This window comes from Streptomyces silvisoli, from assembly GCF_029269905.1.
Taxonomy (GTDB): domain Bacteria; phylum Actinomycetota; class Actinomycetes; order Streptomycetales; family Streptomycetaceae; genus Streptantibioticus_A; species Streptantibioticus_A silvisoli_A.
The window spans coordinates 1-57,671 of record NZ_JARJBC010000026.1 but is presented as its reverse complement, the minus strand read 5'-3'; the positions used below and the strand labels follow the sequence as shown (position 1 = coordinate 57,671).

Below are 57,671 nucleotides of genomic sequence, written 5' to 3'. Positions count from 1 at the left end.
GTAACTGACGGTACATCAGTTTGGTGAGGGCCGCGCAATGTCGTCATGGCGCACCCCTGTGCGCGTACTGTCTTGCTCTCTAACATGACGGATCGTCAGTTAATGAGAGTGCTGCGGTGGATCACCTGGAAGGACCCGCCGATGGATGCCGCGTTCACCGAGGAACAGGACGAGATCCGGCGCACCCTGCGCGACCTGCTGCGCAAGCGGTGCGGACCGGAGCAGGTCAGGGCCGCGTGCCGCACACCCGCCGGCTATGACGTCGAAGTGTGGCGAGAGCTGGCCAAGCGGCTCGGGATGCCGGGTTTGGCCCTCCCGCCGCGGTACGGGGGCGTCGGCTGCGGTCCGACCGAGCTGGTGCTGGCGAGCGAGGAGGCCGGCCGGGTGCTGCTGCCCGCTCCGCTGCTGACCAGCTGCGTGCTGGTGGCACCGCTTGTCGCGGAGTTGGGCAGCGAGGAGCAGCGGATCGGTTACCTGCCGCGCATCGCGGCGGGCGAGCTGACGGCCGCATTGGCCGCTCCCGGGCCGCTGAGCGCCGTTCTCGGGCTGACCGGCCCGAACCACGGCCCCTGGCCCGGGGGCGGCCGAGCCGGCGGCGTACAGGCCCGGCAGCTCGCGGACGGCTGGCGGCTCTACGGTCAGGTGGACCAGGTGCTGGACGGGCACAGCGCTGGGCTGCTGCTGGTCGCCGCGCATACCGGCGGCTACGTGCGGGGCCGCACTCACCTGTTCATGGTGGACGCGGGGGCGTCCGGACTGACCCGCACCCGGCTCACCACGCTTGATGAGACCCGTCCGCAGGCCCGCGTGGAGCTGCGTGACGTGGCCGGCGTGCCCCTGGGCGAAGCGGCCGCGCCGGCGCCGGACGAGCTGACGGCGGCACTGGTGCGCACCGGCGGGCTCGCCGCGGCCGTGCTGGCCGCTCAGGCGGTGGGGGCGGCGGACTTCGCGCTGTCCAGCACGGTGGCGTATCTGCGGGTGAGAGAGCAGTTCGGACGGCCCGTCGGATCGTTCCAGGCAGTCAAACACCGCCTCGCCGACGGCTATGTGCGAGTGCAGGCGGCACGTTCCGCCGCGTACTACGCCGCCTGGGCGGTGGGCCGCGAGGGCCCGGTCGACGGCGGCGGTATGGAGGACGACATCGGTGTCGTCGGTCCACTGGCGCTCGCGCAGGCGCTGGAGACGCTGAACCAGGTGGCCGCGGAGTCGATCCAGCTCCATGGTGGGATCGGCTTCACCTGGGAGCACCACGCGCATCTGTACTTCAAGCGGGCCGCCGCCGATGAGTTGATCTTCGGTCCGGTACACCGGCTGCGGGCGCGGGCCGCGCGGCGTGCCGGGTTGTTCGGTTCCACTGTTGCCGAGGAGGCGGTCGCGTGATGGCGTCAGGTGCGGTCCGGCGGATCGTTCAGGAGGTCTCGTCCAGCCGGGCGTTCGCGAAGGTGGCGCCGCATGTCCTCCCGGCGCTGGATCGGCTGGTCCATCGGCTGACCGGCGGCAAGGTGCTGCTGGGCACCCGGATGCTGCCGAGCGTGGTCCTGACCTCCACAGGGGCGCGCAGCGGGCAGCCGCGGCAGACCCCGTTGGCCTGCATGCCCGTCAAGGACGGCACGTTTGTGCTGGTGGGCAGCAACTTCGGGCGACCGGATCACCCAGCCTGGACAGGCAACCTGATCAGGAATCCGAGCGCTCGCATCAGCTGGAAGGGCCGCGATATCCCGGTCACGGCCGCGTTGCTCGAAGGCGCCGAGCGTGCGCGGGTGTGGGAGGCGGTGGTGCGCTTCTGGCCGCCGTACGCGAAGTACGCGGCGCGGGTGGAGCGGGAGATCCGGCTGTTCCGGCTCACTCCGCGCGACTGACCGAGCGCCATCTGGAGCGGGGGGCGGACGCCCATACGCCGACGCGGGCGCCGGACCGGCTACCTCCCCCGAGGGCCGGCCGACGCCCGCGTCAATGCCTGGCAGGACGTGGCAGGACGAACTGGCGACACGGCGCTGAGCCGCCGCCGAATGGTGCCGGAGCTGCTACTTGGTCGGCTTCTTACCGGTCACACCCAGGTGTACCAGGAGCGCCAGGTTGGGCTTGAGCTCAGCCTGCTTGACGCCCCAGGACTGGAAGCCCTTCTGGTGCGCGGCCACCGCGGCGAGCATCGCGACCAGCGAACCGGCGATCGCCGCCGGGTTGACCCACTTGTCGACCCGGCCCTTGTCCTGAAGCTCCTTGATGGAGTCGGTGAGGGAGTTGGTGACGGCGTTGAGGATCTTCATACGGATCTTGTAGAACCGTTTGTCCCCTTCCGCCGCGCCAAGGTCGACGACGCGCAGAATGGCGTCGTTCTTACGCCAGAAGGAAAGGAACCCGTCCACCAGGTCTTCCGCGGCGGCCCAGGCGGGTTTGCCCGCCCAGGTGCGTCCCGCGACCAGATCGGTGAGGGTCGCCCCTTCCTTGGCCATCTCCTCGGCGAGTTCGAGGACCGCGCCCTCGACATCGGGGAAGTACTGGTAAAACGTTGCGGGGGAGGTACCCGCCATCCGGGCGACGTCGATGACCTTGACGTCCCGGTACGGCGAAGTGCTGAGCATCTCGCTGAGGCATTCGAGCAGCTTCTGCCGCGTCGCCTGCCCGCGGCGCCCTGCAACTCGGCCGTCGACGGTGCGAACTTGTCCTGTCATGCCGTCAGTTTACCTTCGGGTGATCAGTGCGCGATTCGGCTGCGTACAAATGGGGAGGGCGCTCTCCACCGCCGTGAATGTGCAGGTCAGCGCCGGTTATATAGCGCGCGCCCGGTGATGCCAGAAAGAGCACCGGATCCGCGATCTCGTCGGGGTGGGCCAGTCGGCCCATGGGGATCGCGGCTGTCAGCGCCCGCCGGGCGGACTCGTCCCCGTAGTGGTCGAGGGCCGCGTCCGTTGCGGCGCCGGTGCTGTCCTCCGTCAGGACGAGGCCCACGACCAGGCAGTTCACCCGGACCTTCGGCGCCCATTCGGCGGCCAGGGAGCGGGTGAGCGAGGACAGGCCGGCCTTGGCCGCTCCATAGGCGGCGGTCCCGGGGGAGGGGCGGGCCCCGCTGACACTGCCGATGTTGACGATGGATCCGCCACCGGGCTGCTCGCGCATGATCAGGTGCGCCGCCTGCGCGCAGTACAGCGGCGCCAGCAGGTTCAGCTCGATGATGGCGCGGGAGAACCGCGGGGAGGCGGTGGCCGCCTCCACGTACGGGGAGCCGCCCGCGTTGTTGACCAGCAGATCGAGCCGCCCGTACGCGGCGCGCAACCCGTCGAACAGCGCGCTGACGGCCTCCGGGTCCCGTACGTCGGCCTGGTGGAAGGCGATGCCTTCCGGCAGCGCCTTCGGTTTCCCACGGGCGCAGACGGCGACCTCGGCGCCCGCCGCCCGCAATCGCTCGGCGATCGCCCGCCCGATGCCGCGGGTGCCGCCTGTCACGAGCGCGACTTGCCCTTCCAGGCCATCTGTCATGTCGGCTATCGTGCCAGAATAACTGACGGAGCGTCAGATTAGTTCAAGTGCGCGTGGAGGAAGGGCTGATGGCGATACGGGTGGTGCGCCAGGCAGCGGGCGTCGCGGAGGTGGTGATCGACGCTCCGCCGGTCAACGCGCTTGAGGTGTCAGGGTGGTTTGAACTCGCCGACACACTTAACGCGCAGGGATCGCAACCCGGCACAAGTGCGCTGGTTCTGCGTGCCGAAGGCCGGGGCTTCTGCGCGGGCGTCGACATCAAGGAAATGCGGCGCCCACCGCACGGCGGTGCGGGGGCCTATGACGCACTGCTCGGCGCCAACGCCGGTTGCGCTGCTGCCTTTGCGGCGGTGTACGACTGCCCGGTGCCGGTGATCGCCGCGGTACACGGCTTCTGCCTGGGCGGTGGGGTGGGGCTGGTGGGCAACGCGGACATCGTGATCGCCTCGCACGACGCCTACGTGGGGCTGCCCGAGGTCGACCGCGGCGCCTTAGGCGCGGCCACACATCTGGCCCGGCTGGTGCCGCAGCAGCGGATGCGGCACATGGTCTACACCGCCGAGCACGCCACCGCCGACGAACTGCACGGCTACGGCTCGGTGCTCGCCGTCGTCGACCGCGAGCGGCTGCGCGAGACCGCCCTGGCCGTCGCCGCGCGCATCGCCACCAAGGACGTGGTCGTCATCCGCGCCGCCAAGCAGTCCCTGAACGGCATCGACCCCGTCGACGTCAAACGCTCCTACCGCTACGAGCAGGGCTTCACCTTCGAGCTGAACCTGACCGGCGTCAGCGACCGGCTGCGCGACGACTTCGGTCGGAGCGACGGCACCCCGGACCGGGACAGCGCGGCACAAGGGGAGGGCACATGACGGACAAGCGGATGACCGCAGACGAGGCCGTCTCGCGCATCGAGGACGGCATGACGGTCGGCGTCGGCGGCTGGGGATCGCGCCGCAAGCCCATGGCGCTGGTGCGCGCCCTGCTGCGCTCCCCGGTCAAGGACCTGACCGTCGTCTCCTACGGCGGCCCGGACGTAGGGCTGCTGTGCGCCGCGGGCAAGGTCCGCAAGGCCGTCTACGGTTTCGTGTCCCTGGACTCGATACCCCTGGAACCCCACTTCCGGGCGGCCCGGGAATCGGGTGCGGTGCAGGCCCTGGAACTGGACGAAGGCATGTTCCTGGCCGGTCTGCGGGCGGCGGCGCTACGGCTGCCGTTCATGCCGGTGCGCGGTGGGATCGGCTCGGACGTGCCGCGCAACGCCCCCTTCCTGCGCACCGTCACCGACCCGTACGGAAGCGGCGACGAGGTGATGGCCGCTCCGCCACTGGAACTGGATGTCGCCCTGGTGCACGCCAACCTGGCCGATCCGCGCGGCAACGCGGCGCTCACCGGGCCCGACCAGTACTTCGACGACCTGTTCTGCCTGGCCGCGAAAACCTCCTATGTGTCGGCCGAACGCGTTCTGCCGACCGCTGATCTGCGGCGGGCGGCGGGCTGCCTGCACGCCCTGGTCGTCCACCGGTATCTGACAGCGGGCGTGGTCGAGGCACCGCGCGGCGCGCACTTCACCGAGTGCCCACCGCAGTACGGGCGTGACGAGGCGTTCCAGCAGGCGTACGCGCGGGCCGCGGCGGACCCGCGGGAGTGGGCCGCCTTCGCCGACCGCTTCCTCGACCAGCCTGACGAGGCGTCGTATCAACAGGCTGTGGACGAGTTCCACGCCGCGCGAGGAGACCGTGCGGGAGGCACCCGATGATCACCACCGCGACCCGCGCCGAGGTCTGCGTCGCCGCCTGCGCGCGGGCCTGGCACGGCGACGGCGAGATCCTCGCCAGCCCCATGGGCACGGTGCCGACCATCGGCGCCCGGCTGGCCCGCGCCACGGTCGCGCCTGACCTGGTGCTCACCGACGGCCTTGCCCAGATCATCGACGGTGACATCGCCCTGGGCGCACCGACCGCCGACCTGACCGTGGAGGGCTGGCTGCCGTACCGCGCGGTGCTCGACCTGATGGCGAACGGGCGCCGCCACGTGATGATGGGACCGGCACAGATCGACGCGTACGGAAACGCCAACATCTCGTGCGTCGGTGACTGGGAGCGTCCCAAACGCCAGCTCCTCGGCGCCCGTGGCGCCCCGGGGAACACCGTCAACCACGCCACCAGCTACTGGGTGCCGCGGCACAGTCGCCGAGTCCTCACCTCCCGTGTCGACGTCGTGTGCGGCGTCGGCAACGACCGGGCCGCCGCACTGCCCGGCCCAGCGGCCCGCTTCCACGACCTGCGGCAGGTCATCACCAACCTGTGCGTGCTGGACTTCGACACCGGCGACGGGCGGATGAGGCTGGTCTCGGTGCATCCCGGCGTGACGGTCGCGGAAGTCGTCGAGGCGACAGGTTTTGATCTGGTCGGCCCAAAAGGCGCGGGGGAGGCGTTGACGGGAGGCGTTGACGTACCCACCACGCCCGCCCCCACTACGCAGGAACTGCGCCTCATCCGCGAGGTCCTCGATCCGCGCTCACTGCGCGACCGCGAGGTTCCGACATGACGCTGCGCACTCGGCTGACCGCCCTGGTCGGCATCGACCACCCGATCATGCAGACCGGTATGGGGTACGTGGCCTATCCACGGCTGGTCGCCGCCACCGCCCGCGCGGGCGCCCTGGGTGTCCTCGCCTCGGCGACCATGGCGTACGACGAACTGGAGGCCGCGATCGCCGAGGTGAAGGCGGCGGCACCGGACCGCCCCTTCGGCGTCAACCTACGGGCCGACGCCCCCGACGCCGCCGAGCGGATCGACCTCATGGGCCGCGAAGGCGTCCGGGTCGCCTCGTTCGCGCAGGCGCCCAGCCGCGACCTGATCAAGCGGGCGCACGACCACGGCATGATCGTGATCCCCTCGGTCGGCGCCAGACGGCACGCCGAGAAGGTGGCCGAGTGGGGAGTGGACGCGGTCGTCGCCCAAGGCGGCGAGGGCGGCGGCCACACCGGACCCGTACCCACGACCCTGCTGTTGCCGCAGGTCCTGGACGCCCTCGCGGCCTCGTCCGTCGCCGTCATCGCGGCGGGCGGGTTCTTCGACGGCCGGGGCCTGGCAGCCGCCCTGGCCTACGGCGCGGACGGCGTCGCGATGGGCACCCGCTTCCTGCTCACTTCGGACGCCCCGGTGCCACGCCCGATACAGGGCCGCTATCTGTCCGCGGATGTCACCGGGACGACGGTGACACGTGAGGTGGACGGTGTGCCGCACCGGGTGCTGAACACCGACTTCGTGGCCTCTTTGACGCGCGGTGGTCCACTGGCCCGCTATCCGCGAGCTGTGGGCAACGCGCTGCGCTTCGCTCGGATGACCGGAACTCCGTTGCGCGCGATGCTGCGCGAGGGCCGGGCGATCCGCGAGGCCCGCGGGCTGAGCTGGCCGCAGGTACTGATGGCGGCCAACACCCCGGTACTGCTGCGCGCCGCGATGGTGGACGGCCGCGCCGACCTCGGCGTCATGGCCTCCGGGCAGGTGGTGGGAGTCATCGACGACCTGCCGTCCTGCGCCGAGTTGGTCCGCCGGGTGGCCGCCGAGGCGGAGGAGCGACTGACCGCCGTCCACAGCCTCGCCATGCGCTGATCTGATCATCGGATCCGCGTTATCCACAGGGCGGGCGGAAGCCGTGCGGCCGGGCTAGCGTGGCCAACGAGACGACATCCCATCGCACGGGAGGACTCAGGGCCATGTCTGCGTTCGCGGTAGGCGCCCCTTGCTGGGTGGATGCGATGCTCCCGGACGTGGCGGCGGGCAAGCGCTTCTACGGGGAACTGCTGGGCTGGACATTCGAGGACGGCGGCGCACCGGGCACCTCCTACAGTCTGGCGCTGCACGACGGAGGCTACGTCGCGGCGCTCATTCCCAAACTCGACGGACGCATGCCGACCACGTGGACGGTGTACTTCGCGTCGGATGACGTGTTCAGGACCGCCGAGGCGATACGCGAGGCGGGCGGCCAGATCGTCACGGGCCCCGGACAGGTCGGCGACTTCGGCACGATGGTGATCGCCGCCGACCCCAGCGGTGCGGTCTTCGGCGTGTGGCAGGGCGGCACGCACCACGGCTTCGACAAGCGGGACGAAGCCGGGGCCTTCGGCTGGACGGAGCTTTACACACGGGAGAAGGACGCGGTCGACCCCTTCTACCGAAGGGTGTTCGGCTATGAGGCCGAGCAGATAGGCGAGGCGGGCGGCGACTTCGACTACGAGGTGTGGACGCTCAAGCGGGGCTCCGAGATCCAGTACGTCGGAGGACGGCGGCAGATGGGGCCGGACTTCCCCGCCGGGCTGCCCGCGCACTTCACGGTCTACTTCGTGGTCGACGACTGCGACACCACGGTGGCCACCGTACGGAAGCTCGGCGGCAAGGTCAGCACGGAGCCGCGGGACAGCCCGCACGGCCGTTGGGCCTCGGTCATAGACGACCAGGGCGCGCACTTCACGGTCATCGACATCGCGACCAAGGCAGGAGAGGTGTAGAGGGCTTCGCCGGACCAATCGGCTTGTGTGCGAAGGCGGTTGGGAACCTGGGGCTACAGCCGCTCGATGATGGTGACGTTGGACTGGCCGCCGCCCTCGCACATGGTCTGAAGCCCGAACCTGCCGCCGGTTCGCTCCAGTTGGTGCAGCAACGTGGTCATCAGCTTCGTGCCCGTGGCGCCCAGCGGGTGGCCGAGAGCGATCGCACCGCCGCACGGGTTCACCTTCGCGGGATCGGCACCGGTCTCCTTCAGCCACGCCAGCACCACCGACGCGAAGGCCTCGTTGATCTCGATGGCGTCGAAGTCGTCGATGGCCATGCCCGTCCTGGCCAGGGCGTGCGCGGTGGCCGGGATCGGTGCGGTGAGCATGGCGATCGGGTCGTCGCCGCGTACTGACAGATGGTGGATTCGGGCGCGCGGTGTGAGCCCGTGTTCTCGTACCGCCTGTTCCGAGGCGAGCAGCAGCGCCGACGCCCCGTCGGAGATCTGCGAGGCGAGAGCGGCGGTGAGCCGTCCGCCCGGGGCGAGCGGCTGCAGGGAGGCCATCTTCTCCAATGAGGTGTCCCGGCGCGGCCCTTCGTCCACCGCCAACTCGGGCAGCGGCGCGGTCTCCTTCTCGAACCAGCCGTTGTCGATCGCGTGCACCGCCCTTTCATGACTGGTGAGCGCGAGGCGCTCCATCTCCTCACGGGAGATGTCCCATCGGCGCGCGATCATCTCCGCGCCGTGGAACTGGCTGACGGGCTGGTCACCGTACCGCTGGCGCCAGCCGGTGGAGCCGGAGAAGGGGTCGGCGAAGCCGTATTCCGCGCCGACCCGGAAGGCGGCGGCGATCGGGATCCGCGACATGTTCTGTACGCCGCCCGCGACCGCCAGGTCGCAGGTGCCGGACAGCACCGCCTGCGCCGCGAAGTGCACCGCCTGCTGCGACGAGCCGCACTGCCGGTCGATCGTCACACCCGGCACGTGTTCCGGCAGCCCTGCGGCGAGCCAGCAGGTTCGGGCGATGTCGCCCGCCTGCCCGCCCACCGTGTCCAGGCAGCCGAAGACCACGTCCTCGACGGCCGCCGGATCGACCCCGCAGCGCTGAACGAGCGTGCGCAGCACATGCGCGCCCAGGTCGGCCGGGTGTACCGATGACAGTGCGCCGTTCTTGCGGCCCACCGGGGTGCGCACCGCCTCGACGATGAAGGCCTCTGCCATGACAACCCCTCCATACAGGATGCTGACGACGACCGCGGGGTGGTGGGAAGAGCGCAACTCTTAAAACTGACGGTCCGTCAGGTTATGCTAGCGCAAGTGACGGACCTTATCTTCAGTGCGACCGAAGAGGACTTCCGGCGGGAGATACGGGGCTGGCTGGCCCGGCATGTGCCGCGCCAGGCGCTGCCGTCGATGGACACCCCGGACGGCTTCGCGGCACACCAGCGGTGGGAGCGCCAGCTGTACGACGCCCGCTGGGCGGTGGCCAGTTGGCCCGTCGAGTATGGCGGGCGGGATGCGTCGCTGGTCGAGTGGCTGATCTTCGAGGAGGAGTACTGGCGCTCGGGCGCACCCGGTCGGGTCAGCCAGAACGGCATCTTCCTCTTCGCCCCCGCTGTCTTCGCCTACGGCACCGAGGAGCAAAAGCGCCGCATTCTGCCGCCGATGGCCGCGGGGGACGAGATATGGGTGCAGGGCTGGTCGGAGCCGGAGGCCGGATCGGACCTCGCGGCGCTGCGGTCGCGTGCGGTACGCGACGAGCGGCGCGCCGGCTGGCGGCTGACCGGGCAGAAGACCTGGAGCTCCCGCGGAACCCACGGGCACCGGATGTTCGGCCTGTTCAGAACCGGCACGCGGGCCGAACGCCACCATGGCCTGACCTACTTCATGGTCGACCTCGCGGCCGATGGCGTCACCGTGCGCCCCATCCGGCAACTCGACGGCGAACCGGGATTCGCCGAGGTCTTCCTGGACGACGTCTTCGTGCCGGACGCGGACGTGCTCGGCGAGCCCGGCCAAGGATGGCGCGTCGCCATGTCGACCACTGGTGACGAACGCGGCCTCAGCCTGCGCAGCCCCGGTCGATTCCTGGCGGCGGCCGAGCGGTTGGTGAAGCTCTACCGCCGGGTGAGTGCCGGAGAGGAGCCGGGCACGGGCACCCCGAACGCGTTCCGCGACGCGGTGGTGGAGGCCTGGATGCGCGCCGAGGCCTACCGCCTCTACACCTTCCGTACCGTCACCCGGCTCGGCGACGGGAAGCCCATCGGTCCGGAGTCCAGCCTGAACAAGGTCTTCTGGTCCGAACTCGATCTAAACCTGCACGCCACCGCACAACGACTCCTCGGGCCGTGGGCGGAGATCGGCGGCCCCTGGCTCGACGGCTACCTCTTCTCACTTGCCGGCCCCATCTACGCGGGGACCAACGAGATCCAGCGCAATGTCATCGCTGAACGGCTGCTGAACCTGCCAAAGGAGCCAAAAGGGATGAACGGTGAGAAAGGGGCGGGGCGGTGAGGCTGGCGTCCACGGCCGACGAGGAACTGTTCGCCCGCGCGGTCCGGGCGTTGCTGGAGCGCCGCTGTACCCCGCAGGACGTCCGAGCGGGGTTCGCCCGAAAGCGGTGGGAGGAACTGGCCGAGATCGGCGTCACCGGGCTGCTGGTGCCCGAGGAGCACGGAGGGCTCGGCCTCGGTGCGGGCGCGCTGGTCGCGGTCGCGGAGGAGGCGGGCCGGGCGTGCGCGCCGGAGCCGGTGGTGGAGGCCGCCGTCGCGGCTGCGCTCCTCGCGGAGGTGGACGAGGACGGCCGCGCCGCCGAGTGGCTGCGCGCACTCGCCGCGGGCACCGCCGTCCCCGCCGTACGGCTGACAGGGCCCGGTGCGGCGCCCGTCGCGCACGCCGCGTACGCGGACTTCCTCCTGGTCGCCGACGGCGACCGGCTGTACGGGAGGTCGGCCGCTGACGCGGGCGTCAGTGCGGCACGTGGAGTGGATCCGGGACGGGGCCTCGGGTATGTCGACATGTCGATGTGGTCGGACGGTCCGCTGGCCGTCCGGCAGGAGCGGGTGGTCAGTCGTGCCGCGCGGCTCGGCACGGTCGGCGCCGCCGCCGATCTGCTGGGTGCCGTCCGCGCCATGCTCGACCTGACCGTCAGCCACGCCCGGCAACGCCACCAGTTCGGCCGCCCCATAGGCTCGTACCAGGCGGTCAAACACCAGCTGGCCGACGTCCTGATCGCGGTGGAGTTCGCCCAGCCCGTCGTCCTCCGCGCCGCCTTCTCCCATGATCATGATCTGCCGTCGGCCGGGCGGGACGCGGCCATGGCCAAGGTCTTCGCCTCGGACGCCGCGGACCTGGCGGGTCGCTCCTGCCTCCAGGTGCACGGCGCGATCGGCTACACCGAGGAGTGCGACCTGGCGCTGTGGCTGCGGCGGGTGTGGGCGCTGTCCGCCGCCTGGGGTGACGCCGCTCACCATCGCGCCGTCGTCGCGGCGGACCTCCTGGGCCCCGCACCGGCGCCGCCGTGCCCCTAGCTAAGGCGACACAGGCAACCCGCGGTCGAAAGTCGGCGTCTGTATCACAACGTGGGCGTACCAGCAGGCGCAGAATCGTTCCGGCGTACCGTACGGCACGCTCGGAATCGCCCCGGGTTCGCAACCGGGGCACATCCCAGGAAGAATCAGCACCCGTACCCCGGGGCGATTGACGGTGAGACGCCGCCCGGGGCTGCAACAATTCGGGGGGTACGGGGAGGTGGCAGGCCAGTGGTGGAACAGCTGACGCAGCACGACCCGAGGCGAATCGGTCCATTCGAGGTCCTCGGGCGGCTCGGCGCCGGCGGCATGGGGTTGGTCTATCTCGCCCGCTCGGCGTCCGGTCGACGCGTGGCGATCAAGACGGTGCGTGCCGAGCTGGCGGAGGACCAGCTGTTCCGGGTCCGGTTCACCCGCGAGGTGGAGGCGGCGCGCGCGGTGAGCGGCTTCTATACCGCCGCCGTGGTCGACGCCGATCCACGGGCCGCCGTGCCGTGGCTCGCCACGGCCTACGTACCGGCGCCCTCGCTCGAGGAGATAGTCAATGAGTGCGGGCCGCTTCCGGCCCAGGCGGTGCGCTGGCTGGCCGCCGGAGTGGCGGAGGCGCTGCAGTCCATCCACGGCGCCGGTCTTGTGCACCGCGATCTCAAACCCTCCAACGTCCTCGTGGTCGAGGACGGGCCCAGGGTGATCGACTTCGGTATCGCCAGCGGGGTGTCGAACACCCGGCTGACCATGACCAACGTCGCCGTGGGCACGCCCGCGTACATGTCGCCTGAACAGGCGCGTGACTCGCGTAGCGTCACCGGCGCCAGCGACATCTTCTCGCTCGGCTCCACGCTGGTCTTCGCCGCCACCGGACATGCGCCCTTCCACGGTTCGAATCCGGTCGAAACGGTCTTCATGCTGCTCCGTGAGGGCCCGGACACCACAGGGCTGCCGGACGAACTGCGTCCGCTCATCGAGTCGTGCATGCGCATGGAGCAGGAGCGGCGGCCAACCCCCGCGGACCTGCAGGCGCAACTGGCGCCGCACCTGTTCTCCTCCGCGGACGACGGCGGCTCGGTCTCCGCGTGGCTGCCCGAGCGCGCCGTCGCGTTCATAGAGCAGCGCAGCGGACGCAGACAGCGCGCCGCGGCAGCCGCCGCGGCCAATGTCGCCGCCGCCAACGCCGCTGTCGCCGTGGGCCATGACGGCCCGGCCGCCCCCGTGGCGCCGCCGCTGCCTGAACAGGCGCCGCCCCCGGCAGTGGGCTCCGGGCGCCACGCCAGCCCCGAACACGGCGCGGACGGCCACCCGGCACGGCCCGCGGGGCCGGTGAAGCTCGCGGGCTCGGTGCCGATCGGGCCGGGTCCGCTGGTGGCCGAGGGCAAGGACCCGCGCGGCACCCAGGGCGCGCCCCCGGCGCCCGGCCTCGACTGGACGGCACGCGGCCGCGGCGCGGCCCAGGCCCCGGCAGCGCCTTCCGCCGCCGGGGCTGCGACCCACCAGGCCGTCCCCGCACAGCCGCCCGCTCCACCGGTCCGGCAGTCGTCCCGGCATGCCGCCCAGGGCCACGGCGCACGGGACGCACGCTGGCGCCCCTGGCGCTTCCGCATGTCAAACGACGTGTGGGGCACGCCTGTTGTGGCGGGTGACCGCCTGTATGTGACCTCCTTCGAGGTGCACGTCCTGGATGTGGCCACCGGACAGCGGCAGTTCAAGACCCGTGACGTCGCCTGGATGATGGCCGTCGCCGACGGACGGATCCACGCCTCCGACGGCCCGAGCCTGTACGCGATGGACTCCGCCGACGGCGGCGAGCTGTGGCGGCTGGCCGTCGACGGCTGGGTGTACGCGCTCCAGTCGGCCGGTGGCACCGTCGTCACCGGTACCCGCGGCGGAGGCGTACAGGCATGGGACGCGGCGAGCGGCGAGGCGCTGTGGAAGCGGACCGGCGCCCAGGCCGACTTCGAGTCACCGCAGTCCGGTCCGGCCCTGCTGGACAGCCTGGTCTACTACCGCGGCGGCGGACTGCTGCACGCGCTCGACGCCCGCTCCGGCGCCGAGCGTTGGGCGTACCCGCTGGGCGACGGTGAGATGGCCGCGGGGGTGGCGTCCGGCATGCCGGTGCGCCCGACTACGGGTGGCGGGGCGGTGTACGTCACCGCGGGCAGCCGGGTACTGGCGCTGGACGCCTCAGACGGCTCCGAGCGGTGGCGCTTCGACGCCCCGGCGGTCGTCTTCGCACCGCCCACACACGCTCCGGGCGGGGTGTACGTGGCCGACTACCTGGGCACGGTGTACGCGCTCGACGCCCGCTCCGGCGTGGAGCGTTGGCGTGTCGCGACGGAGGCCCGGCAGTCAGTCGAACCTGTTCTGGTGTCGGGTGGACTCGTCCACCTCGGCAGCGGTGGTGCGCTCTACACCCTGGACGCGGTCTCCGGCGCCCCCAGGTGGCGGTTCGCCACCCAGGGTGAGATCGTCGGCTCCCCGGTGGCGGCGGACGGCCGCCTGCACTTCGGTTCGGTGGACCACTGCCTGTACACCGTGGACGCGACGAGCGGACAGCTGCGCTGGAAGCTGGAGACGGGCGGCGAGATCACCGGCTCCCCGGTGGTGCGCGACGGCGTGGTGTACGCGTGCAGCAAGGACCGGTGCGTGTACGCGCTGGACGCGGTCAAGGGGACGGGTTCGCGCCGGTAGGCCTGGTGGCGGGCGGTCTTCCGGACCGCCCCCTCAGCGCACCCGGTGGTCACCGCGGCGGGTACGGAAGAGGGCTTCCTGCCGCTCGGGCGGAAGGTTTCCCAAGGCGATCAGTTGAGACGCCCCGGCCAGCGCCAGCGAGCGTGCGGCGGCCCGAGCCGACCACACGGCGCGCACCGTGCCCTGCACCGCCTCCGTCGGGTACGACGCGATGACGCGGGCCGCCCGCATGGCGGCGTCCAACAGGCCGTCGCCCGGGACGAGTTCGGAGACAATCCCGATCTCGTAGGCACGCCGGGCACCGATCCGCTCCGCGGTGCCCATCAGAGACATCCGCATGACCTCCCCGTACGGCATGCGCTGCGCCATGCCGATGGACTCGAAGGCGCTGACCATGCCGTAGGTGGTGTGCGGGTCGAAGAAGGTCGCGTGGTCGGCCGCGATGGCGAACTCGCACTCCGCGAGCAGGTAGAACGCGCCACCGCAGGCCATCCCGTTGACCGCGGCGATCACCGGTATCCACAGGTCGGCCGACTTGGGGCCGATGTCGATCAGCGGATCGTCGATCGCATAGGGCGAGAACGGTTGCGGAACCGCCCAGGCGCGGTCGAGGCCCGTGCAGAAGGCCTTGTCACCAGCCCCGGTCAAGACAACCACCCGTACGTCAGTGGACATCCGGAACTGCCGCCAAACCGCCTGGAGTTGGTCGCGCATCGTACGGTCGATCGCGTTGTGCCGGTCCGGGCGGTCGAGCGTGACCACCGCGACGCCGTCCCCGGAGTCGACGGTGATCACGGGCGCTCCAGCATCCAGCGCGGAACGGTGACGCCCTCCGCCATCGTGTGGAAGCAGGCCCGTACGGCCGCGCCGATGCGCAGCCGGGACGGATCAAGGGAGTTGAGCGCTGCGTCGGGCGCGGTGACCACGTTGCCGACCAGCCGGATCCCGGGATCCTCGACGAGTTCCACCACGACCGCGTTGTACGGCGCCTGCGCGGCGTAGCCCGGCAGGAGCGGCGGATGAGGCAGGACGTAGGACCAGATGCGGCCACGGCCGGACATCGCACGCCACTGGCTGGCGAAGGACCGGCAGTGCGGGCAGCACGGCCGCGGCGGGAAGCGCAGCCGCCCGCACACCGCACAGGCCTGGACGCGCAGTTCGCCGCGCGCCGCGAACTCCCAGAAGGGGGCGCCGTCCTGGTCGCGGACCGGCAGCAGCAGGCCGTTGTCAGTGGTGGCCTTCATGATGGAGGACATGAACGCTCAACTCCTCAGCAGTAGGGCGGAGGTTGGCACGCCCTCGCCCGCCGTGACCAGACATGTCGCCGCGCCCGGGACCTGTGCGGTGGAGGTGCCGCGCAGCTGTTTGACACCCTCGGTGATCAGGTTGAAGCCGTGTACGTACGCCTCGGACAGGCCGCCGCCGGAGGTGTTGAGCGGCAGTCGACCACCGATCTCCAGGGCGCCGCCCGTGGTGAAGGCGCCGCCCTCGCCGCGTCCGCAGAAGCCGTAGCCCTCCAGGGAGAGCGGGATGAGCGGGGTGAACGCGTCATAGATCTGTGCGACGTCGACGTCCTCGGGGGTGAGGTCGGCGGTCTTCCACAGCTGTCTGGCCGCCGTCCACGCGGGGCCGGTCAGCGGGTCGTCGGTCCAGTAGTTGACCATGCCGTGGTGCTGGGCGGGCAGCGCCTGGGCCATGGAGTGCACATAGACCGGACGGTGACGGCAGTCGCGGGCGCGGTCGGCGCTGACCACGACACAGGCGAGGGCGCCGTCGGTCTCCAGGCAGTTGTCGTAGAGGCAGAGCGGTTCGCTGATCCACCGTGCGGTCATGTACATCTCGCGGGTCAGCGGGCGTTCGTACATCATCGCGGCCGGGTTCTGGTTGGCGCGGTTGCGGCAGGCGAGGGCGACATTGAAGAGGTGGTCCCGGGTGACTCCGTACTCATGCATGTAGCGGCGGGTGAGCATGCCGATCTCGTCCGCCGGGCGCAGCAGTCCGAAGGGCCGCGTCCACTGGGCTGGTGTGGGGAGTTGGGCCTGGACGTCGGTCCACGGGCGCTTGCCGGAGCCGCGTTTGCGGGACCGCCAGGCGATGCCGACGGCGGCCTGGCCACTGGCGATGGCGGCGGCGAGGTGGGCCACGGTGGCACATGAACCACCGCCTCCGTAGCCGACCTTGGAGAAGTAGGTCACGTCTCCCGCGCCGATGGACTTGGCGATCTCGACCTCGTCTGTCTCCTCCATGGTGTACGAGGCGAACGCGTCCACCTCGCCGGGGTCGATTCCGGCGTCGTCCAGGGCCGCCAGGATCGCCCGGCAGGCGAGCGTCTTCTCGGGTTCGTCGAGCCGTTTGGCGAACGCGGTCTGGCCTATGCCGACGATCGCGGTCGCGTCCTTGAGCGATGCCACCGGCGCCACCTCCTCGTGTCCCGAGCCCGCGGGCCCTGGGGCTGGCAGGGCATCAGGCTACCCACTAATCTGACGGATAGTCAGCTACCTGGGCCGAACCGCACAGCTACGGGAGGCAGTGGTGATGCGCGGTGACCTGGAATTCGGCAGCATCCCCAGGCTGGTTGCCGAGTCCGCCCGACGGTACGGCGATCGGGAGGCCGTGGTCGACGGGCGGACCCGGATCTCCTACACGGAGCTGGCCGAACGCGTCGAGCGGGCGGCGGCGGCCTGTATCGCACACGGCGTCGAGCCGGGCGACCGGGTGGCCGTCTGGGCGCCGAACACGGCGGAGTGGATCACTGCGGCGCTCGGAGCGGTCAGCGCGGGCGGTGTCCTGGTGCCGTTGAACACCCGCTTCAAGGGCGTCGAGGCCGCGTACGTGCTCGGTCGCACCCGTGCCCGACTGCTGTTCGTCACCGGGACGTTCCTCGGCACCTCCTATGTGGCGTCGCTGCGGCGCGCGGCGGGCAGTGGCCAGGTGCGGGGCGCGGACGGGCCGTTGCCGGGACTGCCCGAACTGCGCGACGTGGTGGTGCTGGCGGAGGACGCCCCGCCCGACTTCCGCACCTGGAAGGAGTTCCTCGCGGCCGGCGACGCCGTACCGCCCGAGCGAGTACGCGCCCGGGCCGCCGCCGTACGCCCCGACGCCCCCTCGGACATCATGTTCACCTCTGGTACCACCGGCCACCCCAAGGGCGCCGTCATCACCCATGCGCAGACCCTGCGCGTCTACGGAGTGTGGAGCGAACTGGCGGGCCTGGCCGCCGAAGACCGCTGCCTGATCGTCAACCCCTTCTTCCACACCTTCGGTTACAAGGCGGGCATCATCGCCTGCCTGCTGCGCGGCGCGACCATGGTTCCGCAGTCCGTCTTCAACGTGGACACCGCCCTCGCCAACATCTCCACCGAACGCATCAGCGTGCTGCCCGGCCCGCCCACCCTCCACCAGGCGGTCCTGGACCATCCGGCATGCGGCCAACACGACCTGTCCGCACTCCGGTTGGTGGTGACCGGTGCCGCTGTCGTCCCGCTGGAACTGGTGGAGCGGCTGCGCCACGAGCTGGGCATAACCGATGTGCTGACCGCCTACGGCCTGACGGAGGCCTCGGGCACCGTCACCATGTGCCGCCGCGGAGATCCACCGGAGGTCATCGCCTCGACGTCCGGCCGCGCCATTCCCGACACCGAGGTCGCCATCGCCGACAACGGCGAGGTCCTGGTGCGCGGATACCACGTCATGTCCGGCTACTTCGAGGACCCCGGGGAGACGGCGAAGGCGATCGACGAGGAGGGGTGGCTGCACACCGGCGATATCGGAGAGCTCGACACCGACGGCAACCTGAGGATCACCGACCGCATCAAGGACATGTTCATCGTGGGAGGTTTCAACGCCTACCCGGCAGAGATAGAGCGCGTTGTCTCCCGCCACCCCGATGTGCTGGACGTGGCCGTGGTCGGCGTTCCGGACCCACGGCTCGGCGAGGTCGGCAAGGCGTACGTGGTACGGCGCCCGGACTCGACGGTCACCGGTGAGGAAGTGATCGCCTGGGCGCGGCGGGAGATGGCCAACTACAAGGTGCCGCGGCAGGTCGAGTTCCTGCCGCAACTGCCGCGCAACGCCAGCGGAAAGATACTCAAGGGCGCCCTGCGCGCCCGCCCCACAACATGACGGAGCGGCGGCGGACCCCCCGGTGCCGCCGCCGCTCCTGCTTTGTGAGGGAGCGTTACACATTGCTCCAGTTGTCCGGCTGGGCGCTGCTCGCGCTCAGGCTGACAGCGCTGTGCCCACTGGTCGCGGCGGTCGCGGGGACCACGACTGCGACCAACGCGGCTGCGACACCCGCTGCCACGATGGCAGCCTTCCGTATCAGACTCATGTCTGCTCCAGTCTCGGAGTGATGGATGGAATGGGAGTCGCAAACAACAAGGTTGGCCGCGACGCCCCCTCCACGCCGCGGCCGCCTTGCGCGCTGCTCTAGCGCCCCCCGTGGCCCCCTGGCCGGTGCCCCCTAACGCAGGGTGTTGCTCCAGTTGTCAGGGTTGTTGATGATCGGCCGTTCTTCCTGGGCCTGCTCCTCAACGCCCTCGCTGAGCGGCTGAAGCTCGATACCAGCCGTCGGCTCCGGGAACTCCCCCGAGTTGGCTCCCGTGTCGATCCCCACTCCGGGCTTCTTGCCCTTGCCCGTGCTCGGAACGTTGGTAGTCATGCTGTTTCTCCCCGTTTGATGTCTCGTTGCGGTTCTTGGCGCCCGCCTGGTGACGACCCCCGTGCGCCACCAGGCGGGCATCTTTCGACGCGATGAAATCCTGGCAGCGCCCGATAAGCAACCGATAAACGGCCCCGAAAATGCCCCTGACCTGGCGCTATACGGCCACGCTCGGGGATGAGCGCTCGCCGAGCAGGTGGAGGATCTCGTCGCTGCCCTCAGTGCCCAAGGACTTGTGGATGTTCAACGCGTCATGCCAGCAGGCCCGCGCCCGGTCGACCTGCCCGATTCCGTGGAGCGAGCGCCCGAGAACGGTCAGTACATCGGCGGTCCTCCAGTGACCGGTGGCCTTGCTCACCAGCCCCAGGGCCTGCTCGGCGTGTGAGGCGGCCTGGCGGTGATGGCCCGCGGCGAGGTGGACCTCCGCCATGCGGTACAGGGTCACGCCCTCCCACAGTTGCTGGCGTGCCTCGCGGAACATCGGCAGCGCCTCGTTGAGGCTCCCCAACGCCAGGTCCAGCTGTCCGCTCGAGGTCTGGGCGATCCCGAGTGTGTACAGCGCGACAGCGTGGCGGTACCCCTTGTGCAGTTCCCGATAGACCGCCACGGCTTCCTCGGCGGAGGTGACCGCCGAGGCGCTGTCGGCGAGTTCGACGTACGCACGTGAGAGGTTCGACAAAGTAGCGGCGGTGGCGTGCGGGTTGTCGTCGTCACGGAAAGCGGTGAGCGCCTGCTGGTAGTACTCCTTGGCGTCCTCGTAGCGCTTGCGGTCCTTGGCGATCAGCCCGCGCAGATTCGGCGCGTAGCTGCACGTCAGGGGGTCCTCCGCGGCCAGTCCGAGCAACTGCGCGCGCTGAGCCTCAAGGTCTGCTTCCTCGAAGTGGCTGCTCGACCAGGAGCGGATCCGCCCCAGCAGCAGATGTGCCCGGCCGGCTACCAGGGTTTCGCCGCAGTCGTCCGCGGTCTCGACCATGGCGCGCACGGCCTGCTCGTACTGGCGCAGATGAACGCCCGACTCCATGAGGTCCTGGGCTGCGAACAGCAAGTCGATCGCCTGACGCAGCGGGCCGGGGCACCCTGTCGCGGCGGCCTGTTGGACGGCGGCGAGCAGATTGGCCGCTTCGGCGAACAGCCAGTCGAGGGCCTCGGACCGTTCCGTGAACGCCAGCCCGTTGCGCTCCGTGGACGCCAAGTGGGCCAACACCCGGTCCCCCGGGTTCTCCAGCTCGTACACGCCCGCTGCCGACGCCAGATAGAAATCGAGCACGCGGGACAGCGCGCCCTGGCGGTCGTCCGGGGTCTCGTCGCGTTCGGCGCAGTCGCGGGCGTAGAGGCGCAGCAGGTCGTGGTAGCGGTAGCGGGCCGGGGCCGCGGACTCCAGCAGGCTTATGTCGACCAGCGCCTCCAGCAGCGACTCGGTCTCGTAAGGGTCCATGTCGAGCACCGCGGCGGCCGCGTTCAAGGAGATGTCGGGGCCGTCCGGCAGGGCCAGCAGGCGGAAGGCGCGGGCCTGCTCGGGGCCCAACTGGCCGTACCCCATCTCGAAGGTGGCCTTGACCGCCAGGTCCCCCGCCTTCAACTCGTCCAGCCGGCGCCGCTCGTCGCTGAGCTTGCGGGCCAGCACCGAGACCGTCCAGGTGCGCCGGGTGGCCAGCCGGGACGCCGCGATGCGGATCGCCAGCGGCAGGAAGCCGCAGGCCGCCACGACGTCGAGAGCGGCCTGGCGTTCGGCCATCACCCGTTCGGTACCGACGATCTTGGTGAAGAGCTGAAGCGCCTCCTCCGGGCTCATGACATCCAGGTCCACCAGATGGGCACCCTCCAGATCCACCATGCGGACCCGGCTGGTGATCAGTGCGGCGCTGCCCGGGGTGCCCGGCAGCAGCGGCCGTACCTGCGCGGCGTCGTGCGCGTTGTCCAGCAGGGCCAGCACGCGACGGCCGTCGAGCACCGACCGGTACAGCGCAGCGCGGTCCTCAAGTCCGTCCGGAATGGCTGAATCCGGCGTGCCCAGTGCCCGCAGGAAGGACGCCAGCACCGTCTCCGGTTCGGCTGGCCGCGCCCCCTGCCCCTGGAGGTCCACGTACAACTGCCCGTCGGGGAAGGCGGTTCGGGCCGCATGGGCCACATGCACCGCCAGCGTGGTCTTTCCGACACCGCCGATGCCCGCCACCGCGGACAGGGCCATGACACCCTGCTCAGCGGTGGCCAACTCCTCGGCCAGCTCCGAGACGAACGCGGCGCGGCCGGTGAAGTCGACCACGGTCGCTGGGAGTTGCGCCGGCCGAACCGTGGCGATCGTCGCCGCGGAGTCCCCGGACGACGACGGAGCGGCCAGTTCCGGGTCGGCCTCCAGGATGCGCTGATGGAGTTCGGTGAGTTCCGCGCACGGATCGACACCCAGCTCGTCGGCGAGCAGCCGCCGGGTGTCGGCGAAGACGCCCAGCGCCTCCGCCTGGCGACCGCTGCGGTACAGAGCGAGCATCAGCAGCGCCCGCAACCGCTCCCGCAGCGGGTGTTCGGCCGACAAGGCGGTCAGCTCGGAAACCGCCTCACTGTGCCCGCCGAGTTCCAGATCGAGTTCGAGGCGGGCGTCCAGCAGGGACAGCCGCCACTCGATCAGCCGGGTGCGCTGCATCTCCGCGTACGGCCCGGGAAGCCCCGCCAGTGGCTCGCCGTCCCACAAGTCGAGGGCCGCGCAGAGCAGTTCCCGGGCCCGCGCCGCATCACCCGAGGCCCGCGCCTTCTCGGCCTCGGCCGCGTGCTGCTCGGCGACCGCGATGTCCACACTGCCCGGCGCGGTACGCACCGCGTAGCCGCCCGACACCGATGTCAGCACGCCCGCACCCAGGGCCTTGCGCAGGCGGAACGCGTAGGTGCGCAGCGCCGCCAGCGCGCTCTCCGGCGGCTCCTGGCCCCAGAGCGCGTCGATCAGCTCATCGGCCGTAGCGGTGCGGCCACCGCGCAGCAGGAGTGCGGCCAGCAGGGCACGCTGCTGGGGTGAGCCCGCAGGTAGCAGGTTCTCGCCATGCCAGGCCCGCACCGGGCCGAGGAGCGCGAAGCGCAGCCCCGGCTCCGTTCCGCCATCCATCACAGACTCCCATTCCGCCGGTGGCGAGAACGCGTCGAGCACGTACCGAGCGGACGTATATCGATCGTTCATCGCGAGCCGGGACCATCTCCTCGTGTGATGAGTACAGCCGCGTGACCGCCAGTTTGCCCTGTCCTACCGGGCGCGGTCACCTCCTCACGAGCGGTTGTACGCCAATCGGTCCGAATTGAGCGGAATTTGAGATTCCGTGTGTGAGGCCTGTGAGGGAGAGGAGTGACGGAGCTGTCATGTGCTCATGGTGTACGCCACCGAAGCCGTCCGCATCGGTGTTTGGAGGCGGTCTCGGTGGGCCCACCACGGAGCGGACGCGCGCGAGGATGAGCACGGTGGTGACACCCGGCCGGATGCTGCGCAAGCGGGCCGCGGAACTGCCGTGCGCGGTACCGTACGGCGCCCTTCCCGGCGCGCCCTTCGCCGCGACCGCCGCGTGCAGCTACGCCGAACTCGACCGCCGGGCGCGCGCAGTGGCCGCCCGGCTCGGCGGCGCGCTCCCGCCGGGCAGCCGGGTACTCCTCGCCTACCGCCAGGGCCCGGACTTCGCCGGCGCCTTCTACGGCTGCCTGTACGCGGGCATGGTCGCGGTGCCCTATCTGCTGCCTGACCACGGACCAGGCGACGGGACGCCGGACGGCATGGACGACGGCATCGACGACGGGGTCGCCGATGCCGTCGACCGGGTCGCCCCCGCCGCCGTACTGACCGCCGCCGACGGCTGGTCGGCGCTACCGGTCAACCGCGAACGCGTTCCGGTTCTGGAGGCCGACGGGCACATGGTCGGCGGCTGCCCGGTCGCCGAACTCGCCGACCGCTGGCGCCCGGTGGGCGTACTGCGCGGCACCGACGCCTACCGGCGCTACATACCCGGGCCGCCCGGCGACCCGTTGGGCGGCCGAATGGAGCCGCCGTTCAGCCACGGCGACCTGCTCAACGTCCTCCATGAGCTACAGGACGCCTGCCGACTCGGCGTCAAGGACGACGAGTTGAGCTGGATCGCCTCGGTGCACGGCATGGACGACGCCGTATGGCGGCTGCTGCTCCCCGTCCACCAGGGGCGCGCGGTCTGGGAGACGGGCCGGCCCCGCGGACCCCGAGGCAGGGGGTAGCGGCGGCGGAGCGGTGCGATCGGCGAAGGCGGCGAACGTGTCCGGCCGACGATGCTGACTCTCATCGAGCTGACGAGCCGTCAGATCGGCGCTACCGTGGCTCCATGGAGAGCTTCCCGGAGATCATCTCGGTGGACGACCACACGGTCGAGCCCGCAGGCGTCTGGCGGGACCGGCTCCCGTCCCGGTACCACGACATCGGCCCGCGCATCGTCCGGGCACCGCTGAAGGAAATGACCTTCGTCGGCGGGAAGTTCGCGCCCAAGATGGGCGCGCCCGGCGATGACGGGCCGATCGCCGACTGGTGGGTCTACGAGGACCTGCGCCGCCCACTGACCCGGCTCGACACCGCCGTCGGCTACAGCCGTGATGACGTCAGGCTCGAAGGCATCACCTACGAGCAGATGCGTCCCGGCTCCTACAGCGTTCCCGAGCGGCTGGCGGACATGGACATCAACCATGTGCGCTCCGCGCTCTGCTTCCCGACCTTCCCGCGCTTCTGCGGCCAGACGTTCACCGAGGCCAAGGATCGCGAACTCGGGCTGCTGTGCCTACGGGCGTACAACGACTGGATGGTGGAGGAGTGGTGCGGGCCGCAGGCGCACGGCCGCCTCATCCCGCTCACCCTCATCCCGCTGTGGGACGCCGAACTCGCCGCCCGCGAGGTGCGGCGCAACGCCGAACGCGGTGTGCGCGCGGTCTGCTTCAGCGAGATACCGCCGCACCTCGGGCTGCCTTCGGTCCACAGTGACGCCTGGGACCCGTTCCTGGGCGCCTGCGACGAGACCGGCACGGTCATCGCCATGCACATCGGCTCCTCCTCGAAGATGCCCTCCACCTCCGCGGACGCTCCGCCCGCCGTCGGTTCCACGATCACGTTCGCCAACTGCTGCTACTCGATGGTGGACTGGCTGATGTCGGGCAAGTTCGAACGCTTCCCCAACCTCAAAATCATGTACGCCGAGGGGCAGATCGGCTGGATGCCGTACGTCCTGGAGCGCGCGGACGTCGTGTGGGAGGAGAACCGGGGCTGGGGCGGGGTCGCCGACAGGGTGCTGCGCCCACCGTCCGAGCTGTTCGCCGAACACGTCTACGGCTGCTTCTTCGACGACGCGTTCGGCCTGCGGAACCTCGACGCCATAGGCGCCGGCAACGTCCTGTACGAGACGGACTACCCGCACTCGGACTCGACCTGGCCGAGGTCCAAGGAAGTCGGCGAGTCGCAGATGGGTCACCTCCCGCAGGATGTGGTCGAACGGATCGTGCGCGGTAACGCGATCGAACTGCTGGGCCTGACCAGCGACGGCCTCTGGGCGGGCGCGGGCTCGTGAGACGGCGGGTGAACCGTTGGGTGGACGGTCCCCCGCACCGCCCGCCCACGGGGCCCTCCCGCTCCGCCTCCCTCCCCTGATGTCCCCTGCCCTACCCGGCCCGCCTCCGGCGCGGGCCGGTCGCGGCGGTGCTTGCGGCCCTGTGGTCACAAGGATGGCGGGAGGTGGGAGCGCGGGGGCAGTGTCATCTGTCCTGAGTGCGTTATGACATACGTCATGGGGTGCGCCCCGCGCGAAGACGGGCTTGTCTGACGGTACGTCAGGGACGACGATGTGGGCACTCGCGACGAGGAGGCCCACATGGTGCGGATCCTGCCGGAAGGTCGTTTGGTCTACGGGATGCAGTTGCCGGTCCAGGCGCTGAGTGCCGTCTTCGCGGAGGGATGGGAGACGGAGGCCGAGCCCGGGGACCTGCTGGCGATCGCCTGCGCGGCGGACCGGCTCGGTTTCTTCTACGTCGCCTGTTGCGACCATGTGGCGATTCCGGCCCGGCTCGCGGACGCGATGAGCACCACCTGGTACGACCCGGTGGCCACCTTGTCCTACGTGGCGGCCGCGACCACCCGGGTGCGGCTGCTCAGTCATGTCGCCGTGGCCGGGCTGCGGCACCCTCTGGTGCTCGCCAAGCAGTACGCCACGCTTGACCACCTCTCCGGTGGGCGGCTGATCCTCGGCGTGGGCGCCGGACATGTCCGGGAGGAGTTCGACGCGCTGGGAGTGGACTTCGACCGCCGCGGTCCGGTGCTCGACGAGACGATTGACGCGCTCAGGGCCGCACTCGGACCGGAGGAGTTCCCGGAGTACGGCGGTCGGCACTTCGCCTTCCGGGGACTGGGGCAGCGGCCCAGGCCCGTTCAGGTTCCCCGGCCACCGATCTGGGTCGGTGGATCGTCGCCCGCGGCGATACGGCGATCGGCGCTGCGCGGTGACGGCTGGCTGCCGCAGGGAGATCCTCGGGACCAGCTGCCGTCGCGGATAGCGGAACTGGCGCGGCTGCGGCGCGGCGCACCGTTGGACATCGGGGCGATCACCGAGCCGGTGTACGTGGGGGAGCCGTCGTGGCGGGTGGGCCGCCGCACGCTGCGCGGCAAGGGTGAGGCCATCGCGGAGTCGCTGCGCGAGTATGCCCGCATGGGGGTCGGGCAGATACAGGTCCGCTTCCGCAGCCGTAGTGCGGCCGAGCTCCTCGACCAGATGGAGGCGTTCGCCGCTGACGTCGCGCCGCACCTCAACTGATGGCGGGGGGGAACCCGGGCGGTGCCCCCGGTATTGACGGCTTCGGCGGGCGCTGCGAGAGTCGAGTAAACCTGACGGTACGTCAGAAACGAAGTGGACGCCCGAGGAGCGATCTTGGAATTCGGGATCTTCGTACAGGGATATGTGCCCGCGAGCCGGGCGAAGGCCGACCCCGAGGCCGAGCACCACGCGTTGCTGGAGGAGACCGAGTACGTCATCCAGGCCGACAGGTCGGGTTTCAAGTACGCCTGGGCGAGCGAGCACCATTTCCTGGAGGAGTACTCCCACCTTTCGGCCAATGACGTCTTCCTCGGCTATCTGGCCCATGCCACCGAACGCATCCACCTCGGCTCCGGAATCTTCAACCCGCTGCCGCAGGTCAACCATCCCGCGAAGGTCGCCGAGCGGGTCGCCATGCTCGACCATCTCTCCGGCGGCCGCTTCGAGTTCGGCACCGGACGCGGCGCGGGCAGCCATGAGATCCTCGGCTTCCTCCCCGGGATCACCGACATGAACCACACCAAGGAGATCTGGGAGGAGACCATCGCCGAGTTCCCCAAGATGTGGCTGCAGGACACATACGAGGGGTTCAAGGGAAAGCACTGGTCGCTCCCCCCGCGCAAGGTCCTGCCCAAGCCGTACGGGGTATCGCACCCCGCGATGTGGTACGCGGCGGGGTCGCCGTCCTCGTATGCCATGGCCGCCGGGAAGGGCCTCGGGGTACTGGGGTTCAGCGTGCAGAAGGTCTCCGACATGGAGTGGGTGGTCGACTCGTACAAGACCGCGGTACGCGACGCCGAGCCGGTCGGCGACTACGTCAACGACAACGTCATGGTGACGTCCACCGCGATATGCGCCGAAACCTCGAAGAAGGCGCGGGAGATCGCGGTCTCCAGCAATCTCAACTACCTGCAGTCGCTGCTGTTCCGCTACCACGACACCTTCCCCCGGCCCGAGGGGATTCCGCGGTGGCCGGAACTCCTGCCGGACTACACCCCGGAGATCATCGACCTGTTGATAGCCGAGGAGTTGATGATCTGCGGCGACCCGGACGAGGTCCTTTCACAGTGCAGACGGTGGGAGGCGGCGGGCGCCGACCAGTTGGTGTTCGGGCTGCCGGTGGGCGTGCCGTACCAGGACACGCTGACGACGATCAAACTCATCGGAGAGCACGTCATCCCGAAGATGGACACGGACCCGGTGCACCGGACCACCCGATTCCGGAAGGCGGCGCGGGGCTAGCCGGGCCGCGCGGACAGCCCGCCCGAACGGTGTGCGGGGCCCCACCGCGGCCCCGGCGCCCGCTGTGCGGCGACGGCTTCCCGGGCCGTCGCTTCCCGACCCGGTCCGGGGCCGTGCGACGGCGGCCCGTCGCACGGCCCCGGCCGGGCCGATCCGGGCCGCGGCTCCCTCGCCACCACTTTCCGCAGAGGGGAATCGACCATGCTTGACCACCTGATAAGGGGCGCCACCGTGGTGGACGGCACGGGAGCGCCCTCATATCTCGCAGACGTCGGAATACAGGACGGAAGAATCGTCTCGATCACCGCTCCCGGCAGCACCACGGAAGGCGCGCGCAGCGCTCAGGACGCGGACGGGCTGGTGCTCACGCCCGGATTCATCGATCCGCACACGCACTATGACGCCCAGTTGTTCTGGGACCCTTTCGCGACCCCGTCCATGCACCACGGTGTGACCACCGTCGTGGGCGGCAACTGCGGATTCACCCTGGCGCCGCTCAGGCCGCGGGACGCCGACTACACACGGCGCATGATGTGCAAGGTCGAGGGCATGTCGCTCAAGGCCCTTGAAACCGGGGTGGATTGGAGTTGGGCCTCGTTCGCCGAGTACCTTGGCGCGCTCGACGGGCGGACCGCGGTCAACGCCGGTTTCATGGTGGGCCATTGCGCGCTGCGGCGGCACGTCATGGGCGAAGACGCCATCGGTGGACAGCCCACCGCACGGCAGTTGGAGCGAATGCTGTGGCTTTTCCATGAATCGATGGACGCGGGCGCGTGGGGTCTTTCGACCACGCAGTCGTCCACCCACTCCGACGGGGACGGCAAACCGGTGGCGTCCCGCTACGCGCGCCGCGAGGAGTTGCTGGCGCTGTGCCGCGCGGTCGGGGAACACGAGGGCACACAGATCGAGGCGATTGTCGCCGGATGCCTGGACCAGTTCTCCGATGACGAGATCGAGTTGCTGGCCGCCATGAGCGCGACGGCCGGGCGGCCGCTGAACTGGAACGTACTGACGATCGACGCGGCCGTTCCCGAACGTGTTCCGCGGCAACTGCTCGCATCGGCCATGGCCCGTAAGGCGGGTGGCCGGGTCGTCGCACTGACGATGCCGATCCTCACGCCGATGAACATGTCGCTCGGCACTTTCTGCGCGCTCAATCTGATTCCCGGATGGGGAGAGATCCTCGGTCTCCCGGTGGACGAGCGGATCGGCAGGCTCAGGGATCCCGCCGTGCGGGCGGAGATGCTGCGCCGTGCGGAGAGCCCGGAAGCCGGCGTCTTCCGGCGGCTGGCGGACTTCGGTCGCTACGTCATCGGCGATACGTACTGCGAGCAGAACGCTGGACTGACCGGTCGACGGGTCTGCGACATCGCCGCCGAGCGAGGACAGGAACCCTTCGAGGCGCTGGTGGGGATATGCGCCAACGACCGGCTGCGTACGGTGCTTTGGCCCATGCCCACGGACAACGATCCGGCGAGCTGGGAGCTGCGACGGCAGACCTGGGAGCACGAGGACGTCTTGCTGGGTGGCTCGGACGCGGGCGCGCATCTGGACCGGATGTGCGGTGCGCCGTATACGACACGGTTCATCGGGGACTGCCTGCGCGGGCGAAGGCTGGTGGGGCTGGAGAAGGCGGTGCGTATGCTCACCGGCGATCCGGCCAGGTTGTACGGGCTGCGTGGGCGGGGCCGGATCGCCGAGGGGTACTTCGCCGACCTGGTGGTCTTCGACCCTGAGCGGATCGACGCCGCAGCCGCGACCCTGGTACACGACCTGCCGGGCGACAGCCCGCGGTTGCACTCCGCGGCGCAGGGCGTGGTGAGTGTGCGGGTGAACGGCGTCGAGACCATAAGGGACGGAGTGGTGACGGGCGCCGTCCCGGGGACGGTGCTGCGCTCGGGGCGCGACACGGAGACGGTCTCGACGGGCTAGGGCTTCGCGTGGATCCGCGTCGTTGCCCGAGGGCAGCACCTCGGGCACCGACGCCTCGGGTCTACTGGCCGTGCCGTTCCCTGAGCTGCTCCTGGTAGAGGCTGGCGGGCAGCACATGGCTGCCGGAGGACTGGAACTCGCCGGGGCGGTGGCCGCTGGCGGGCGGTGCCTGGGTGCCGGTGCAGCCGATGGCCCAGTTGTGCGCGGTCGGCGGGTCCTCCACCTGGTACCTGCCCACCGAGCAGTTCCATGCCACGTCGTTGGCGCCCGCCCAGCCCTGGCCGCTGCCCATCCACTGGCGGTCGTGCAGCGCGAGCGTGCCGGAGGTGTCCATGGTGATCTCGTCGTAGAGGGTGCCGGTCGCCCACCGCTGGTGCGGGCCCGCGTCCAGCAGTCGCTTGCCGGTGTTGCTGGCCGTGCAGTTGGTGATCACATTGGGGCCGGGGATGCGCGCCTGTGTTGCCCAGGCATGCTGGTTGCTGCCGGTCACCGTGCAGTTCTCGATCAGTGTCTGTTGTCCGCTGACCGTGTAGGCGACCGGCTGGGCGTGGACGTCCTGCGGTACGGAGGCGTCCAGCGACCGGGTGTCCAGCATGGTGTCGTGCAGCGCGCCGGTGCCGAAGGAGAAGGCCGAGCCGAACCTGTTCGCGGTGACGTCGCGCACCCAGGAGTTCTCCGCGGCGTCCACGCTGACCAGCGCCGAGTTGAAGTACCCGCCGCCGTGCCAGGACGGGTCGGACTCGAACGCCTTGCCGTTTCCGGAGAGGTTCTCGACGCCCGCCTCGCTGATGCGGCCGGCGAAGGTGTAGGTCCACACGCTCGCGTGCGTGTACTGCTTCTCCAGCGCCTGGGGGAGCGGCACGTCGAGGGTGATGGTGTCGCCACGCACGCCCGCGACCGTGCGCTCGAACTCATGGCCGCTGCTGGGCTTCCACGGGGTGCTGGGGGTGCCGTCGGGGCGTGGCGGGATGTGGTCCATGCCGATGGCGTGGATCCAGTTCTGTTCTATGGGGCGCTGGACGACTATCCGGTCCCCGGCACTGAAGTGCGTGGCGGCGCCGGCCACATGGAGGGTGCTGGCCCCGACCGGCACATAGGTGTCGGTTACCGGCTGGGTGTCCCCGCTGCGGGTGATCTGCCCCGAGCCGCCGACCGCGACGAGGGTGTGCGGCTTACCGGTGCCGGTGAGCACGGTGCCCTGGGCGCCCGACCCGGAGCCGCGCAGCACGACACCGGAACGGTCCACCTTGATGGTGCCGCCGATCCGGTAGGTGCCCGGCCTGAGCAGGACAGCGCCGCCTGACGGGGTGCCGCCGACGCGTTCGACGGCGGCTTGGATGCGGGCGGTGTCGTCCCCGGAGGCGGCCGGAGCGAGGGTGACGGCGACCGGCCGGTCGGGGATGGGCTGGTCGCTCTCGTGGTAGCCGACGCGGGAGAAGTCGGGGATGCGGTTGCCCTGTGCGTCGGTTCGGTAGGAGAGCCTGCCGCCGCTGAAGGCGACCCAGTCGGCGCTGGCCCGGGCGCTGGCCGCGGGAGGGGTGCGGGGAGAGGCGCCGGCCTGCCAGTACGTGGTGGTCAGCCCGCCCGTCACCGCGAGCGCGGCGGCGGCGCCGAGCACCGCGTACCGCCTGCGGCGCGGATGGCTCCTGTGGGGTTCCGTCATGGAGCGGCAGCATGCCCGGGCCAACCTTGTTAGTAAAGGTTCCTTACAGTCTTTTACGGAACCTTCAACTCCCGTATTGGTGACGCGCCTTGGGGCGTCACCCTGGTGGCGCGGAGGAGCCGCCGGATGGCAGCGCTGGGTGATCGATCGCCCCAGGTGCGGGATGACAGGAGTCATCGCGAGATTCGGTGTGATCGCGCACGGGAAGAGACAAGGCCGGGCAAAAGTTGCCCGCTTTCGGAGGTGCTCGCAGTGCGTATCTCGACCATGATCTTTCTGACCGACGAGACCCTCGGCCCCGTCCAGCTCGCGCGGGAACTTGAGCAGCGCGGATTCGCCGGGCTCTACCTGCCCGAGCACACCCACATCCCGGTCTCCCGCAAGAGCCCCTACCCGTTCGGCGGGGAGCTGCCCCGCGAGTACGGGCGCACCCTCGACCCGTTCGCCGCACTGGGCGCGGCCGCCGCCGTCACCGAGCGCCTGATCCTCGGCACCGGGATCACCCTGGTGGCCCAGCACGACCCCATTGTGCTCGCCAAGCAGGTGGCCACGCTTGACCACCTGTCAGGCGGCCGGTTCACCCTGGGCGTGGGCCTGGGCTGGAACCAGGAGGAGGCCGCCGCGCACGGTGTGGACTGGCCCCGCCGCCGCACCGCCGTCCGGGACAGGTTGGCGGCCATGCGCGCCCTGTGGGCACCCGAACCGACCGGATACGACAGCGAGTTCATCCACATCGAGCCCAGCGAGGCGCACCCGAAGCCGAAGGGGTTGCGGGTCCTGCTCGGCGGCGCGGCCGGGCCGAAGCTGTTCGCGGACGTCGCCGGATACGCCGACGGCTGGCTGCCGGTGGGTCAGGACCCCGCCGAGCACCTGCCCGCGCTGCGCGCCGCCTGGACCGAGGCGGGACGGGAAGGTGAACCGCAGGTCGTCCCGTACGCGATCCGGCCGAACGCGGACAAGGTCGCGCGGCTGCGGGACCTGGGCACCGAGGAGGCCGTCTTCATCCTGCCGCCGGCGGGCGCCGACGAGGTGCTGCGCACCCTCGACGACTACGCGCAGTACCTGTAACGCGCCGTCCGGGCCGGGGCCTTACGGCCCGGGACCTGACGAGGACGCACGGTGCCCGCGGTATTCCTGGGCATGGCTGTGACAAACCGCGCAGGCGGGCATCGCTTTCGCTGTCGGTGCTCGCTCGTATGCTCGGTGGATGGACACCAGCATGCCGCGCCCCGAGGAGCCGACACCGACCGCCAACGCCATGCGCCGTGCGCTGGGCCGCGCCCGCAGCGGCGTCGCGTTGGACGTCGCCGAGGCGGCAGTCCTGCTGCGAGCGCGCGGCGAGGACCTCGACGCCCTCTCCTCGATCGCCGCGCGGGTGCGGGACGCGGGCCTGGAGGCCGCCGGGCGCCCCGGCGTGATCACCTACGCGCGTAATGTCTTCATCCCGTTGACCCGGCTGTGCCGCGATCGCTGCCACTACTGCACCTTCGCCACCGTGCCCGGCAAGCTGCGGCGCGCGGGCGAGGGGATGTTCCTGTCCCCGGACGAGGTGCTGGCCATCGCCCGGCAGGGCGCCGAACTCGGCTGCAAGGAAGCCCTGTTCACGCTCGGCGACCGCCCCGAGGACCGCTGGCCCGAGGCCCGGGAGTGGCTGGACGCTCACGGCTACGACGACACCGTGGCGTACGTGCGGGCGATGGCCATCCGGGTGCTGGAGGAGACCGGACTGCTGCCGCACCTCAACCCCGGCGCGATGACCTGGACCGACGTGCAGCGGCTCAAGCCGGTCGCGGCATCCATGGGCATGATGCTGGAGACCACCGCCACCCGGCTGTGGTCGGAACCGGGCGGCCCGCACCACGGATCCCCGGACAAGGACCCCGCGGTGCGGCTGCGCGTGCTGCACGACGTGGGCCGCTCCAACGTGCCGTTCACCACCGGCATCCTGATCGGCATCGGCGAGACCAGCACCGAGCGCGCCGAGTCGCTGTTCGCCATCCGCACGGTGGCCCGGCAGTACCACGGCGTCCAGGAGGTGATCGTCCAGAACTTCCGTGCCAAGCCGGACACGCCGATGCGCGGCATGCCGGACGCCGAACTGGACGACCTGGTCGCCACCATCGCCGTGGCCCGGTTGATCCTGGGCCCCGCCGCCCGCATCCAGGCGCCGCCGAACCTGATCGCGGGCGAGTACGCGCGGGCCATCGCCGCGGGCATCGACGACTGGGGCGGCGTGTCCCCGCTCACTCCCGACCACGTCAGCCCCGAGCACCCCTGGCCGCACATCGACCAACTGCGCGCCATCACCGCCGAGTCCGGCTTCACCATGCGTGAACGACTCACCATCTACCCGGAGTTCGTCCAACGCGGCGAACCCTGGCTGGACCCGCGCGTCCTGCCGCACGTCAGGGCGCTGGCCGACCCGGACAGCGGGCTGGCGGTGGAGGACCGCAAGCCCACCGGCCTGCCCTGGCAGGAGCCCGACCAGGTCTTCACCGCCAGCGGGCGCACTGACCTGCACACCGCCATCGACACCGAAGGCCGCACCGGCGACCGCAGGAACGACTTCGACGAGGTGTACGGAGACTGGGAGGCGCTACGCGAACAGGCCGCCCCCGGTACCGTCCCGGACCGCATCGAGGCCGACGTACGCGCCGCCCTGGCCACCGCCGCCGACGACCCCACCCGGCTCACCGACGCCGAGGCGCTCGCCCTGCTGCACGCCGACGGCCCGGCGCTGGACGCGCTGTGCCGGATCGCCGACGACGTACGGCGCGACGCCGTCGGCGACGAGGTCACCTACATCGTCACCCGGAACATCAACTTCACCAACGTCTGCTACACCGGCTGCCGCTTCTGCGCCTTCGCCCAGCGCCGCACCGACGCCGACGCCTACACCCTCTCCCTCGGCCAGGTCGCCGACCGCGCCCAACAGGCCTGGGAGGTGGGTGCCACCGAGGTGTGCATGCAGGGCGGCATCCACCCCGACCTGCCCGGCACCGCCTACTTCGACATCGCCCGGGCGGTCAAGGACCGGGTGCCCGGCATGCATGTGCACGCCTTCTCGCCGATGGAGGTCGCCAACGGCGCCACCCGCACCGGACTGTCCATCCGCGACTGGCTGCAGCGGGCCAAGGAGTCCGGCCTGGACACCATCCCCGGCACGGCCGCCGAGATCCTCGACGACGAGGTGCGCTGGGTGCTCACCAAGGGCAAACTGCCCACCGCCACCTGGGTGGAGGTCGTCAGGACCGCACACCAACTGGGCATCCGCTCCTCCTCCACGATGATGTACGGGCATGTGGACCAGCCCCGGCACTGGTTGGGCCACCTGCGGCTGCTCGCCGGCATACAGCAGGAAACCGGCGGGTTCACCGAGTTCGTCACCCTGCCCTTCATCCACACCAACGCCCCGGTGTACCTGGCGGGCATCGCCCGGCCCGGCCCGACCCACCGGGACAACCGCGCGGTCACCGCCATGGCCCGGCTGCTGCTCCACCCGCACATCCGTAACATCCAGACGAGCTGGGTGAAACTGGGCACCGAGGGAGCGGCCGAAATGCTCCGCTCTGGCGCCAACGACCTGGGCGGCACGCTGATGGAGGAGACCATCTCCCGGATGGCGGGTTCCAGTTACGGGTCGTACCGCTCCATCCGCGACCTGGTCGCGATCGCCGAAGCGGCGGGCCGCCCCGCCCGGCAGCGGAACACCCTGTACGGCACGGTGCCGGAGGAACGCCGGGCGGCCGGGCTGGCCTCGGACGGCCACCTGCCGGAGCTGCTGCCGGTCCTGGACAGCTGAGAAGAGAACGACACAGTGAAGCGGCCAACTCAGAAGGGGAGTTGCGGCGTGGCCGAAATATGGGGGCGGGCGGAACAACAGGACTTCCGCAGCCGGGTGAGAGGCTGCCTGCTCGGTGGGGCGATCGGCGACGCGCTGGGCGCCGGCATCGAGTTCGACTCGCTGGCGGCGATCCGAGCCAAGCACGGCGAGGCGGGTGTCACCGACTACGTCCCCGCCTACGGGCGGCGCGGTGCGATCACCGATGACACCCAGATGAGCCTGTTCACCGTGGACGGGCTGATCCGCGCCCACGTCCGCCGGGACACCGGCACCTGGCATCCGCCGACGGACGTGCACCGCGCCTACCTTCGGTGGGCCGCCACCCAGGCCGACTGGGGCCCCGACGAGCGTGACGCCGACGCGGGCTGGCTGGCCCGCGAGGAGTGGCTGTACTCCCAGCGCGCCCCCGGACGCGCCTGCCTGTCCGGCCTGGGCGACGACCGGATGGGCACGCTGGCCCAGCCCAAGAACCCCGGCTCCAAGGGCTGCGGCACGGTGATGCGCTCCGCGCCGTTCGGCCTGCTGGTGGGCTGGGAGCCGGGACTGGTCTGCCAACTCGCGGTGGAGTGCGCCGCCCAGACCCACGGCCACCCCACCGGATACCTGGCGGCCGGTGCGCTCGCGGTGCTCGTGCACGCGCTGGCGCACGGCAACTCGCTGGAAGAGGCCGTACAGCAGGCCCTGACGCAACTGGCCGTCCACTCCGGCCATGAGGAGACCACGCAGGCGCTCCGCAGCGCGCTGGAGGCGGCCCGTCAGGGGCCGCCGTCCGCCGCGCGGGTCGAGTCGCTCGGCCAGGGCTGGACCGCCGAGGAGGCGCTGGGCATCGGCGTGTACTGCGCGCTGGTCGCGGAGGACGTACGGCACGGGCTGCTGCTGGCCGTCAACCACTCCGGCGACAGCGACTCCACCGGTTCGATATGCGGCAACCTGCTCGGCGTACAGCACGGAGAGACGGCGCTGCCGCCCGCGTGGGTGGTGGAGTTGGAGGGGCGCGAGACGATCCTCCAACTGGCCGACGACTTCTCCATGCAGATGACGCAGGGCGCCGCCCTGACCGGCGCGAGCGCCTGGCTGAGCCGGTACCCGGTCTCCGGGTGACGCCGCACCCGGCCGCCCGCCCGAACTCCCCTACGGCGCCGGGCGAGTGGCCGGGCGAACCGTAGCCGGTGCGTTCACCGCACTCCCGTTGACCAGCTCGACCACCGCGTCACGCTCCGCCGTCCGCTCCGGCCGTAGCAGGCCGATCACCACGTACGACACCAGTGACACGGCCACCGGTGTCGCGATCTGCGCCTGCAACGACACCCCGGTCAGGCCGAAGTTCGTCAGCCAGAAGCCGAACAGGCCGAGCGCCCAGCTGGCCAGCGCCGCCGTCGGGCCCGAACGGCGGCAGCACCGCAGCAGGCCCATCAGCAGCGGTATGGAGATCGGCCCCACCAGGCCCGCGACCCATTTGACGACCACCGTGATGATGTCCTTGAACGTCGGTGAGTCGACCTGGGTGGCAACCGTCATCGACAGCGCCAGGAACGACACCGTGGCGATCCGCGCCGCGACCAGCCCGGTCCGTGCCGACCAGTGGCGTACCGCACCGGAGAGCGACGGCAGGATGTCGCGGGTGCACACCGCCGCGATCGCGTTGGCGTCGGAGGAGCACATCGCCATGGTGTGGGAGAAGAACCCGACCACCACCAGCCCCAACAGGCCGTGCGGCAGCAGCCGTTCCGCCAGCAGCGCGTAGGCGTCGCTCGCGTCCGGCTTCCTGGCGTGCACCAGTAACGGCGCCACCCACATCGGGAAGAACAGCACCAGCGGCCACAGCAGCCACAGCGCACCGGACAGCGCCGCCGACCGGGTGGCGGCCCGGGCGCTGGTGGTGGCCATGTAGCGCTGGGCCTGGTTCCACATGCCGCCGTTGTACTCGAAGGTCTTGATGAACAGGTAGGCGAGCAGGAACGTCACGGTGTACGGCCCGGCGGTGGGATGGGTGTGCCCGGCGGGCAGCCGGTCCCACACGTTCCACAGGCCGCTGACGCCGCCGATCCTGCCCAGCGTCTCCGCGAACATCGCGACACCGGCGAGCAGTTGGATGACGAACTGCCCCAGTTCGGTGAGCGCGTCCGCCCACAGCCCGCCCACCGTGCAGTACACGGAGGTCACCACACCGGTGACGAGGATGCCCTGGTCGAGGGAGGACCCGGTGAAGACGGACAGCAGGGTGGCGATCGCCGCCCATTTGGCGCCGACGTCGACGATCTTCAGCAGCACCCCGGACCAGGCCAGTGCCTGCTGGGTCGGCACGTTGTAGCGGACCTTGAGGAATTCGAGCGGCGAGGCGACCCTCAGTCGCGACCGCACCCGGTTCAGCCGGGGCGCGAAGCTCCTGGCGCCGATGAGGACGCCGATGGCGATGGGGAAGGACCAGGTGAAGAACGAGGTGACGCCCAACTGGTAGGAGATCCCGGCGTATCCGGTGAACATCACGGCGCTGTACCCGGACATGTGGTGCGAGATGCCGGACAGCCACCACGGCATCCTGCCCCCCGCGGTGAAGAAGTCGCTGACGTCGCCCACCTGCCGGTGCGACCACACGCCGATCGCGACCATCACGCCGAAGTACCCGACGAGGACGGCCCAGTCGAAACCGTTCATGCCCCCTCCAGGGGTCCGTCTTGTGAACACCACAGCTGTGCACAAGGAACACGAACGCGCGTCGCAGGAGCGGGACTTGCGGGGGATTCAATCCGCGATCGGGTGGCTGGTCAAGAGGTAGCGGTTCACGGATATGAACAGCAGTCAAATCAGGGAACGAATTTACCGCCTCTTGACTCCTCTTGGCATTGTTGTGGCTCGACGCGCGACGACACCATGAACGGGTGCTTCGCAGGCGCGGGACCGAAGGTCCACAACAGCCAAGGCCCGTGAACAGCAACGAGCCCCCTCGGCCAGGACGGCGACCAGTCGAGAGGACTCTGGTGTTACTGCCGCACTCGCGGCGGTGTTTGTGGGGAGGGGTATGGCGCTGCTTCGGCCGGGTCTCAGCCGAGGTCGAACGCGCCCGCCTCCACGCCGGCGATGAAAGTCGCCCAGGAGTCCGAGGAGAAGGCCAGCGAAGGCCCCTGCGGGTCCTTGGAGTCGCGCACCGCTACGGCGTGCGCCCCGGGGGTGCGCACCTCCACGCACGCGCCGTGCGCGCCGGAGTACGAGGACTTCTTCCACGCCGCCGTGATGCCGTGCGCGCTCTGCTCGTTGTTCATGTCAGCTCCGAAATAGCCGAGGGGGTTGGGGAGTTGTCGACCTTGGCGACGCGGACGACGCTACTCGGCAACATCACTACCTGGAGCCGCCGTTCACTCGACCGGATGGCATCTTCCATCCACCTCTTCCGTCATCAGTGGCAACGGTGTAATCTCCGGCGCCGCAAGCGGCATCGGAGTGCTCAAGGGGCCTACGAGACGTATTCGCGGGCGATCCGGGCCATGAACTGCCGTGACTGCTCAGGGTTGAGTGCCAGTGCCCGCAGATGCTCGTACATCACGCAGTAGTCCTGTACGTCGGTGGGCTTCTCCAGGTACAGATCGCTGGTCATACCCTCCAGGTAGACCACGGAGGCGTCCGACGCGTCCTCGAACTCCAGGATCGCGAACTCGCCGTACATTCCCGGATGCGCGCCGACGCCGTACGGCAGGACCTGCAACGTGACGTGTGGCATGGTGCTGCACTGCACCAGGTGGTCCAACTGCTCGCTCATGATGCGCTCGTTGCCGGTGACCCGGCGCAGCGCCGCCTCGTCGAGCACCACCCAGAAGCGCACCGGGCTGACCGGGTCGGTGATTCGTTCCTGCCGCTTGAGCCGCACCTGGATACGTTTCTCCACCTCGGCGGCGGTGGCCTCCGGCCACATGCCCTCGATCACGGACCGCGCGTACGCCGGGGTCTGCAACAGGCCGGGGACGATCAACGAGTCGTAGACCCGCAGCGAGACGGCGTCGGTCTCCAACCCGATGTAGACGCTGTACGGGACGTCGCCGAACGCGTGCCACCAGCCCTGCTGGCGTGACTCCTTGGCCATCTGCATCAGCGAGTCCACGATGCGGTGGTCCTCAACGCCGTACACCCCGCACAGATCGCGCACATCACGCTGGCTGATGCTGCGGCGGCCGTTCTCCAACCGGCTGATCTTCGACTGCGACACCAGGAGCCGGGCGGCGACCTCCTCGGCCGTCATGCCCTTCATCTCGCGAAGTTTGCGCAGCTCCGAACCCAGTCTGCGTCGCCTGACAGTGGGATTGACGTTGGACGCCACGGAACTGCACCTCCGACTGTGAACCGCACCGGCACCGCTGCTCTTGTAGGAGTTCAGGTACCTGCTCTTGTACGACCGGTGTACTGCCGGTCAGCAGCCTGCCACCAGAGGTCAACGCTGCGCAGAAGAACGGGAGCAATTAGCTGTGCGGTACCAGCGAAACGCGCGAGGTGGTGTACCGGTGTTCGACCGGTCACCACCCCGCGCGCTTCAGCGGCTCCCGTACCGGGTCATGGGGACGGGGGTGCGGGCCGTGCTGTTGCCCGTGGTTCTCGTCCGGTGGGTTTCGGACGGCGCCACGCGCTGGGCCATCTGGTCGCCCGAGGGCGTCAGCGGGCTCCTGCCCTGGCCATGCCGCGACTGGCGGTGCGGGCCTGTGCGGCCTGGGCGGGTGCTCGTCGCGGCTGGACCGCCACGCCGTTCTGCACGTCCATCACGGCGTGCGCCACCAAGCCGCCTATCGGGTCGTACCTGATGAGATCCCGTAGGCGCGATCGCGAGGACCGGCCCTCGTTACCGGGGTAGAGATGCTTGCCGAGCCCCACCGCGTGGGCGAGCGAGGCCAGTGCCGCGGTCCGCGGGTCCGGCGGTACGCCGGTGCGGATCGCGTTGTCCAGCCGGGCCCTGATCTCCCGGCTGACCGCGCTGTCGGTCGCCTGGTAGCGAGTCGTCGGCAGTACCCCGCACATCTGGCCCGGCACGGCATGCACCATGTCGCACCGCTCCAAGTGCGCGAGATACGTCTGACGCAGCCCCAACCGGGGCCCGCCGATCCAGTGGACGGCGCGCACCGGGCTGCCGCGCCGGCGCAGCAGTTCCAGTGCGGTGTCCAGGGTCGGATCACCTGTCGGCCGCGGATGCACCACGGCGATACGATCCCCGTCCGGGGCTATCCGTCCCGCCAGCGCCAGCTCCACTAGCTGCGCTCCGGCCAGACCAAGGTCGAGTGACTGCGGCTGCGCCGTGGTCCCGGTGGTCGGGTCCAAGGCGAGCAGCAACAGCTCCTCCGGAATTGTTCTGCGGCTCCTGCCCATCCATGCCTCCCCGCGTGGATGAATGACAGGGTGACGCCTCTCACACCGATGTGTCGAGAGTGCCTTTGCCTTATCTGCGGGAACCGGTAGGTATGTCGTTCTCGTCTAGCGGGGTGGCGGTGGCGTCGTGTGGCGTGGACCGGCCGTTCCCAACAGGTTGCGGGGGGATCGGCGGGTCTGGCGACGAGGGCGCGGGCACGCGCAGGACACTGGTCCGGGACACTGGATATCGGCAGCGGGGCGCCGGGTGAGGCGCCCCGCCTGATGTGTACGGGAGGCTTGGGTGGCGGGCGAATCCCCCGGCAGGGCGGAGCAGCGGCAGTCGTCGGGGGAGACGACGGAGCGTGCGGGGACAAAAGAGGGCAAGGTGGACCCGAGGGTCGCGGTGCGGCAGGCCGCCGCAACTGACGGCGCCTCGGCCGAGGGTACGGGGCAGGACGGCGCCCCCGAGCCGACGATGACGATGCGGATCCGGGTGCCCGCCGGTGACGGCGCGGCCCGTTCCGCCACTGCGGTCACCGAGCGCGCCGGGCGCGAACGCCCGGCGGGTGAGTCGACCGAATCTACGGCGGATGACGTAGCGGAACCGGACGCTGAGCACCGCTCCGGTACGTCCAACAGCGGCCGTGTGCCGACCCCAGCAGCGTCGGGCGCGAAGCCCCGGGCGGCCGGCGACTCCTCCGCCGAGCCCGGAGGGGAGTCTTCGGAGGAGCCCGAAGCGGAAGCCGATCAAGAGAAGCGTTCCGGCAGCGGCGCCGCCGCGGTCGCGTCGCGTTCGGACGCTGCCGCCAAGTCCGGTGCGGCCAGGGACGGCAAGGAGGAAACCGGCCAGTCGAAGGGCGTCTCCGCGAAGGCGTCGGCTCCGGCTGGCCCGAAGAAGGCGGCGGACGACAAGCCCGCGCCGGAGAAGACCCCGGCGAAGCCCTCGTCCACTGACGCCCCGGCTCGGCCCTCCGAGCCCGCTACGGAGGCGGAGAAGCCCGCCCAGGCGGAGAAGCCCGCCCAGGCGGAGAAGCCCGCCCAGGCGGAGAAGGCCGCCAAGCCGGACGCCGACAGGACCGGACCGGAATCCGGTGCGCAAGCGCGGCGGGAGCCGAAGCAGGAGAGCCCGGAGTCCCGGTCCGGAGGGCCGTCCGCCACTACGCCCGCGGCGAAGCCCTCGGCCGCCGGGGCCACCGCCTCGTCGGCCGCGCCCGTGAAGTCGGCGGCCCCGGCTGCCGCGACGCCCGAGAAGCCCGCGTCCGCCTCCGCGAAGGCCGCCGAGGCATCCTCCGCCGAGGCCCCGGCGAAGTCCGCCCAGCCGTCGGCCAAGACCGCCCAGAGCACGGCCAAGCCCGGCGCGACGGCGCCCAGCCCGACGCAGCCGTCAGCCCAGCCCGCCCAGGGCGACGCCAAGTCCGGCGCACCGTCGGCCAAGGCCGCCCAGACGCAGGCGGACGACGGACCGGAAGCCGTGGAACGGACCAGGCAGCAGCCGTTGCCGCCCGCGCCCGGTGAACCGTTGAAGCTGCTGGCCGAGCTGACCAACACCCCGCCTCCGCCGCCGACCCTGCTGCGCTCCACTGTGCGCCGGGTGAAGATCTGGACGCCGTTGATCGCGCTGCTCGCGATCATCTTCTGCGTGGTGCAGGCGGTGCGCCCGCTGCCCAGCCCGAAGCTGACGCTGACCAGCCCCGCCTCGTACACGTTCGGCGGTGCGGCGCCGTCCATGCCGTGGCCGACCGAGGGCCAGGCGGCGGTGGAGGTCGAAGGGCTCGGCGGCATGGGGTCGTTCGGCCCCCAGAAGCCGGTGCCCACCGCGAGCGTCGCCAAGGTCATGACGGCCTATGTCATCCTGCGCGACCACCCGCTCAGGCACGGTGAGGCCGGGCCGCTGATCCCGATCGACCAGCAGGCGGCGGCGGACGTCAGCCGGGAGAACGAGTCGGTGGTCAAGGTGACCGCGGGCCAGAAGATCAGCGAGTACGAGGCGCTGGAAGCGATCATGCTTCCCTCGGCGAACAACATCGCCCGGCTGCTGGCGCGTTGGGACGGCGGCGGTTCCGAGGCCGATTTCGTCAAGAAGATGAACTCGGCCGCCAAGGACCTCGGGATGACCAACACCACGTACACCGACCCGAGCGGCCTGGACGCCACCACGGTGAGCACCGCCGTCGACCAGATCAAGCTGGCCCGGCAGGCGATGACCAACGACGTGTTCCGGGAGATCGTGGCCAAGCCCTCGTACAAGGCGGCCAGTGGCGACACCTACCGCAACTACAACGGGCTGGTTCCGCTCAACAACACCGTCGGCATCAAGACCGGCACCAGCACCAAGGCGGGCGGCAACCTGGTCTTCGCGGCGGTCAAGCAGGTCGGCGGCACCACCCAGTTGATCATCGGCGCGGTGATGGGCCAGTACAAGCCCTCGATCATCGACACCGTGCTGGCCGCCGGGCGGCAACTCATCATGACCGCCCAGCAGTCGCTCACCTCCGACCAGGTGATCAGGAAGGGCGATGTGGTCGGCTACGTCGACGACGGCCTCGGGGGCAGGACTCCGGTGGTCGCCACGCAGGACGTGCAGGCGGTCGGCTGGGCCGGGTTGAAGGTGGACATCGCGCTGAACGCCGGTTCGTCGGGCGTACCGCACTCGGCGAAGGCGGGTGCCACGGTGGGCACGCTGACGGTGGGCAGCGGTCCCGGTCAGGTGAAGGTTCCGGTCGCGCTGCGGTCGGACCTCAACGCACCGTCCTTCGGCAGCAAGTTGACCCGCCTCGGCTGAGGCTGAGCGGGGAGCACGAAGCCGCGGTCGCCCAGGAGGCGACCGCGGCTTCGTGTTTCGCGGCTCATCGCGGCGGAGTTCTCCACAGGTTGTGGATATCCGCCGGTTGCGGGGTCAGCGACCGCGCAGCGAGCGGTACTGGCGAACCAGCGCGCTGGTGGACGAGTCAAGACCGGGCACCTGGGCGCCCTCGGTCAGCGCGGGCTCGATCCGCTTGGCCAGCACCTTGCCCAGCTCGACGCCCCACTGGTCGAAGGAGTCGATGTTCCAGATCGCGCCCTGGACGAAGACCTTGTGCTCGTAGAGCGCGATCAACTGGCCGAGCACCGAGGGGGTCAGTTCCCTGGCCAGGATGGTGGTGGTCGGGTGGTTGCCCACGAACGTCTTGTGCGGCACCAGTTCGGCGGGCACACCCTCGGCGGTGACCTCCTCCGGGGTCTTTCCGAAGGCCAGCGCCTGGGTCTGGGCGAAGAAGTTGGCCATCAGCAGGTCGTGGTGGTCGGCCAACTCGCCGAGTTCCGCGATCGGCTGGGCGAAGCCGATGAAGTCGGCCGGAACGAGCTTGGTGCCCTGGTGGATCAACTGGTAGTAGGCGTGCTGCCCGTTGGTGCCCGGCGTGCCCCACACCACCGGCCCGGTCTGCCAGTTGACCCGGCGGCCCTCCCGGTCCACGGACTTGCCGTTGGACTCCATGTCGAGCTGCTGGAGGTAGGCGGTGAAGCGCGACAGGTAGTGGCTGTAGGGGAGCACGGCATGCGACTGGGCGTCGTGGAAGTTGCCGTACCAGACACCCAACAGGCCCATCAGGAACGGGGCGTTCTCCTCGATCGGCGCGCACTGGAAGTGCTCGTCCACCAGGTGGAAGCCGGCCAGCATCTCGCGGAAGCAGTCGGGGCCGATCGCGATCATCAGCGACAGGCCGATCGCCGAGTCGAACGAGTAGCGACCGCCGACCCAGTCCCAGAACTCGAACATGTTGTCCGTGTTGATGCCGAACTCGGCGACCTTCTCCGCGTTGGTGGAGAGCGCCACGAAGTGCTTGGCCACCGCGCTCTCGTCGGCGCCGAGGCCGTTGAGCAGCCAGGAGCGCGCCGACTTGGCGTTGGTGATGGTCTCGATGGTGGTGAAGGTCTTCGAGGCGATGATGAACAGCGTCTCGGCCGGATCCAGGTCCCGTACCGCCTCGTGCAGGTCGGCGCCGTCCACGTTCGACACGAAGCGGAACGTCAGGTCACGTGCGGTGTAAGGGCGGAGCACCTCGTACGCCATGGCCGGCCCCAGGTCGGACCCGCCGATGCCGATGTTGACGATGTTCTTGATGGGCCTGCCGGTGTGGCCCGTCCAGTGACCGGAACGGATCTTGTCGGTGAACACGGTCATCTTGTTGAGCACCGAGTGCACCCTGGGCACGACGTTCTCGCCGTCCACCTCGACCACCACGTCACGCGGTGCGCGCAGCGCGGTGTGCAGTACCGCGCGGTTCTCGGTCACGTTGATCTTCTCGCCGCGGAACATCGCGTCCCGCAGCTCGGCCACCCCGCGCACCTCTGCCAGCTCGCGCAGCAGGGTGAGCGTCTCGTCGGTCACCAGGTGCTTGGAGTAGTCGATGTGCAGATCGCCGACGGTCAGGGTGTAGCGCTGGCCGCGCTCGGAGTCGGCGGCGAACAGGTCGCGCAGATGCACCTCCCCCAACTGCTCGCGGTGCTTGCCGAGCGCTTCCCACTGCGGCAGCCGGTCCAGCCGGGTGGCGTGGTCTGCTGGGCTCTCGGGCATCGTTGCTCCTCGCCGTCGACCGGCGGGCCGGGCCGGTGGGGTAGTGCGGGCCGATGAGGTCGTACGGCCGGTGGGCTGGTCGCTCAAGGCCGTCACTCGTCACCCTACGTCCGCTCACCTGCCGCTTCGCACAACGGGATCCAATCGGCGACCGCGTGCCGCCGGACGTTCACCGGCGCGTCGCTCACCGGTTGGCGGCCTGGCTCAAAGGGGCGCGCGGCCGTTCACCGGTTCGTCGGCTGGAAGTTCCGCAGCCGCAGGCTGTTGCCCACCACGAAGACCGAGGAGAACGCCATCGCGGCGCCCGCGATCATCGGGTTGAGCAGTCCGGCGGCAGCCAGCGGCAGCGCGGCCACGTTGTAGCCGAAGGCCCAGCAGAGGTTGGCCTTGATGGTGCCGAGGGTGCGCCGGGCCAGCCGGATCGCGTCCGCCGCGACCCTGAGGTCACCGCGCACCAGCGTCAGATCACCGGCCTCGATCGCCGCGTCGGTACCGGTGCCCATGGCCAGTCCCAGGTCCGCCTGGGCCAGCGCCGCCGCGTCGTTGACACCGTCGCCGACCATCGCGACGCTGCGCCCCTCGCGCTGCAGCCGCCTGACGACCTCGACCTTGTCCTCCGGCATGACCTCGGCGATCACCTGGTCCGCGGCGATGCCGACCTCGGCGGCGACCGCCCGCGCTGCGCGCTGGTTGTCCCCGGTCAGCAGTACGGGTGTCAGCCCCAGGTCGCGCAGCCGCTGGACGGCTTCGGCACTGGTGGGCCTGACGGTGTCGGCGACCACCAGCACTGCGCGCGGTCCGCCGTCGTGGGTGACGACGACGGCGGTGCGGCCCGCGGCCTCGGCGCGCTCCTTGGCGTCGCGCAGCTCGGCGGGCAGCCGGATGTCGGCGCGGCCAACGGAGACGGTGTGCCCGTCGACCACGCCGCGGACGCCCACGCCCGGTACGGCGGTGAACCCGGTGGGGGTGGGCAGTGGTCCGGTGCGCTCCTCGGCGGCGCGGGCGATGGCCTTGGCGATGGGGTGCTCCGCCGCGTGCTCCAGAGCGCCCGCGAGCCGCAGCGTACGGTCCGCGTCCTCGCCGTCGGCGGTCACGATGTCGGTGAGCGCCATCACGCCGCTGGTCACCGTGCCGGTCTTGTCCAGCACGATGGTGTCCACCTTGCGGGTGGTTTCCAGGACTTCCGGCCCCTTGATGAGGATGCCGAGCTGCGCACCGCGTCCGGTGCCCACCATCAGCGCGGTCGGCGTCGCCAGGCCCAGGGCGCACGGGCAGGCGATGATCAGTACGGCGACGGCCGCGGTGAACGCCGCGGTGGCACCCGCACCGGCGAACAGCCAGAAGCCGAGGGTGGCCAGCGCCAGGGTGATGACGGCGGGCACGAAGACCGCCGAGATGCGGTCGGCCAGCCGCTGGGCCGCCGCCTTGCCGTTCTGCGCCTCCTCGACCAGCCTTGCCATCCGGGCGAGTTGGGTGTCCGCGCCGATCCGGGTGGCCTCGACCACGATCCGGCCGCCCGCGTTCACGGTGGCGCCGGTGACCGGGTCGCCCGGCGCCACCTCGACGGGCACCGACTCACCGGTGAGCATGGAGGCGTCCACGGCCGAAGTTCCGTCCGCCACCACGCCGTCGGTGGCGATCTTCTCGCCGGGCCGCACGACGAACCGGTCGCCGACCGCCAACTCGGCGATGGGCAGGCGCACTTCACGGTCGCCACGCAGTACCGCGACGTCCTTCGCGCCCAGGTGCAGCAGGGCGCGCAGCGCGGCGCCCGCGCGGCGCTTGGAGCGTGCCTCGAAGTACCGTCCGGCCAGGATGAACGCGGTGACCCCGGCCGCGGCCTCCAGATAGATGTTTCCGCTGCCGTCGGTGCGGGAGATCGACAGCTCGAAGGGGTGCTTCATACCCGGCATTCCGGCGTGCCCGAGGAACAGCGCCCACAGCGACCAGCCGAACGCCGCCAGCGTTCCCATCGAGATCAACGTGTCCATGGTCGCGGCGCCGTGCCGCAGGTTGGTCCAGGCGGCCCGGTGGAACGGCCAGGCGGCGTAGGCCACCACGGGTGCGGTGAGGGTGAGGGAGAGCCACTGCCAGTTGCGGAACTGCAGCGCCGGGACCATCGCCATGGCGATCACCGGGACGGCCAGGACGGTGGCGGTGAGCAGCCGCTGTCGCAGTACGGCCAGCTCGTCGGGGGCCTGGTCGGATGCGGGCTGGTCCGGTTCCGCCGCGGGGGGCGCGGGAAGGGCGGCGGTGTAGCCGGTGGCCTCCACGGTGGCGATGAGGTCGGCGACGGTGCGGCCGGGACCGTAGCTGACCTTGGCCCGCTCGGTGGCGTAGTTGACGGTGGCGGTGACGCCGTCCATCCGGTTGAGCTTCTTCTCAATGCGGGCGGCGCATGACGCGCAGGTCATCCCACCGATCTCCAGCTCGGCCTCGGCGGCCCCCGACGTGCCGGGGCCCGCGCTGGCGGTTGGGGCCGTGGTCGGGTTCGCGGCGGGTGGGGTGGTCATCGACGCTCACTCCCGGGGGTCTGGCGGTCTGGCGGAGCCTTGCGCTCCACACAACCTTATACCCCCTAGGGGTATTCCCAGATGTCACTCCCTTCAGGTGGCTGGTCGGTGTGTCGTCCCGGTGGCGTCTAGTGGGTGTCGTCCGGGAACGGGTCGGAGTCGAACGGGTCCGGTTCGGCGTCGGCGAAGGGGGCGTCGTCCGCCTCCGCCTCCTGCGGGCGATCGGTGAGGACGTCCAGGATCGGTTGCCCGTACTTCGCCAGCTTGCTCTCGCCGACGCCGCTCACCGTGCCGAGCTGGTCCAGGGTGCTCGGCATGGTGGTCGCGATCTCCCGGAGGGTCGCGTCATGGAAGATCACATAGGCGGGTACGCCCTGCTCCTTCGCGGTGGCCGCCCGCCAGGCGCGCAGCAGCTCGAAGACCGGAACGGCCGCTTCCGGCAGGTCGACCGGGACCTTGCGCCCGGCCTTGGCGGCCTTCGGTTCCTTGGCGGCACGCGTCGGCCGCTCCGGCTCGCGGCGCAGCATGACCACGCGCTGCCCGCGCAGCACCTCGCCGCTGGCGTCGGTGAGCACCAGCGTGCCGTACTCGCCCTCGACGGCGAGCAGGTCCTGCGCCAGCAGTTGCCGCACCACACCGCGCCACTCGGCCTCGCGCAGCTCCGTGCCGATGCCGAAGACGCTCAGCGCGTCATGGTCGAACTGGATGACCTTGGCGGTCTTCCTGCCCAGCAGGATGTCGACGATCTGGCCTGCCCCGAACTTCTGGTTCCGTTCCCGCTTGAGTCGGACCACGGTGGACAGCAGTTTCTGCGCGGCGATCGTCCCGTCCCAGGACTCCGGCGGCGACAGGCAGGTGTCGCAGTTGCCGCACGGCTCGCCGCGCTGGCCGAAGTACGCCAGCAGCCGCACCCGGCGGCAGTCGACCGTCTCGCACAGCGCCAGCATGGCGTCGAGGTGCGCGGCCAGCCGGCGCCGGTGCGCGTCGTCCCCCTCCGAGGTCTCGATCAACTTGCGCTGCTGTACGACGTCTTGGAGCCCGTACGCCAGCCAGGCGGTGGACGGCTGGCCGTCGCGCCCCGCCCGACCGGTCTCCTGGTAGTAGCCCTCGATGGACTTGGGCAGATCGAGATGGGCGACGAACCGCACGTCCGGCTTGTCGATCCCCATGCCGAACGCGATCGTGGCGACCACCACCAGACCGTCCTCGCGCAGGAAGCGCGCCTGGTTGTCGGCACGGGTCCGCGCGTCAAGCCCCGCGTGGTACGGCAGCGCCTCGACGCCGTTGCGCACCAGGAACTCGGCGGTCTTCTCCACGGAGGCACGCGAGAGGCAGTAGACGATGCCCGCGTCCCCGGAGTGCTCGGTGCGCAGCAGGTCCAGCAGCTGCTTCTTCGGGTCGTTCTTGGGCACGATGCGGTACTGGATGTTCGGCCGGTCGAAGCTCGCCACGAAGTGCCGGGCGTCCTCCAGCTTCAGCCGGGTGGCGATCTCGGCGTGCGTCGCCTTGGTGGCCGTCGCGGTCAGCGCGATGCGCGGCACCTTGGGCCAGCGTTCGTGCAGCGCGGACAGCGCCAGGTAGTCCGGGCGGAAGTCATGCCCCCAGGAGGCGACGCAGTGCGCCTCGTCGATCGCGAACAGCGAGATCTCACCACGGTCGAGCAGGCTCACGGTCGCCTCGCTCTGCAACCGCTCCGGCGCCAGGTAGAGCAGGTCCAACTCGCCGGAGGCGAACTCCGCTTCGACCATCCGCCGCTCGTCGAAGTCCTGTGTGGAGTTGAGGAACCCGGCCCGCACCCCCAGCGCCCGCAGCGCGTCCACCTGGTCCTGCATCAACGCGATCAGCGGTGAGATCACCACGCCCACGCCGGGCCGCACCAGAGCGGGGATCTGGTAGCACAACGACTTGCCGCCACCGGTCGGCATCAGCACGAGCGCGTCGCCCCCGCCGACCACATGCTCGATGATCTCCCGCTGCTCCCCGCGGAACGCGTCGTACCCGAACACCCGCCGCAGCACCCGCAGCCCATCGTCCATGGGCACGTCGGGCTCAACGTCGGCGACAGCGGCTACGGGACCGTTTTCCAGGGGAGTCATCCGGCCATGCTAGGAGAATCACGCAGCGCACGAGGCGGCCTGTGGACAACTTGGGATCTCCACCGGCCGACCGCGAGCCGCTGTGGACCGGGCTGCCAGCCCGGTTCCTCGCAGGCGGCTCCGAGGAACCGGATGCGGACCGCGCCGCCACGATCCGGCGCGCGCGGCGAGAAGGCCCAGGCAGCCGGTTGATCACCGGTTGACCTGGGCCTTCACCGTACCGCCGCAGACGCGGCGCGCGGTGCCCCCAGCAGGATTCGAACCTGCGACACCCGCTTTAGGAGGGCCTCCGGGTGATCACGGTCCTGACCTGGGGCTGGGCCAGGCTGCCGCGTCGGGCGAGTGAGTAGCCGCGCTGATCCGTGATGGACCGCCGGTGACTCTCCCATCTGGCACGGATCTGGCACGGCCGGGTACGGTCGTTCGCATGATCTCGGACGCGGACGGAACGCGGGGCGGGGCAGGGGAGTTCACGGCGAGGCATGCGGAGCAGGTGCTCCGTGAGGCGTGTGACGCGGCCGGATTGGACGCATCCGGTGCCGAGTTGCTGAGGCTCGGCTCCAACGCCGTGTATCAGTTGAAGACCTCTCCGGTGATCGTCCGGATCGCACGGGACCCGGACAGCCTGGAGGAGATGGAGCGGGCGGTCCGTGTCGCCCGGTGGCTGGAGTCGGTGGACTTCCCGGCGACTCGGGTACTCGCAGGGGTGCAGCAACCCACGAGCGTCGACGGCCGGGTGGTCACCTTCTGGGAGAGCGCGCAGGATCGCGAAGAGTACGCCACTGTGACGGAACTGGCAGACCTACTACGGCGGTTGCATTGGCTGGAGGAGCCACAGTCGTTGGGGCTCCCGTACTTCGATCCCTTCGCAAAGGTAGAGGCCTCGTTCCAGGGCCTCGACGGCGTCTCGGAGGACGATCAGAATTTCCTGGAAGACAGGGCCGGAAGGCTCGCCAAGGAGTACGCCCGACTGGATTTCGTGCTGCCCTTCGGTCTGATTCACGGCGATGCCAGCATCGGGAACATCCTGCGCGCCCGCAACGGCCAGGCCATCCTGATTGACCTCGACGGCTTCACGCTCGCGCCGCGGGAGTGGGACCTCATCCAGACTGCCATGTTCTACGACCGGTACGGCTGGCACACCAGGAGCGAGTACGAGGGGTTCGTCCACCACTACGGGTTCGACGTGATGAACTGGCCCGGTTACTCGGTCCTGGCTGACGTGCGCGAGTTGATGATGGTCTTGTGGATGGGGCAGCAGGTAGCCACTAGCGGTAAGTCAGCCAAGGAATTTGCCCGACGGGTCCATGCTCTGAAGACGGGTGGCAGTCGGCGGGACTGGCAACCGTTCTAGGTCACAACTTTGCGGGCTGATCGTGTTGTGGTCCCAAGTGGCCTTCGGACAGCACAGGTCAGCGTGAGAGGTATGCCTTGAGACTCACTGCCGGACCATTCGAGTACTTGTGTACTGCGGCTTTGGCGGCCCCGAACACGTGCACCACGGTAGAGCCTTGGGCCGGAACTTCGATCAGGCCGCCGATGGGAGTGACAGAAATGGTTTGCTGTGGAACGTTGGACGGCGGCTGGTCGTAAACAAGGTAAGCGATACGGACAGTCACGGGCGTTTTGTTCGGGTTCATCAGGAAGACCTGGTCGAAGTCGGCGAACTTGTTCACCGGCTGTCCGTTCGCGTCAGCGGCTTGGGTCGCTACGGTTTCAGGTCCTGCTGGGGAATCAACCTGATTGAGTGCTTTGATCTGCACTTTCACCTTCCTGACCTTCGCGGATGCACTTCCGTGGAAGGCCAGGATGTCGAAGCTCGTTCCGTTCGGCGGCACGACGAGATTGCCGCGATCACTACCGAAAGCCGTAGTGACTCGGAGATCGGGCAGTACTTGCCCAAGACTGTCTTCTGGGGTAACGGCGAGATCTGGTGCAAAGTTCACTGACTTGTGATTGGTGATCGTGAGCACCTGGTTGATATACCCATCTTTGCCCATCGACCGGTAGCTGAAGGACAGTGGGGCAGTTTGGGCGCTGCTGGCGACACTGTAGATGCCGAGAGCGACGACCAGTAGGGCGAGGCCGGTGGTTATGGCAGCCGCTCTGGGCATGAAGGCATGACGTCTGGATGGCATTCGAGGAGGCTAGCGCACCGCCCAACTTCCGTTACCCGTACGTTGGATTGCTTCAGCGGACGTCGGTCGCCATCCACAGCCGGTTGTCTGCTGCCTGCTCGTAGAAGTCCCGGACTATTGGCGTTTCGCCAATCCTGGCGAGATGCTGTCGAAACTCTGCAAGGTAGGCGACGCAGCGGGCGGATTTGAGCTGTTCGCCGAGATCCAGCGCGTCTAGGGCGACTCGGCATGCTTCCTCGGGTTCGCCCGCCTGTAGGTGTGCGTCGGCCAAGACCATGGTGGCGAAGAAGTCGCTGCGGACGTGACTTCCGCTCATGGCGTTCTCGGCGTGGGCGACGGCCTGGCGGGCATGCTTCACATCGCGGAAGCAGTGCGCGGCCTCGGCGGCAAGCTCGGCCTGGTCAAAGTACGCGATCCACTCGGGCTCGTCGTCCCCGCTCCCGCGCTCCAACTCCCGTGTCGCGTTGGCCAGGGCGCGTTCGCATTCGCTGACATCGCCAGTCCGTGCCAGGGCGCGTGCCTCCATGGCGTAGAACTGGGCTTTCAGAGTTGGCGTGGCGACGGCGGAGATCCCCATCAGGGCGGCACGGGCAAGGGTGGCGGCCTCCGTGTACTTCCCCAGGAACGTGGCCTGGTGGCTCATCGCGGAGAGGATGCTCCCTGCCAAACGGCGGTCGTTGCCGTCCTGGGCGAGACGGAGCGCCTGGAGGAAGTACCGCTGGGCAAGTCCGTGGTGGCAGGAGTCGTACGACATCCAACCGGCCAGGAGCGTTGATCGCGCAACGGTGGAAAAGAGTGCCCGACCGACGGCTTCGGTGTACTGGCCGTGGAGCATCGGAGCAACGTCCCGACTGAGGTACTGAATCACGGACTGGCGAGCGTGGTCTCCGCCGAAGCGGTCGTCGAGATACGCGAACATGTCGCTGGTGGCTGTGATCGCGTCTACGTCGCCGAGTCCGACGCGCACGCCATCCGGCTTCTGGGTGGTGGGGAACGACGGCTGTGGGGCGACCAGCCAGCGAAGAGATGCTTCATTCCAGGCGGGCTCGGACGGTTCGGCCAGGAGTAGGGGCTCGTATCCGTTTAAGTCCGCGCGCCACAGCTTGTCGACGGTACTGATGGCTGCTTCCGGGCTTGCCGGATAACTCGCGTCCAGCAGAGCAGCGTCCCGGCCCGTGAGGTGGTTCAGCCCTAACTCGGCGGCGCTCATGCCGAGTGCTTCGCACACCAGCGGACCGTAGAACTCGTCCGGCAGGCTGTGGCCGTTCTCCCAACTGGCGATCCGGCGCTTCACGCTGGCGTCGCTGGGAAGGGCCTCGCCGTGGCGAGCCGCAACGGTGCGCAGCTCCTTGATGAGACGGGGCTGCTTCCAACCTCGGCTGTCACGGGCTTCGCGTAAGAGAGTGCCGAACGGCCGAACTGAATCCGTGGTGATCACCTCCCGCATGCTGGGGACTGTTCTGGATGCCCGTTCCTTCCCCCTGAATGTACGGAATTAAAGCGCTGGTGGGGCGGCGTGTACAGACGGGGGATGACGCGGTATGGCGTTGCTCGTCATCCCCCGTCACCTCTCGTCATCTGCCCAGCTCAGCGGGGCTTCCGCGAGCCTGGAAATACGGCGGCTGATGGGTCGTCGGCCAGGGCTGACTGAGGTGGAACGACGTGCAGAGGATGACGCGAAGGGGCATGCACTGGTTGTCGGCTGTCGCCGATGATCCTGAGGTTTGCCGGGCACATTGGGCCGACGATCCGCGGCGGCCCTGCACCTTGCCAACGGGGCGCCTCTTCGACGTGGTGGTGATCAACCAACGCGTAGGGATGGAGTGTTCGACCAGTTGGATCGACGGGAGATGCCGCTCGGTCCGGTCGTGATCGACCGTGGCTCGAAGCAGTTGGGCTTCTTTCTGCCTTCCCGCTCGCGTGCGCGCTTCGCACGGTTCGTGGAGAGAGAAGCCGAAGACCCTCCGGAGTATCGGTACCTCGATGAGGGCTCCTTCATCGTCGTTCCGGGGCCGATGCCGTTGTCGGAGGACCGGTACCAGTGGTTGCGGGCCCCTGTCCGACGGCCGGAGGCGTCGCCCCTCCGCACCGCGTCCCTGGCGGTCATGTTGGTCGCAGCTACCGCGCTGATCGAGCGGGCCGACCGGTACGGCGAGAAGTACCCCAGTGCTGAGGCCGCGTGGGCAGAGGAGTGGGAGGGGGCATCGGAGCATGCGGGCTGAAGGGGGCCATGACGACGCGGCCCGGTGGTCGCCGATCGAAACCGACGAGTGGTATGCCGCACGGAACGCCACGACAGCGCTGCGGGACGTTCTTACGGCAGCCGGGTTGGAGCGGGACTTCCCCTATCTGCGCGCTGAGTTGAACGCGTTTGGCCAAGGGCTGATCGAACTTGGTCGGGTGGCACCGGACACGGCGGAGCGCCTGGCGGAACTGCTGCGGCGAGCGTTGTTGTGCACCCACGATGCGCAGAGCGTAGACGGCCCGTGTGGCCGCAAGACGGACTGATCAGAGGTACGAGGGGTGACAGACATGACTGACCCGCGACGGGTGATCGCCAAGCGCGCAGAGAACTTGGAGCCAGCGAAGCCGTATGTGCGGGGCTGGGCGGACGCGAAACGGGGAACCGAGGCGCTGGCCGAGCAACTTCGGGCCGCAGGGTTGGGGTCAGACTTCCTGGGGCTCAAGGCTGACGTGAGCGTCTTCGGCGACGGCCTTGTCTGTCTGGGACCCGTCCGCCCTGCGGCGGTCGAACTCTTCGCCAAGATGCTCGCGACGGGCCTGGCCACGGAGATGGCGGAGCACGCTGGACTGTCCAGTGCCGTTGAGCCTCCGGACGCACCGGCGGCTTGAGTCGTCACAGGCTTGGTTCAGGCCCTGCCGTGCTGCCGTTGCGACTTGACGTCGCAGCGAAGCCGGCAGGGCCTTCGTCGTGCCGCATGCGCATGGTCGGCCCTGCGGTCCGTCCGGGACCGGCGCCCCAGCGCCGCAGCCCGGGCGGGCCGACAGGAGCCGACCTGCGGCGCGTAGGCGCCGCAGCGTTGAGAGAGGCGTCTGGCCACCGCTTTACAAGTTCGATCCGGTGGGCGCTCCTGCCCTGTGCGCTGGTGCTCGGCTGGCGTTGGCGGGTCCGGGCTGAACTGTCGGGATGCGCCGACGTTCGCGCTCGTTGATGTCAGCTGTAGATGTCAGCCCTCGGCCTCCGCTCGTCAGGGCGGCGGCCCGTCATGGCCTGCAGCATCGAAGCGGTCAGCAACCACGGGGCCCAGTAAGCGGGGGCGGGGTCCGGAGGAGCCCCCGCTTCATCTCCGCGCGGCGCGAAGCGCCAAACGGCAGCGTCACAGCGCGGGTACAGTGCCGCACCGAACGACGGTGGTGTCACAGCGCGGGTGCCAGCCAGGCGCGGCACTGCCGGTATCGACCCGAAGGGTCGATGTCCCTCACCGGGGTCCCTCTCATCGAACCGGCCCCCCCCGCCTTACAAACCTGGTGGTCGACTGTGGGGCGTCTTCCCTGGTCACCGTCCACGCCGAACCAGGTGGCCGGCACGCGATGTCTGGGCCGCGAGACACGGTCATTGACCGTGACTGACCGCCTGTTCTGGCACGAATCTGGCACGTCCGGCGCCGTGGGCGCTTGGCCTTCAAGTCGTCCACGCAGTGGTCTCAGCGCTCGCGGGGTCGGGGCTGGCAACGAGCACTCTTCAAGCGGGCGGCAACCCCAAAGTCCCGACCTGGCCCGCCGCACGACTGCCTGTTCGTCTATCAGACGGTCGCCGCAGGTCGATCCAACATGCTGCCAGCAGGCGCCATCACAGCTACTCTGGCCCCGTGGCTGATCCGAGTGTGTGGCTCCTCGTGGCAAGCGCGGCGGGAGGTGGGCTCGCTGTCTCGCTCCTCACCGCGGTAACCAGGGGAGTTCGCGCAACCCAGAAGCGCATCGCGAACGAAGCGGTCGACGAGTCTTACCAGCTCTTGCGGAAGGTTACTGAGCGTCGGAGGCTGCAAGAGCCCGGGCCTGCGCCGAGCCCAGCGGAGCTCGACGAGGCAGAGGAAGAACTGTTGCGCTATCTCCGGCGCTGGGCCGGAGAACGTCGAGCTCGCAATATCATGTTCGAAGTCATTTCAGCTTCCGATCTATCAACGGCCGAATCTCGTGCGGCCGTCGTCGATCGGCTGCAACATTTAATTGCCTCTGATGAGCCATCCGTTAAGGATTCGGGGACAGACCGGGAGGCATCCCGTGGCGACGCTTGACGAAAGTGCGCCAGAAACTGCGGAGGTTGAACCTCGCCACCGCCACGCCGTTTCGAGGGGCTCGGTCGTTGGAGGCGCGAGCAGCGGTACTCTCATGGTTGCCGTCGCGCAAGAAATTGGGCCGCACACTGGCTGGGGTATCGTCTTAACCCTCGCCGCTCCGACTGTTTCAGTCGTCACCGGAGCTCTGGTGCAAGCTATCAAGTTCCAAGCAACTTGGTACTACGAGCGCTGGCAGGTGCACCAGTACCGCAAGGTTTTGGAGAAATCTGTCACTAGCTCACACAGCTCTGAGGCAGCCAAGGCCAGGATCAAGAAGAAGCTTGACGAATTCGACCAGGCCGTGGCCGATGATCAGCTTGCTCGGGTAAAGGCATTGAAGCGCCGTGTCGGGTAGCCGACCATAGGCACACGGTTCCGGAGGCCCCTTCACTGTTTAGGGTTCCCGCAGGTCACGGCGTCGTGCGCCACCTTCGGCTGGGTCCCGGTCCACGAATAGTCCACCGTCAGGACGCGGGAGACGGTGATCTTCCTGCTGTTGTCGGGTCGGTCGGAGGACTACGGTGCCAGCGTGGACCGTCTACGCCGGGTGGCTGTGATGTTGGCTCTTGGAGAGCAGCCCGTTGAGGAGCTGCCGACGATCGCAGCAGAGTCCTTGGAGGACGGCCTGGACACCCCAGGCCTGCGAGAGCTCGCCGGGCTGTCTCGGCGCGATCACCCGGCCGACATCCGTGCTCTCTTCGCGCAGGCCATGGAAGAGCTGGGGTCGCCCGTACCGGACACCGAAGAGGCGTGGCGCCAGCGCATGCTCTGGGCCGCCCGAGCCATGGTCGCAGGGACACTCAGGCCCTACAACGCCAGCAACGAGATCTACTGGTGCGCCTGCCACCTGGAGCGGACAGACACAGTGACGGGCCTTGTGGATCAGTTCACGGGGCTCTGGAGCACTTGGGAAGACTGGCCGGACGAACGCGCAGCCATCGAACGGGACATGCTTCAGGCCGCTGCTGAACTGCTCCACAGGTATGGCAGTCAGCCGCCCAAGTGAGCCATGAGCTTGGGAATCACCGGGTGGGGAGAGGGTCGTAGGTTGCTGACTGCGCGGATGGAGGTTCGGGTGAGGGTGCTGGTGGGGCCTTCCTGACCGGTGGTGACCGTGATTCTCCGCCTGTTCTGGTGCGTATCTGGTGCGTGACGTCTCACGACGCCGCGCTGGCCATCGGGCAACTTGCCACGCGTGCCACCAGCTTCGACCTCAGCCGACGACAGTCAGCCACGACGGCGGGTGCGACAACCGATCAGGCGCGCGTATGCCTCGTGGTACCGACCACCGTCCTCAGCCACTCTGCCAGTTTGACGCGCGGCTACGACGCCGGTGAGGTACGAACGGTGATCGACCACCGCTTTAGGAGTTCGATCCCAGGATCGTGGGAACTGCTACGACTCGTGCTCCGGGGCCTGTTGCTGGTCCAGCTTTCACCGCAGCGATCCGCCGTCGTCCGTCGGCGTTGATGTCAGCTGGTGATGTCAGACAGTAGGGTGCTCGTCCTCCAGAGGGTCGCGTACGAACTGGGTACACCGCTCGTCACAGGCTCCCATGGCATGGAAGTTCCGCCGGGCCTCCGTCAGGCTCAGTCGGCCGTTCGGGCCGCCTCGAACCTGATCAGCATCGTGATCGTCCTGCCCGTCGTCCTCCCAGAAGCACACGGGACAGATCTCGTAGTTGCCGCGCTCGGCCAGCGTCACGAAGCCGCAGCAGGCACAGCGGTACGGGCCGTTCTCGGCCTTGCCGTGGACGTTGAAGAACGGAGTAACCACGAGGGCATCTTGCCTTGCCGTACCCCTTGAGCGCGCCCGGTATCCAGAACGTGGCGATGCGTGTAGGCATGGCACGCGCCCTCAGCTTGGGAAGCTCTGCGGTGACGTCGATGAAGTCACCGAGTCGGGAGATGTCTTCTTGCCCTGGGTCTTGTCCGGGATCTTGGTGGCCTGCGTTTTCGCTGGTCACGACGCCGCTCGGCCGACTCTGACTGGTCGTCGTTGGCCACTGCCGATCGGCCTCGGACGGCCCAGAGACGGCCCAGCAATCGGGCGACTCCAGCCCTCGAAAGGCTGGCCCCGCTGCTCCGGATTGAGAGGCTGAGCCGGTTAGTGATGATCAGGTTGCAGAGGCGATGCGCACCGCGGCTCGGGCGCGGACCTTGCCCTCGCACGCAACATCGGAGGAGGCCTAGAGCGAATGTCGGCCGTGCTTCCACTACTTCATCGTGCGTAAGTTACTGACCGCTGCTCCGCACATCGGCCAGTTGTGAAGGAACTGCCCGTTCGAGCCCTCCGGGGCGAAAAACCGATGGTGTCCCGCTGGTTGGTGAAGCCGATCAAGTAGCCGTCGCGTTGGTGGTGTTGGGTAGCGCGGGGGCGCTGTCAGGGAGCTCGGCGGTGTAGATGCCCATGCTGCCTTCGGGCAGGTAGCGGC

General features: G+C 69.6%; 46 protein-coding genes. 26 read left to right on the top strand and 20 right to left on the bottom strand.

The genetic code is table 11. The features are described from left to right. Positions 1 to 141 precede the first annotated feature (141 nt). Together P3G67_RS30340 and P3G67_RS30335 are read left to right on the top strand one after the other, a co-directional pair. Positions 142 to 1,380, top strand: a complete 1,239-nt coding sequence (locus P3G67_RS30340) for an acyl-CoA dehydrogenase family protein (RefSeq protein ID WP_276096396.1) — start codon at positions 142 to 144, stop codon at positions 1,378 to 1,380. Then, entirely contained in the window at positions 1,380 to 1,859 is a 480-nt protein-coding gene (locus P3G67_RS30335) for a nitroreductase/quinone reductase family protein (protein WP_276096352.1), read from the top strand. Before P3G67_RS30340 ends, P3G67_RS30335 begins: the two co-directional genes overlap by 1 nt. Positions 1,860 to 2,024: 165 nt before the next feature. Here P3G67_RS30335 and P3G67_RS30330 read toward each other — a convergent pair whose 3' ends face one another. After that, positions 2,025 to 2,672 (bottom strand): TetR family transcriptional regulator, encoded by a 648-nt coding sequence (locus tag P3G67_RS30330; RefSeq protein ID WP_269855645.1) that lies wholly within the window; start codon positions 2,670 to 2,672, stop codon positions 2,025 to 2,027. A 4-nt stretch (positions 2,673 to 2,676) separates the two neighbouring features. Continuing rightward, positions 2,677 to 3,477: an SDR family oxidoreductase gene (locus tag P3G67_RS30325; RefSeq protein ID WP_276096351.1), complete on the bottom strand. Its 801-nt coding sequence runs from the start codon at positions 3,475 to 3,477 to the stop codon at positions 2,677 to 2,679. 68 nt (positions 3,478 to 3,545) lie between these two features. On the opposite strand from P3G67_RS30325, the gene P3G67_RS30320 reads away from it, so the two are divergent. The 5 genes from P3G67_RS30320 (at position 3,546) to P3G67_RS30300 (ending at position 7,990) form a co-directional block, all read left to right on the top strand. Further along, positions 3,546 to 4,346 (top strand): enoyl-CoA hydratase family protein, encoded by an 801-nt coding sequence (locus P3G67_RS30320; protein ID WP_276096350.1) that lies wholly within the window; start codon positions 3,546 to 3,548, stop codon positions 4,344 to 4,346. Beyond that, positions 4,343 to 5,233, top strand: a complete 891-nt coding sequence (locus P3G67_RS30315) for a CoA transferase subunit A (protein ID WP_276096349.1) — start codon at positions 4,343 to 4,345, stop codon at positions 5,231 to 5,233. Before P3G67_RS30320 ends, P3G67_RS30315 begins: the two co-directional genes overlap by 4 nt. Beyond that, a complete protein-coding gene (locus P3G67_RS30310; RefSeq protein ID WP_276096348.1) occupies positions 5,230 to 6,024 on the top strand; it encodes a CoA-transferase subunit beta in 795 nt (264 codons plus the stop codon). Before P3G67_RS30315 ends, P3G67_RS30310 begins: the two co-directional genes overlap by 4 nt. Positions 6,025 to 6,026: 2 nt before the next feature. Beyond that, a complete protein-coding gene (locus P3G67_RS30305; RefSeq protein ID WP_276096395.1) occupies positions 6,027 to 7,094 on the top strand; it encodes an NAD(P)H-dependent flavin oxidoreductase in 1,068 nt (355 codons plus the stop codon). 104 nt (positions 7,095 to 7,198) lie between these two features. Next, on the top strand, positions 7,199 to 7,990 hold the full coding sequence (locus tag P3G67_RS30300; protein ID WP_276096347.1) for a VOC family protein: 792 nt from the start codon (positions 7,199 to 7,201) through the stop codon (positions 7,988 to 7,990). Between the two features lie 53 nt (positions 7,991 to 8,043). On the opposite strand, the gene P3G67_RS30295 is transcribed toward P3G67_RS30300, so the two are convergent. After that, positions 8,044 to 9,195, bottom strand: coding sequence for an acetyl-CoA C-acetyltransferase (locus P3G67_RS30295; protein ID WP_269855651.1), 1,152 nt, complete (start codon positions 9,193 to 9,195; stop codon positions 8,044 to 8,046). Positions 9,196 to 9,291: 96 nt separating this feature from the next. Between P3G67_RS30295 and P3G67_RS30290 the strand changes: the two genes are divergently transcribed. The 3 genes from P3G67_RS30290 (at position 9,292) to P3G67_RS30280 (ending at position 14,189) form a co-directional block, all read left to right on the top strand. Next, positions 9,292 to 10,488 carry an acyl-CoA dehydrogenase family protein gene (locus P3G67_RS30290; RefSeq protein WP_276096346.1) on the top strand — a complete coding sequence of 399 codons (1,197 nt, stop codon included), beginning with the start codon at positions 9,292 to 9,294 and terminating at the stop codon, positions 10,486 to 10,488. Beyond that, positions 10,485 to 11,504, top strand: coding sequence for an acyl-CoA dehydrogenase family protein (locus P3G67_RS30285; protein ID WP_276096345.1), 1,020 nt, complete (start codon positions 10,485 to 10,487; stop codon positions 11,502 to 11,504). The genes P3G67_RS30290 and P3G67_RS30285 overlap by 4 nt, the downstream gene beginning before the upstream one ends. 231 nt (positions 11,505 to 11,735) lie before the next feature. Then, entirely contained in the window at positions 11,736 to 14,189 is a 2,454-nt protein-coding gene (locus P3G67_RS30280) for a serine/threonine-protein kinase (protein WP_276096344.1), read from the top strand. Between the two features lie 33 nt (positions 14,190 to 14,222). Here P3G67_RS30280 and P3G67_RS30275 read toward each other — a convergent pair whose 3' ends face one another. Genes P3G67_RS30275 through P3G67_RS30265 form a run of 3 tightly spaced genes read right to left on the bottom strand, consistent with a single transcriptional unit; the run spans position 14,223 to position 16,600 of the window. Then, entirely contained in the window at positions 14,223 to 14,981 is a 759-nt protein-coding gene (locus P3G67_RS30275; protein ID WP_276096394.1) for an enoyl-CoA hydratase/isomerase family protein, read from the bottom strand. Beyond that, positions 14,981 to 15,445: a Zn-ribbon domain-containing OB-fold protein gene (locus P3G67_RS30270; RefSeq protein WP_276096343.1), complete on the bottom strand. Its 465-nt coding sequence runs from the start codon at positions 15,443 to 15,445 to the stop codon at positions 14,981 to 14,983. The genes P3G67_RS30275 and P3G67_RS30270 overlap by 1 nt, the downstream gene beginning before the upstream one ends. Positions 15,446 to 15,451: 6 nt before the next feature. Then, on the bottom strand, positions 15,452 to 16,600 hold the full coding sequence (locus P3G67_RS30265) for a lipid-transfer protein (protein WP_276096342.1): 1,149 nt from the start codon (positions 16,598 to 16,600) through the stop codon (positions 15,452 to 15,454). A gap of 124 nt (positions 16,601 to 16,724) precedes the next feature. On the opposite strand from P3G67_RS30265, the gene P3G67_RS30260 reads away from it, so the two are divergent. After that, positions 16,725 to 18,311 (top strand): FadD3 family acyl-CoA ligase, encoded by a 1,587-nt coding sequence (locus P3G67_RS30260; RefSeq protein ID WP_276096341.1) that lies wholly within the window; start codon positions 16,725 to 16,727, stop codon positions 18,309 to 18,311. Positions 18,312 to 18,366: 55 nt separating this feature from the next. On the opposite strand, the gene P3G67_RS30255 is transcribed toward P3G67_RS30260, so the two are convergent. The 3 genes from P3G67_RS30255 to P3G67_RS30245 all read right to left on the bottom strand — a co-directional run bounded on the left by P3G67_RS30255 (position 18,367) and on the right by P3G67_RS30245 (position 21,940). Beyond that, on the bottom strand, positions 18,367 to 18,519 hold the full coding sequence (locus tag P3G67_RS30255) for a hypothetical protein (RefSeq protein ID WP_276096340.1): 153 nt from the start codon (positions 18,517 to 18,519) through the stop codon (positions 18,367 to 18,369). A gap of 132 nt (positions 18,520 to 18,651) precedes the next feature. Further along, positions 18,652 to 18,849 carry a hypothetical protein gene (locus P3G67_RS30250; RefSeq protein ID WP_276096339.1) on the bottom strand — a complete coding sequence of 66 codons (198 nt, stop codon included), beginning with the start codon at positions 18,847 to 18,849 and terminating at the stop codon, positions 18,652 to 18,654. Between the two features lie 157 nt (positions 18,850 to 19,006). Beyond that, the gene (locus P3G67_RS30245) at positions 19,007 to 21,940 is read right to left on the bottom strand and encodes an AfsR/SARP family transcriptional regulator (RefSeq protein WP_276096338.1); all 2,934 of its coding nucleotides are present in this window, start codon (positions 21,938 to 21,940) and stop codon (positions 19,007 to 19,009) included. 338 nt (positions 21,941 to 22,278) lie between these two features. Between P3G67_RS30245 and P3G67_RS30240 the strand changes: the two genes are divergently transcribed. The 5 genes from P3G67_RS30240 to P3G67_RS30220 all read left to right on the top strand — a co-directional run bounded on the left by P3G67_RS30240 (position 22,279) and on the right by P3G67_RS30220 (position 28,805). Beyond that, positions 22,279 to 23,064, top strand: coding sequence for an AMP-binding protein (locus tag P3G67_RS30240; protein ID WP_269855661.1), 786 nt, complete (start codon positions 22,279 to 22,281; stop codon positions 23,062 to 23,064). Between the two features lie 104 nt (positions 23,065 to 23,168). Then, entirely contained in the window at positions 23,169 to 24,395 is a 1,227-nt protein-coding gene (locus P3G67_RS30235; protein WP_276096337.1) for an amidohydrolase family protein, read from the top strand. A gap of 300 nt (positions 24,396 to 24,695) precedes the next feature. Further along, positions 24,696 to 25,631 carry a TIGR03619 family F420-dependent LLM class oxidoreductase gene (locus P3G67_RS30230; RefSeq protein ID WP_276096393.1) on the top strand — a complete coding sequence of 312 codons (936 nt, stop codon included), beginning with the start codon at positions 24,696 to 24,698 and terminating at the stop codon, positions 25,629 to 25,631. Between the two features lie 114 nt (positions 25,632 to 25,745). Beyond that, the gene (locus P3G67_RS30225) at positions 25,746 to 26,873 is read left to right on the top strand and encodes an LLM class flavin-dependent oxidoreductase (protein ID WP_276096336.1); all 1,128 of its coding nucleotides are present in this window, start codon (positions 25,746 to 25,748) and stop codon (positions 26,871 to 26,873) included. Positions 26,874 to 27,074: 201 nt separating this feature from the next. After that, positions 27,075 to 28,805 (top strand): N-acyl-D-amino-acid deacylase family protein, encoded by a 1,731-nt coding sequence (locus P3G67_RS30220; RefSeq protein WP_276096335.1) that lies wholly within the window; start codon positions 27,075 to 27,077, stop codon positions 28,803 to 28,805. A 61-nt stretch (positions 28,806 to 28,866) separates the two neighbouring features. Here P3G67_RS30220 and P3G67_RS30215 read toward each other — a convergent pair whose 3' ends face one another. Then, the gene (locus P3G67_RS30215) at positions 28,867 to 30,468 is read right to left on the bottom strand and encodes a hypothetical protein (RefSeq protein WP_276096334.1); all 1,602 of its coding nucleotides are present in this window, start codon (positions 30,466 to 30,468) and stop codon (positions 28,867 to 28,869) included. A gap of 252 nt (positions 30,469 to 30,720) precedes the next feature. On the opposite strand from P3G67_RS30215, the gene P3G67_RS30210 reads away from it, so the two are divergent. From P3G67_RS30210 to P3G67_RS30200, 3 genes are all read left to right on the top strand, one after another. Then, positions 30,721 to 31,536, top strand: coding sequence for a TIGR03619 family F420-dependent LLM class oxidoreductase (locus tag P3G67_RS30210; RefSeq protein ID WP_276096333.1), 816 nt, complete (start codon positions 30,721 to 30,723; stop codon positions 31,534 to 31,536). A gap of 139 nt (positions 31,537 to 31,675) precedes the next feature. Next, positions 31,676 to 34,270, top strand: coding sequence for a bifunctional FO biosynthesis protein CofGH (locus tag P3G67_RS30205; RefSeq protein WP_276096332.1), 2,595 nt, complete (start codon positions 31,676 to 31,678; stop codon positions 34,268 to 34,270). 48 nt (positions 34,271 to 34,318) lie between these two features. Further along, the gene (locus P3G67_RS30200) at positions 34,319 to 35,413 is read left to right on the top strand and encodes an ADP-ribosylglycohydrolase family protein (RefSeq protein ID WP_276096331.1); all 1,095 of its coding nucleotides are present in this window, start codon (positions 34,319 to 34,321) and stop codon (positions 35,411 to 35,413) included. Between the two features lie 30 nt (positions 35,414 to 35,443). Here P3G67_RS30200 and P3G67_RS30195 read toward each other — a convergent pair whose 3' ends face one another. The 4 genes from P3G67_RS30195 to P3G67_RS30180 all read right to left on the bottom strand — a co-directional run bounded on the left by P3G67_RS30195 (position 35,444) and on the right by P3G67_RS30180 (position 39,655). Then, positions 35,444 to 36,967 (bottom strand): sodium:solute symporter family protein, encoded by a 1,524-nt coding sequence (locus tag P3G67_RS30195; protein WP_276096330.1) that lies wholly within the window; start codon positions 36,965 to 36,967, stop codon positions 35,444 to 35,446. Positions 36,968 to 37,353: 386 nt separating this feature from the next. Continuing rightward, complete coding sequence (locus P3G67_RS30190; RefSeq protein WP_269855670.1) at positions 37,354 to 37,572, bottom strand: DUF397 domain-containing protein; 219 nt, start codon at positions 37,570 to 37,572, stop codon at positions 37,354 to 37,356. Between the two features lie 191 nt (positions 37,573 to 37,763). Then, positions 37,764 to 38,621, bottom strand: a complete 858-nt coding sequence (locus P3G67_RS30185; RefSeq protein WP_269855671.1) for a helix-turn-helix domain-containing protein — start codon at positions 38,619 to 38,621, stop codon at positions 37,764 to 37,766. Between the two features lie 329 nt (positions 38,622 to 38,950). Beyond that, positions 38,951 to 39,655, bottom strand: coding sequence for a GOLPH3/VPS74 family protein (locus P3G67_RS30180; RefSeq protein WP_269855672.1), 705 nt, complete (start codon positions 39,653 to 39,655; stop codon positions 38,951 to 38,953). Between the two features lie 283 nt (positions 39,656 to 39,938). Here P3G67_RS30180 and P3G67_RS30175 point away from each other — a divergent pair, with 283 nt between their 5' ends. Continuing rightward, a complete protein-coding gene (locus P3G67_RS30175) occupies positions 39,939 to 42,419 on the top strand; it encodes a D-alanyl-D-alanine carboxypeptidase family protein (protein ID WP_276096329.1) in 2,481 nt (826 codons plus the stop codon). A gap of 114 nt (positions 42,420 to 42,533) precedes the next feature. Here P3G67_RS30175 and pgi read toward each other — a convergent pair whose 3' ends face one another. The 3 genes from pgi to recQ form a co-directional block, all read right to left on the bottom strand. Further along, positions 42,534 to 44,192, bottom strand: coding sequence for a glucose-6-phosphate isomerase (gene pgi / locus P3G67_RS30170; RefSeq protein ID WP_276096328.1), 1,659 nt, complete (start codon positions 44,190 to 44,192; stop codon positions 42,534 to 42,536). A gap of 224 nt (positions 44,193 to 44,416) precedes the next feature. After that, positions 44,417 to 46,705: a heavy metal translocating P-type ATPase gene (locus tag P3G67_RS30165; RefSeq protein ID WP_276096327.1), complete on the bottom strand. Its 2,289-nt coding sequence runs from the start codon at positions 46,703 to 46,705 to the stop codon at positions 44,417 to 44,419. 128 nt (positions 46,706 to 46,833) lie between these two features. Continuing rightward, the gene (recQ, locus tag P3G67_RS30160; protein ID WP_276096392.1) at positions 46,834 to 48,741 is read right to left on the bottom strand and encodes a DNA helicase RecQ; all 1,908 of its coding nucleotides are present in this window, start codon (positions 48,739 to 48,741) and stop codon (positions 46,834 to 46,836) included. Between the two features lie 487 nt (positions 48,742 to 49,228). On the opposite strand from recQ, the gene P3G67_RS30155 reads away from it, so the two are divergent. After that, on the top strand, positions 49,229 to 50,155 hold the full coding sequence (locus tag P3G67_RS30155) for an aminoglycoside phosphotransferase family protein (RefSeq protein WP_276096326.1): 927 nt from the start codon (positions 49,229 to 49,231) through the stop codon (positions 50,153 to 50,155). A gap of 58 nt (positions 50,156 to 50,213) precedes the next feature. Here the strand turns inward: P3G67_RS30155 and P3G67_RS30150 are convergent, their stop codons facing one another. After that, positions 50,214 to 50,939 carry a hypothetical protein gene (locus tag P3G67_RS30150; RefSeq protein ID WP_276096325.1) on the bottom strand — a complete coding sequence of 242 codons (726 nt, stop codon included), beginning with the start codon at positions 50,937 to 50,939 and terminating at the stop codon, positions 50,214 to 50,216. Between the two features lie 52 nt (positions 50,940 to 50,991). Further along, complete coding sequence (locus P3G67_RS30145) at positions 50,992 to 52,233, bottom strand: hypothetical protein (protein ID WP_276096391.1); 1,242 nt, start codon at positions 52,231 to 52,233, stop codon at positions 50,992 to 50,994. Between the two features lie 529 nt (positions 52,234 to 52,762). Between P3G67_RS30145 and P3G67_RS30140 the strand changes: the two genes are divergently transcribed. The 5 genes from P3G67_RS30140 (at position 52,763) to P3G67_RS30120 (ending at position 56,243) form a co-directional block, all read left to right on the top strand. Then, on the top strand, positions 52,763 to 53,161 hold the full coding sequence (locus P3G67_RS30140) for a hypothetical protein (RefSeq protein WP_276096324.1): 399 nt from the start codon (positions 52,763 to 52,765) through the stop codon (positions 53,159 to 53,161). After that, positions 53,151 to 53,447, top strand: coding sequence for a hypothetical protein (locus P3G67_RS30135; RefSeq protein ID WP_276096323.1), 297 nt, complete (start codon positions 53,151 to 53,153; stop codon positions 53,445 to 53,447). Before P3G67_RS30140 ends, P3G67_RS30135 begins: the two co-directional genes overlap by 11 nt. Positions 53,448 to 53,471: 24 nt before the next feature. Continuing rightward, a complete protein-coding gene (locus tag P3G67_RS30130; protein ID WP_276096322.1) occupies positions 53,472 to 53,792 on the top strand; it encodes a hypothetical protein in 321 nt (106 codons plus the stop codon). A gap of 1,389 nt (positions 53,793 to 55,181) precedes the next feature. Beyond that, complete coding sequence (locus tag P3G67_RS30125; protein WP_276096321.1) at positions 55,182 to 55,592, top strand: hypothetical protein; 411 nt, start codon at positions 55,182 to 55,184, stop codon at positions 55,590 to 55,592. Between the two features lie 126 nt (positions 55,593 to 55,718). Next, entirely contained in the window at positions 55,719 to 56,243 is a 525-nt protein-coding gene (locus P3G67_RS30120) for a hypothetical protein (RefSeq protein ID WP_276096320.1), read from the top strand. A 479-nt stretch (positions 56,244 to 56,722) separates the two neighbouring features. Here the strand turns inward: P3G67_RS30120 and P3G67_RS30115 are convergent, their stop codons facing one another. Beyond that, the gene (locus P3G67_RS30115; RefSeq protein ID WP_276096319.1) at positions 56,723 to 57,013 is read right to left on the bottom strand and encodes a CPCC family cysteine-rich protein; all 291 of its coding nucleotides are present in this window, start codon (positions 57,011 to 57,013) and stop codon (positions 56,723 to 56,725) included. Positions 57,014 to 57,671 lie beyond the last annotated feature (658 nt).

What these genes read in the sequence shown, in the direction of transcription:
- P3G67_RS30310 (WP_276096348.1), top strand. Translation starts at nt 5,230, where the DNA reads ATGATCACCACCGCGACCCGCGCCGAGGTCTGCGTCGCCGCCTGCGCG.
- P3G67_RS30190 (WP_269855670.1), bottom strand. Translation starts at nt 37,572, where the DNA reads ATGAACAACGAGCAGAGCGCGCACGGCATCACGGCGGCGTGGAAGAAG.
- P3G67_RS30340 (WP_276096396.1), top strand. Translation starts at nt 142, where the DNA reads ATGGATGCCGCGTTCACCGAGGAACAGGACGAGATCCGGCGCACCCTG.
- P3G67_RS30330 (WP_269855645.1), bottom strand. Translation starts at nt 2,672, where the DNA reads ATGACAGGACAAGTTCGCACCGTCGACGGCCGAGTTGCAGGGCGCCGC.
- P3G67_RS30260 (WP_276096341.1), top strand. Translation starts at nt 16,725, where the DNA reads ATGCGCGGTGACCTGGAATTCGGCAGCATCCCCAGGCTGGTTGCCGAG.
- P3G67_RS30195 (WP_276096330.1), bottom strand. Translation starts at nt 36,967, where the DNA reads ATGAACGGTTTCGACTGGGCCGTCCTCGTCGGGTACTTCGGCGTGATG.
- P3G67_RS30230 (WP_276096393.1), top strand. Translation starts at nt 24,696, where the DNA reads ATGGTGCGGATCCTGCCGGAAGGTCGTTTGGTCTACGGGATGCAGTTG.
- P3G67_RS30180 (WP_269855672.1), bottom strand. Translation starts at nt 39,655, where the DNA reads ATGGGCAGGAGCCGCAGAACAATTCCGGAGGAGCTGTTGCTGCTCGCC.
- P3G67_RS30255 (WP_276096340.1), bottom strand. Translation starts at nt 18,519, where the DNA reads ATGAGTCTGATACGGAAGGCTGCCATCGTGGCAGCGGGTGTCGCAGCC.
- P3G67_RS30320 (WP_276096350.1), top strand. Translation starts at nt 3,546, where the DNA reads ATGGCGATACGGGTGGTGCGCCAGGCAGCGGGCGTCGCGGAGGTGGTG.
- P3G67_RS30240 (WP_269855661.1), top strand. Translation starts at nt 22,279, where the DNA reads ATGAGCACGGTGGTGACACCCGGCCGGATGCTGCGCAAGCGGGCCGCG.
- P3G67_RS30295 (WP_269855651.1), bottom strand. Translation starts at nt 9,195, where the DNA reads ATGGCAGAGGCCTTCATCGTCGAGGCGGTGCGCACCCCGGTGGGCCGC.
- P3G67_RS30165 (WP_276096327.1), bottom strand. Translation starts at nt 46,705, where the DNA reads ATGACCACCCCACCCGCCGCGAACCCGACCACGGCCCCAACCGCCAGC.
- P3G67_RS30155 (WP_276096326.1), top strand. Translation starts at nt 49,229, where the DNA reads ATGATCTCGGACGCGGACGGAACGCGGGGCGGGGCAGGGGAGTTCACG.
- P3G67_RS30135 (WP_276096323.1), top strand. Translation starts at nt 53,151, where the DNA reads ATGCGGGCTGAAGGGGGCCATGACGACGCGGCCCGGTGGTCGCCGATC.
- P3G67_RS30215 (WP_276096334.1), bottom strand. Translation starts at nt 30,468, where the DNA reads ATGACGGAACCCCACAGGAGCCATCCGCGCCGCAGGCGGTACGCGGTG.
- P3G67_RS30205 (WP_276096332.1), top strand. Translation starts at nt 31,676, where the DNA reads ATGGACACCAGCATGCCGCGCCCCGAGGAGCCGACACCGACCGCCAAC.
- P3G67_RS30325 (WP_276096351.1), bottom strand. Translation starts at nt 3,477, where the DNA reads ATGACAGATGGCCTGGAAGGGCAAGTCGCGCTCGTGACAGGCGGCACC.
- P3G67_RS30335 (WP_276096352.1), top strand. Translation starts at nt 1,380, where the DNA reads ATGGCGTCAGGTGCGGTCCGGCGGATCGTTCAGGAGGTCTCGTCCAGC.
- P3G67_RS30245 (WP_276096338.1), bottom strand. Translation starts at nt 21,940, where the DNA reads ATGGATGGCGGAACGGAGCCGGGGCTGCGCTTCGCGCTCCTCGGCCCG.
- P3G67_RS30235 (WP_276096337.1), top strand. Translation starts at nt 23,169, where the DNA reads ATGGAGAGCTTCCCGGAGATCATCTCGGTGGACGACCACACGGTCGAG.
- P3G67_RS30315 (WP_276096349.1), top strand. Translation starts at nt 4,343, where the DNA reads ATGACGGACAAGCGGATGACCGCAGACGAGGCCGTCTCGCGCATCGAG.
- pgi (WP_276096328.1), bottom strand. Translation starts at nt 44,192, where the DNA reads ATGCCCGAGAGCCCAGCAGACCACGCCACCCGGCTGGACCGGCTGCCG.
- P3G67_RS30150 (WP_276096325.1), bottom strand. Translation starts at nt 50,939, where the DNA reads ATGCCATCCAGACGTCATGCCTTCATGCCCAGAGCGGCTGCCATAACC.
- P3G67_RS30270 (WP_276096343.1), bottom strand. Translation starts at nt 15,445, where the DNA reads ATGTCCTCCATCATGAAGGCCACCACTGACAACGGCCTGCTGCTGCCG.
- P3G67_RS30220 (WP_276096335.1), top strand. Translation starts at nt 27,075, where the DNA reads ATGCTTGACCACCTGATAAGGGGCGCCACCGTGGTGGACGGCACGGGA.
- P3G67_RS30250 (WP_276096339.1), bottom strand. Translation starts at nt 18,849, where the DNA reads ATGACTACCAACGTTCCGAGCACGGGCAAGGGCAAGAAGCCCGGAGTG.
- P3G67_RS30300 (WP_276096347.1), top strand. Translation starts at nt 7,199, where the DNA reads ATGTCTGCGTTCGCGGTAGGCGCCCCTTGCTGGGTGGATGCGATGCTC.
- P3G67_RS30130 (WP_276096322.1), top strand. Translation starts at nt 53,472, where the DNA reads ATGACTGACCCGCGACGGGTGATCGCCAAGCGCGCAGAGAACTTGGAG.
- recQ (WP_276096392.1), bottom strand. Translation starts at nt 48,741, where the DNA reads ATGGACGATGGGCTGCGGGTGCTGCGGCGGGTGTTCGGGTACGACGCG.